This window comes from Caballeronia choica (assembly GCF_001544535.1).
GTDB lineage: Bacteria > Pseudomonadota > Gammaproteobacteria > Burkholderiales > Burkholderiaceae > Caballeronia > Caballeronia choica.
The window spans coordinates 1-56,059 of sequence record NZ_FCON02000030.1; the positions used below are offsets into that span (position 1 = coordinate 1).

The following is a 56,059-nucleotide window of genomic DNA, read 5'->3' on the forward strand; positions in this document are numbered from 1 at the left end:
AAGAAGATGAGCACGGTCGAGCAGATCGAGCAACTGGTGCGCATTTCACGCGAGTTCGGCCGCAAGGTCGCCACCGCCCAGGAAGCGCGCGAGATCAGCAAGATCGGCGTGTTCTACGACACAGTGGAAGAGACCCTGCTGGCCAACGGCTTCGCGCCGAACCGCAACGGCGCTACTCAGGGCTTCCTGCGCAAGGCGGTGTAAATCATTGAACGCAAATTGGTAGGAGAGTGGTGCGTGCAGTCGGCATGCCCGGTGCAAGCGGCTCGCACGGTGGCTGCAAAGGTGGTGATGAACCTCGAAGCGCCCGCCGAGCGAGATTGTCACGGACAGGCGCGCGCCGACGCAGAGAGCAAGGAGCGTTCGGGATGCCTCAGGCGCCAAGATGCTGACACGCGTCACTTTATGCGTGGTTTGAGTTACGCTGCATATCGGACACGCGTCTCGTGAAATAGATCGCAACAGCAAGTCGACAGCCTTTCCAGAGGCGCGCGAGGAACCTGTGAATTCGACGACGAGCAAGGATGGTCATTGCAATCCCGCGCATACGCCGGGGCGGAGCCATCGCGGCCGCCCGAAACGCCTGCGTGCCGACTCCCTCGATCCGGAAGCAGAAGCGCTTTTGAAGATGCTCAACCTCGTGAAGCGCAATCCGGTCAATCACTCCAACCTTCGCCAGCACCGGCTGGGTTGGCGTTTATCCGCGCTTGCACTTGGCCGTGCGGATGCGGTGGCTCGCGTCGAAACGCTGTTGATTCCCGGGCCGTACGAGCCAATTCGACTGAAGTTGTATCGACCCTCTGTGACGGCCGAGGCTGCGCCCGCGTTTGTGTGGTTTCACGGCGGCGGTTTCATGATGGGCGGACTCGCGACCGCCGATGCCATTTGCCGGCATATCGCTGTGGTCAGCGGCGTGATTGTCGTCGCCGTGCGCTACCGCCTGGCGCCGGAACATGACCTGTATGCCGGCCGAGCCGATTGCATGGCCGCAATGGATTGGATCGTTAGCGACGGGCTCGCGCACGGCATCGATGCCACGCGTCTGGCCGTGGGCGGCGACTCGGCCGGCGGCAATCTCGCCGCAGCCGTGGCACAGCGGCATGCCGAACAAGCCGGAACGGCGCTGCGGCTTCAGGTGCTGGTCTATCCTGCCACGAATCTGCTCGATGACTTCGCCTCCAAGGCGGAAAATACCAGCGGCTATATGCTGACATCGGAAGGTATCGATGCGATCCGGGCGCTGATCACGCGAGAACGAACGGACCTTGCGGATCCCTGGATCTCACCGGCACTGACCCGCGAACTGAGTGACTTGCCGCCGGCGCTCGTCGTCACGGCGGGCTTCGACCCGATCCGCGACGATGGCCTCGCCTATGCCGAGCGCCTCCGTGAAGCTGGCGTACCGGTCGAATTGCTGCACTACGCGGGTCAGTTCCACGGCTTTCTGAACTTCGACGGCGTGCTGCGAGCGGCGCGCGATGCGCTCGATCGCATCGGCTCGGCGCTTCGACTTAACTTCGGTTCGCCGGTCGGCGAACCTCCGACGCTAGTCGATCGGACAATCGAGTTGTCGGCGCGCTGCGGTGATGAATTCGCGCTAGCGGAACTACGCATGGGCCGCAATCTGCTGATCGCATCGCTTATGCTAGGTGAGCGGCTCGAGAGCTGGCGTTGGACGATGATCCGCCGCAAGCGGCCCGATAGCGGATGGATCACGGACCTGGCCGCGTTTCCACTGCTCAACCCGGTTACCGCCTATCGGGAGTTGCTCGGGCAGCACTTTGCGCCGATCGAGGCGAGCGAAACCTACCATGGCTGCGTTGATGGCCGGCATGCTAAATTGTGACGCCATGCGCGCCGCATATGCTGATTTCGCAACGCTTGAGCGTCCTCGATTTCGACGCATCCATCGTACCGACTGTTAGGAACCGAGATGGCATCCCCTGCATTCCCCGATCCGTTCCAGATATGGCGCGAAGCCTTGTCGAAACTTGAGAACGACGCCAACGCGCTCGCGACCGGCAGCATGAAATCGCAGGAAGTACTCCAATCATTGCACCAGTTTTCGTCGGTCTGGCTCAGCATGCAGCAGGTGTTCGACAAGACTATCGAGGACTACTTGCGGCGCGCCAACCTGCCGAGCCGCAAGGAGGTCGCCGAACTGGCGGTGTCACTGAAGCGCATCGAGGACAAGCTCGACCGGTTGTTGCCGCCGGATGCATCGGGCATGTCGGCGCCGCGCCCGGCGCGAACGCGCCGGCCGCCTGGGGCGGCGTCCCCCTCCGAACCCGTGGCCCCGGCGAAGGAAACGCGGCGCGGCGCACGTACCGACAAGGGCTGAACGATGGCCTCGCAGCCCACCAGCAAGAAGAGCGCGGACCCGGCGCTGACCGAACGCTTGCAACTCGAGGTCGAGCGCGCCGTGCAGCGCGGGCTCAAGGGGATGGAACTGCTCGGCGTCAGCCGGCCAGCGGTCGGTCGGACGCCGAAGAGTGTGCTGCACCGGCGCGGCACGCTGGAACTCGTGCACTACCACGCAACCGTCGACGAGGTCTATCGCGTGCCGATCCTGGTCGTGATGGCGCCGACGAACAAGGGGTACATCCTCGATCTCGCGCCGGGGCAGAGCTTGATCGAGTTCCTGCTCGGACGCGGCTACGACGTGTACCTGATCGACTGGAGTGCGCCAACAGACGACGAGCGCGACCTGAAGATCGAAGACTACGTGCTCGACTTCATTCCCGACTGCATCCGCCGCGTGCAACAGGACTCGGGCGAGCACGATGTGACGCTCCTCGGCTACTGCGCGGGTGGCATGCTGTCGGTGATCTATCAGTCGCTGCATGTGGACGGACCGGTAAAAAACCTGGTCTGCATGACGACGCCGATCGACTTCTCGAAGATGGAGCTGTTCCGGTCATTGTCGGATGAGCGGAGTTTCGACGTCGACCGCTTCGTCGACAGTGTCGGCATCGTGCCGGCGGATTTCGTTCTCGCAAGCTTTGACGCGTTGCGCCCGGCGAGCCGCATCGCAGGGCAGGTCAGGCTGTGGGACAACCTTTGGAACGACCAGTTCGTCAAGGGCTACCGGATGATGGAGCGTTGGGGCAACGAGACGCTGCCGCTTCCCGGCGGCTATTTCCGCCAGACGACCAAGGAGCTGCTGCAGAAGAATGCCCTATACGAAGGCACCCTGCGCATCGGCGGGCGACTCGTCGATCTTGGCAAGATCACCGTGCCATTGCTGCACATCGTCGCGCAGTACGACCATATCGTGCCACCGGCATGCGCACACCCGCTGGTGGAGCGCGTCGGATCGCTCGACAAGGAGGACGTCGTGCTGCCGGGCGGCCATGTGAGCATTGCCGCCGGCGCGAACGCGATCAAGCGGATGTGGCCGAAACTCGATTCCTGGCTGGAGGGGCGTTCGATATGACCGAGACATTACGTAGCTATCCGCGCAGTATCGAATGCGGCGGTAAGCAGATCGAGATTGCGCGGATGACAAGTGACGACCGCGACGCGGTGGTCGCGTTCGTTGCCGCCTTGCCGGCGCACGATCTGCTGTTCGTGCCGCGTGACGTCGGCCATCCGCAGGTCATTGACGCGTGGATGCGCGCGCTCGACGGCAACGACGTGACAAGCCTGATCGCGCGTGATCGCGATGCGACGGTGGTCGGCTGCACGGCGATCGTCACCGACGACCTGAGCTGGTCGAGGCATGTCGGCCAGTTGCGTGTCCTGGTATCGCCCGCGGTGCGCGGCACGGGGCTCGGGCGCGCGCTGATCCAGGAGTGTTTTGCGCAGGCCCTGGAACGCGGACTGAAGAAGTTGGTAGCGCAGATGACGACCGATCAGGGGGCCGCGATCGCGGTATTCGAGGAGCTGAGCTTTCGGGCGGAAGCGCTGCTGCATCGCCAGGTGGCCGATCGCGAAGGTGGAATGCACGACCTGGTGGTGCTCAGCCACGACGTCGACGCCGTGGCGACACGCCGCCAGCTGTATGGATTGAGCGACGCGCTGGATGACGCGAACCCACGGTAGGCTGGAATGGATCAGCGCCCGCCAATGCAATGAACGGCAAGCGAAAATACCTCGAGCATTGCAGGAAGCCGGCGGGCGAACGGCTGTCCGGAAGTCACGGGCAGCTTCCGGAAGACCGTATCCTGCGCAGAGCGGTCTTCCTTGTGCCGAGCTGCGTCTACTCGCCGATCGGCCGTTGGACCGCGAGCTTGTTGGTCGTTGACTTGACGCCGGGCACACCTTTCACGATTGCCCCGACCTTATCGATTTGTGGGGCTTGCGTCACGGTGCCGTAGACCCCGGTTGCAGTGGCAATGACCGCTCCCGGCATTCGGACCCCTCCCCGCTCATTTGCGGCTACGTCCGCCGGGGCGTCATTCAGTCAACTTGCGTATCGCTTTCTTGTCGATCTTGCCCACACTCGTCTTCGGTATTTCGGCCACGAACGCAATCCGGTTCGCTTCCGGCACCGCATACCGGCTGATGCGTTTCGCCTCGACATGCCGCAGCAGATGGTGGCGGACATCGTCGGCGCTCAGCGCACTTCCCTGGACGGGCACCACCAACGCCATCGGCCGTTCCCCCCACTTGTCGTCCTTGACTCCGACGACCGCGCATTCCTGCACGTCCGGCAGTTCCCCGATCAACCCCTCGATCTCGATCGACGAGACCCATTCGCCGCCGGTCTTGATCACGTCCTTGATGCGATCGACGATCTGCACGTAACCGTCCGGCGTCATCACCGCGACGTCCTGGGTATGCAGGTAGCCACCGCGCCACAGCGCCTCGGACGCGTCAGGCTGGTTGTGGTACCCCAGCGTAAGGAACGGCGCGCGCAGCACGATTTCTCCCGGCGTCGTGCCGTCGCGGGGCACGTCTCGCATGTCGACATCGACCACGCGCAGGTCCACCATCGGCAATGGCCGTCCCGTCATGCAACGCTTGCGTATGTTCTCGTCCTGATCGGCCGGGGCGCCGCCCGGCGGGAACTGCGAGAGCGCCACCGTGGGGCCCGTCTCGGACATCCCATAGCCTGCGAACACGTCGATGCCCTGCTCGACAGCGGCCCGGCACAGTCCGGGCGGCAAGGCCGAACCACCCGTGACGATCTTCCAGCCACGCAGGTCGTGGCCGTCGCGGCGGGCGGCATCGAGCAGCATCTTGAGGATGGTGGGTACGCAATGCGAGAACGTCACCTTTTCGGTCTTCTTGAGCTCCAGCAACACCTCGGGGACATAGCGGCCAGGCAGCACGATACGCAGCCCGAGCAGCACCGCGATATACGGCACCCCCCATGCGAGCACGTGGAACATCGGCGTGATCGGCATATAGACGTCTTCGCGATGCAGCCGCTGTCCATCGCGCGGCGAGCAAAAGCTCGTCGCGACCGTCAACGTGTGCAGCACGATTTGCCGGTGGCTGTAGCAAGCGCCTTTCGGGTCGCCCGTGGTGCCCGTGGTATAGAAAAGCGTGGCGCGCGTATTCTCGTCAAACTCGGGAAAGACAAAATCCGGCGATGCCGGCTTGACCAGCGCCTCATACTCGCCCGCGACGGGCAGGGTAGTGGGCGTCATTGAATTGCCGTCGTCGAGCACCACGATCTGGCGCACGAACTTCAGCTCCGCGCGGATCTGTTCGAGAACCGGCAGGAAATCCGTGTGCGCGAGTACCAGTTCTGCGCGCGAGTCGTTCAGCGCATACGCGATTTGCTGAGGGGAAGTGCGGACATTGACCGTGAAGAGTGTTGCACCCATCATCGGGATCGCGAAGTAACTTTCGAGGTACCGGTGACTATCCCAGTCCATGACGCCAACGGTGGCGCCGTGCCGCACGCCGAGTGTTTCCAGCGCGGATGCGAGCTGGCCGATGCGCCGACGCAGATCGGCGAACGTATAGCGCAGCTTGCCGCGGTAGGTAATCTCTTGATGGGCGCTCAAGCTCTGCGAATTGAGCAGCAACTGCTTGATGAGAAGCGGATAGACGTAGGCTGACGGGGTGGCGGCGATCAGCTCGTCGGGGCTATCGGGTGTTCGGGTCGCTGACACGGAGACTACCTCTTGAGGCTTTCGGCGCAGCGGCGTGCCGCGTCATTGTGCCAAGCATACTGAACGCGGTCGATCGATTGCCCCCCTTCGGGGAGGGGGAGGGTTACCGAGCATCAAGGTCTCGTGGGCTGCGCCGGCCGCAGAGGGCGGTCCGCTCCCGCGGTCGACACACCAGGCCTAAGAACCGCCTCAGTCACCGCCGTCCAGCAGCCCGAGTGCCGTCGCACGGTGCACAACATGCTTGCGCGTACCGGCATTGAGCTTGCGAAAGAGATTCTTCAGATGCCATTTGACGGTCTCCTCGCCAATCGCCATCGCGAGAGCAATCTCCTTGTTCGACAGATTGCGCGCCAGCAGCTCCATAATTTCCCGTTCCTTCGGCGTGAAGGCCGTGCTGGGCACCGCGCGTAGCCCCTCTCCCGCGCGCTGCGCCGGGATGCGCGCGACGCGTTGACCCCGAACGGCAGGCGTGCCGGACGCGTCGGACGGTTCCTCGTCGTTTAGCCGCGCGACCCAGTTCGCGAGCTCAGGATGCGCATCCACGACCGTCCGCATCAAGTTGAACGTCTGGGCCAGATTCGTCGCTTCGAGCAAGAGCGCGCGGCCATTTCCTTCGGTTTGCTCGATGACCAGGGCGCGCAATGCCATGATTTCGATGCGCACGCGGCCAAGCTTCATCGCTTCGGCCAGCTCGCTGGCTTCGCCGAGAGCCTCGTGCGCCTGACGCCAGCGGCGGGCGGCAATTGCGGCATTGGCATGAGACAGGGCTTGCAACAATGCGATCGAGCGGTGCCAGAGCGGCGCTTTGGAAACATCGCTGCTCGCCACGATTTCATCGATCCGGTGCACCAACGCATCACAGGTCTCGACGCGGTATCGGCCGGCGTGGATTCGGACTTGCTCCCCGATGCTTGCGACGCACAACCTCGGCAAGCGCCTTTCGCTGCCAATCGTGTACAGGGTGTCGAGCAGGTCGAGCGCGCGATGCGCAAGACCTTGCGCCGCGGCAACGCACGCGGCCGTGCGATATCCGGTGATGACCGTCTCCGGCGTGCCCGCATGTTCGAGGACATCGAGCCGGTTGGCCAGCAGCGCGGCGGCGTCGTCAATGCGATCGGCGCCGTAGACGACGGCGGCAAGGGTCGCTGCGAACATGCACGTAAGCGGATGGCGCCGGCCCAGATCCGCCTCGGCGCTCTCCAGCGCGGGCCGCAGCGTCTCCTCGGCGAGTCCCATCTTGCCTTCCGAAAAATAGCTTTGGCCGACAGAGAGATCGCCCCAGCGCACGATAAAGCCGGTGCGCTTCTCGAGGTCGCCACGGGGGATGGACTGCAGGATTCGCCTTGCCTGCGCCGGCTCGCCGTGGAACATCGCACGCGAGGCAAGGCGGTTCGCATGAGCCTGCACCAGCCAGCCCGGACTGTCCGGCGGCGATTCGACCCAAGGCTCGAAGATTTCGATAGACCGATCGATTTCATCCGAGTAGAACGCCGCAGCGCTCGTGATCAGCGCACATTCGTAGCGCAACGCGGTATCCGCCTCGGGATTCGCGAGGATGTGTGCCACCTGCTGCTGGGCCTCTCCGTGATGCACGCCCAGCGCCAACGCCCAGGCCGCGGCAAGCCGCAGGCGTGGGCGCCGTTCCAGCTCCTGCTCCGGAAGCAATTGCAGCCAGTCGAGCATCGCATCCAGATGTCCCTGCGTGACGGCATCGTGCAAGCATCGCTCCGCCAGTTCGTAAGCCATTTGATGTTGTCCCGCAGCATGCGCATGCCGCGCCGCCTCCTCGAGCATCCCGTGCTGGGCGAGCCATGTCGTTGCGCGCACGTGCAGCTCGGTCTGCTCGGTCGCCGGCAGGTGGGCGAGCCGGCCCCGCAGCGTGTCCCGCACAAGCCCGTGGAGGCGGCACCACGCACCGTTCTCCGCAGTGGTAAAGCACGGCGTCTCGCGCACGAGCCGCGCGAGGCGCTCCGCCGCGTGGGGATCGTTCGTCAACGCGGCGCACAAGTCCGGATGCACCGCGTCGGCGATGCTGACCCGCGTCAGAAAGACGCCGTCTTCCTCGGAAAGCGTCGATATCAATCCGCTCACCAAATGATCGCGAAGCGTACCCGAGCGGCCGGACATCGCGTTGATCACCTCGCGCGGATCGGTCACGCGGTCCATCGCGGCGAGTGCCAGCTGCAAGCCGAGCGGCCAGCCATCCGTGTATTCATGAACCCGTGCGCAGTTGTCGGCGTCCATGCGCGCGCCGAACCGGCTTCCGATAAGCGAAATTGTCTCGTCGAGTCGAAAGCGCAGCACCTCCGGCCCGACCGCCGCGCCTTGTCCGTAGGCCACCAGATCGGTGATGGCGAGTTCGAGCCCGCGCCGCGTCGCCGCCACGATTTGCAGGTTGGGCGGGGCGTTGTGGAACAAATAACTGAGCTGCTCTACGCCCGTCGCGGGCAGCCGGTCGATTTCGTCGACGATCAGCACGACATCGAGCGAAAGCTGCGCGATTTCGGCGAGCCACGCGGTCAGGCCGTCGAGTTCGCGCACGGGTGCCATCACCCCTTCGAGCACGAACCGGCCGAACTGCGGGCGCGCACACCCCACCCTGATCGCATGGACGAGCCCGAGCAGCAGCCGGCGCGGATCGTCGCGCTCGTCAGCCGAGAGCCACGCGACCGCGGTCCCGCGCATCAGGTATTCACGCCGCCATTGCGCCAGCAGAGACGTCTTGCCGAAGCCCGCCGGCGCCTGGACGACGGTGATCTGCCGGTCTTTCAAAGCCGGGTCGGCGGAACTCAGCCGCGGCCTCGCCAGCAAGTAAGCGGGCGCACGCGGCGGAGTCGTCTTCAGAAGAAGCTCGGGAACGTGCGTGTCGTTATCGTTGGGGGTGAAGGACATCTGGTGCGTCCGTAACCCTGGAGCAGGCTCCAGCGGGCAGTGTCGGATGGTCGAAAGTGGAATGCCGGGCGGTGCGGCGCATGCATTCCACGCAAAGGGGTGGGAGCCGAGAGGGATCGCCCCCCCTGCCGCGAGTGGGATCGGCGTTACCTTCTCGCACTACCATGTCTCCAAGGCGATTCTATATGAGGAGGTTTGCATGTTATTCGAACTGTCCGGCCAGACCGAACAATTTCGCGTGCGATAGGACTCGTCATGTATCGCCACCTCCTGGTTCCCGTGGATGACACCGATGCTTCCAGCGAGGCCGTTGGATATGCGGTGGAGTTCGCCCGGCTGCTGGGCGCGCGTATCACGTTCCTTCACGTGCTGACCGGTGAGGCGATGATTGGCCAACGACGTGCATTGACCGTCGAGCCTGACGCACTGGCTTGGGAACTGCTATCCAAAGCTGAAGCCGCGGCCCGCGCGCACGGTGTGACGTGCGACGCCGCGTGCGGCGCCGACCCGGCCCCTTGCCGGGCGATTCTCTCGGCCGCGCGCGAGCGCGACAGTGACTTGATCCTGATGGCGCCTCGCGGCACGCATGATGGAGACGGCCGACTCGGAACCCAGACCGCGAACGTCCTCGCGGGGGCTGAACAGCCCGTGCTCGTGTGCGCGGTGGAGCAACGGCCCGTGCCCAGGCGCGTCACAGGCGCGCTCTTCGACGAGCATCGCGCCTACGCCGGGGTACTGCATGCGTGGCTGCGCGTCCTTCGCAGCGCCCGACTGCAGGACGGCTGTCCGGACGTGGCGCCGCTGCGCGCATGCGCCGAATACATGCGCGCCTGCTCCGTTTTGCGGCACGGCGGGAACAGCAACAGTTGTCTGGATGAAAGACTACGCGGGCGCACCCACGTGGTCAGTGCGGAGCTCGACGAGCTTGCCCTCCGGCGCCGGCGCCACGACCGACTGACGCGCGAGTTGAGCGAATCGGTCGAGCGATATGCACACGGGCTCATGCCCGCTTTGGAACTCGAGCAGGCGGTCAGCGCTTACGCAACGTTTTCATGGGAGCACCACGGGCGCGAGGCGGGCGTGGTTTTTCCGGCGGCCCGGCGTTATCTGAGCGACGCGGACTGGAATGCGATCGACACGGTGCTTGGCAAGCGGATGGGCCCGCGCGCTCATGCGCAATACGGACGGTTGATTTCACTTATAAACGAAACGTGGGCAGACGCCGGAGGAGACGCGCGCAGGGTGTCGTCGCCAGGCGAGCTGGCGGCCCCTTGGGCCTGCCTGCGGACTTGACAGGAGACGGTAGGAAAAATGAACATAGAACCGCTGACATGCGCCATCGGCGCCGAACTGACCAACGTGAACCTTGCCGATGCCATCCACGACGACGGCCTGTTTGCGGCAATTCGGGCTGCGCTGTTGACGCACCGTGTCGTGTTCCTGCGTGACCAGGACATCACGCGCGACGAGCACGTCGCCTTTGCCCGGCGATTCGGCGAGCTGGAGGACCATCCGGTGGCGGGCAGCGACCCGGAGCATCCGGGCCTCGTGCGAATCTACAAGACACCGGATCAGCCCAACGACCGCTATGAAAACGCGTGGCATACCGATGCCACCTGGCGCACTGCGCCGCCGTTCGGCGCCGTGCTGCGCTGCGTGGAGTGCCCGCCGATCGGCGGTGACACCATGTGGGCGAACATGGCGCTCGCGTACGAGAAGCTGCCCGAGCACATCAAGACCCAGATCGCCGACCTGCGCGCGCGCCACAGCATCGAGGCAAGCTTCGGCGCCGCGATGCCGATCGAAAAGCGGCTCGCGCTCAAGGAGCGGTTTCCGGATGCCGAGCACCCGGTGGTGCGCACGCACCCGGAGACCGGCGAGAAGGTGCTGTTCGTGAATGGCTTCGCCACCCACTTCACCAACTTCCACACCCCTGCGCGCGTGCGCTTCGGTCAGGACGCCAATCCCGGCGCCGCCCACCTCCTCAGCTACCTCATGAGCCAGGCGTACATCCCGGAATATCAGGTCCGCTGGCGCTGGAGGAAAAACAGCATCGCGATCTGGGACAACCGCAGCACGCAGCACTACGCCGTGATGGACTACCCGCCGTGCCACCGGAAGATGGAACGGGCCGGGATCATCGGCGACGTGCCGTATTGATCGCTGATGCTGGCCGAGCTCGTGTCGAAGCCCGACCAGGTGACGGCGGCCAATGGCATGGCGCCGAACCGCCAGCCGGGCGGGCTCAACGTGCCGCTGCGCGCGGCCCGATCGAGAGCAGGTGAATTCGGCGTGATTCCGGCAGGCTGAATATAGCGATTATTCAATTTGCACTCTGGCTCAGGACAGGTGGCATAAAACAACTGTCCCGGCAGAAAAGCGGCCGCGCGCTAAACCAGCGCATGAGAACACCGCTAGCCAGTTCATTCAGGAGACGATTTTGCACGCACACCATATTGACGATGCCACGGATGGCGACGCCGCGGCAATACGATCGCCCGCGCGCACCTACGCGTGGGTGGTCTTCGCTTTGACACTCGGGCTGTTGATCTCCGACTACATGTCACGACAGGTTCTGAATGCTGTGTTCCCGTTGCTGAAAGCATCCTGGGATCTGTCGGACACCCGCTTGGGCTCCTTGAGCAGCGTGGTGGCAATGATGGTCGGGATACTGACCTTTCCATTGTCGGTGCTGGCCGATCGCTGGGGACGCGTCAGGAGCATCGCGCTGATGGCGACAATCTGGAGCCTGGCTACGCTCGGATGCGCGCTTTCCACCAACTACAATGAAATGCTCATCGCCCGCGCATTGGTCGGCATCGGAGAAGCGGCCTACGGAAGCGTCGGAATCGCGCTCGTGCTGAGCATCTTTCCCGCCCATCTGCGATCGTCCCTGACCGCCGCCTTCATGGCGGGCGGGTCCTTTGGTTCGGTACTGGGCATGGCGCTCGGCGGCATGGTGGCGGCACAGCTCGGCTGGCGCTGGTCGTTCGGCACCATGGCCGCATTCGGCATTCTGCTGGTGCTCGTCTATCGCCTCGTTGTGTCGGAGAAGAAACTGGCATCCGAGCGGCCCGCCGGAGGACGGGATGTTCGCGGCAAGCCCACCATGCGCGTGAGCCTTCGGACGCTGATGCAAGGGCTTTTTTCGACCCGCTCAGTGAAATGCGCCTACGTCGGCAGCGGCCTCCAACTGCTTGTCCCCGGTGCGATGTACGCCTGGCTGCCGAGCTATCTGAACCGATACTACGCGATGGCGCCCGGCAAGGCCGCCGTGGGCGCAGCGGGCTTCGTGCTGGCAACCGGCGTCGGCATGATTTTCTGCGGCATCGTGACTGACCTCGTCAGCAAGAAGGTCCCGACGCGCAAATGGCTCGTCGCGGTGCTCTATTGCCTCTTGTGTTTCGCCTCGCTGAGCATCGCGTTCCGTCTCCCGGCCGGCACATTGCAGATCGTTCTCCTTGGCGCCGGGATGTTCTTCAGCGCGGGCGCCTGTGGGCCCTCGGGCGCGATGGTCGCGAACCTCACCCCATCGAGCATGCATTCGTCCGCCTTTGCCACCCTGACGCTCGCCAATAACTTTCTCGGCCTTGCGCCGGCCGCGATCCTCACGGGATTCATTGCGGACAGGATCGGTCTGCTCGGCGCGTTGCAGATCATTCCATTCGCCACCTTCGTCTCTGCGCTGGCGTTCCTGCTTGGCAAGCGCAGCTATGCGGCGGACCTGCAGCGGCTGAATGCGCAGCGCTCGCAAGCCGCAACCTGACCGATGCCCTCATGGAGCCTTACTGATGCCCGCCGCAACTTCACCTACGATTCTGATCGTGCCCGGCCTGCGCGACCACGTCGCGGACCACTGGCAAACGCTGCTTGAAAAGGCGCTGCCGGGTGCTCGCTCGGTGCCGCCTCTCGAACACGACAAGCTGAGCTGCGCCGCCCGGGTGGCTGCACTCGATTCAGCGCTCGCCGGCATCGAAGGCCCGGCCGTGCTCGTCGCACACAGCGCCGGCGTCATGATCGTCGCGCATTGGGCACAACGTCACCGACGCGAAATCGCAGGAGCGTTGCTCGCGACGCCGCCAGACTTCGAGGCACCGTTGCCGGATGGCTATCCCACTCGCGACGCGTTGCAGCAAAACGGCTGGCTCCCAACACCGCGCGCACGGCTGCCGTTCCCGAGCATCGTCGCGGCGAGCACGAACGATCCGTTGGCAAGGCTCGATCGCGTCACGGAGCTCGCGACAGCATGGGGCAGCCGTTGGGTCAACCTGGGCGCGGTCGGCCACCTGAACCCGGCGGCCGGTTACGGCGAGTGGCCGCGTGCGCAGGAGTTCGTCACCGAGCTTGCCAGCGCGCTTCATCACGAGGCGCCGCACCGTACCTGAGACAGCCGATGACGGTCGCGGCGCGTTCGATCAATCTCGCGCCGTCGACGTGAACGGCAGCTTTTTTTTAATCTTGTTGGGGAGACTCACGGCAATGTCACAAGCAATTCGCTTTTATGAAACGGGCGGTCCCGAGGTGCTGCGGCTGGAAAACGTCGAAGTGGGCGAGCCCGGTCCCGGCCAGGCCCGCGTGCGGCACGCTTATGTGGCCGTGAACTTCATCGACATCTACTTTCGCACCGGACAATACCCGCTCGCACTGCCCAACGGCTTGGGCTCGGATGCGGTGGGTGTCGTCGAGGCCGTTGGCGACGGCGTGTCGGACATCAAGGTGGGCGACCGGGTCGGCTATCTGCTGGGGCCGCAAGGCGCGTATTCGGAGGTGCGCGTCATGCCCGCCGACGTGCTGATTCCGCTGCCCGACGGGGTGACCGACAGGACGGCATCGACGTTGATCATGAAGGGCATGACGGCGCAGTACCTGTTTCGCCAGGTCTATCCGCTCAACGGCGGTGAGACCATCCTGTACCACGCGGCCGCGGGCGGGGTGGGGCTGATCGCCTGCCAATGGGCGCGCGCCCTGGGCGTGACGATGATCGGCACGGTCAGCACCGACGAGAAGGCCGAAGTGGCGAAGGCGCATGGCTGCACGCACACCATCGTGACTTCACGCGAGAACATCGCCAAGCGGGTGGCCGAACTCACCGACGGCCAGGGCGTAGAGGTCGTGTTCGACTCCGTGGGCAAGGATACCCTGGAAGCGTCGCTGGACAGCCTGCGGGTGCGTGGAACGCTCGTGAGCAACGGCACGAGCTCGGGGCCGGTGCACATCGACACGCGTGTGCTGGCGGGCAAGGGATCGATCTGGGTGACGCGTCCCGCGATGGTGCACTACGCGACGCCACGCTCCCACATGCTCGCGATGGCGAAGGAACTATTCGATCTCGTGCTGGCCGGCAAGATCAAGAGCGAGCCCGGCCGGACCTACGCGCTCGCCGAGGCAGCCGAAGCGCATCGCGCGCTCGGGTCGCGCAAGACAGTCGGCTCGACAGTGCTCGTGCCGTGAATACGCGGCCCGTCTGTGCGAGCGCGCCGCCGCCGGCTCGCACGCGCCGATTGGTAGCCGCAACTGAAACCGGATAAGGAAACATGATGAGCCTCTCCTCACTTCAAAACCTCAGCGAGCGCGTCGCGCTCATCACCGGAGGTTCACGCGGCTTGGGTCTGCAGATGGCTGAGGTCCTCGGCGAACTGGGTGCCCGCGTCGCGATCACCGCCCGCAAGAAGAACGAACTCGACGCTGCCACCGAGCACCTGAAAGCGCTCGGCATCGAAGCGGTGCCGATCGTATGCGATATGGGCGATCTGGACGCGATTCCGCAGATGGTCGAACGGGTGGTCACCGCGCTCGGACCAATCGACATTCTGGTCAACAATGCCGGCACCTCATGGGGTGCGCCAACAATCGAGCACTCGCTCGACGGCTGGCAGAAGGTCATCACGCTCAACGTGACGGCCATCTTTGTTGCGACGCAGGAGGTGGGCCGCCGCTGCATGGTGCCGCGGCGCCGTGGCAAGGTGATCAACATCGCATCGATTCAGGGCCTGACGGGAGTCTATCCGGAGAACATGCCGACGCTGGCCTACAACGCGAGCAAGGGTGCCGTGGTCAACATGACGCGCACGCTCGCTGTTGAATGGGCGCCGTTTGGCATCACCGTCAATGCGATCGCACCCGGTTACTTTCCGACCAAAATGACTGCGCCGATCGATGCCGCGCTCGGCGACGACAAGACCGCGTCGATGGCGCCGATGAACCGCGTTGGCGGTCCCGAGGACCTGAAAGGCGTGACTGCGCTGTTTGCGTCGGACGCGAGCGCTTTCATTACCGGGCAGATACTGGCGGTTGACGGCGGGCTGACGGCCATCTGATTGTGGTTGGGGCAATCGGGCTTGAGCTTCGACGAAGGGTGCATGTGTAATTGAAGTCAGTTGCTGAAGAGCGGAGAACTGGCATGAACTCGGCAAGTTTGAATCTTGGCTTTCATGCGGCAAGGGAGAACGCAAGCAAAGCTTCGAACGCGGAGGATGCGGCGCTATGGCGCTGGTTCTGCGAGTTCTTCGAAGAGGGCAGAGTGCGCTGGTGCAGGTCGGCAGAGGGCTGGCTGGTCAGCGTGGATCACAAGCATCTCTCGACCGAGGCGACCTTCTACGACGCGATTCGAATTGCACGAGAGCGATCCACGGCGGGAAAGCGGCGCGCTCACTCGGCGTTGACGATCTCAGGATGACTCGGGCCAAGCGCGTCCGGCGCGGCCAGGTTCGAACCGCTTTGATCGAATGTCACTGTCTTGGGCTCATGGCTTTGGTCGATCGACCTCTCCAGGTAGCGCCGGCGCCGCGGGCTTGTCACGATGGGCACGCAGCTGAAAATCGACCGTGTTGCCGACCTTGTGGCACGCGCTATACAAATGCTTTCACGCGCCACATACCAGCGCACGCACGTCAGGATCACGTCGAGCGGATTGTGAAAACGCTTGAGCACCATGCCGCAGTTGGATTCAAAAGTCTTCATCAAGCGCCCGATTATTTGTCTTCTCAAGGGACGTGATACCCGACGCGTCATTGCGACCGATCCGGCGTAGACGGTCAAGTATTGGCGCCGTGTGTGAAGCATCTTTGGATACCGCACCGGAAAATTCTCTTCACGCCATAGGCCGCCCACGGGCTGTTTCGAACTATGGCGAGAGGAGATCTCATGGGCCAATGTCAATCACTTTCGCCACATCGGTGACCCGCAGGTGTTCCAGGGAGCCCGACAGCGCCGCGATTCTCGGACAACCGAAGCACGTAGCACTACGCCGAAATTGTCGTCGGCAAGCGCTTCTGGGCGCCGGGCGCACCGACCCCATCCTCCGATTTCTTTCCCTATTCCCCACCAGCCTCTGGAGACATGACATGAACTTTCTCGACGGTTCCCTCTACCCCGAAAACCAGCAACCCCTGATCATCACGGCCGCGCCCTATGCTCCAGGATGGCTGCCCTCCGATTTTCCCGAAGACATTCCGGTCACAATGGAGCAGCAGATCCAGAAGGCAGTGGATTGCTACAACGCCGGCGCCACGGTGCTGCACCTGCACGTGCGCGAACTCGACGGCAAGGGCAGCAAGCGCCTGTCGAAGTTCAACGAACTGATCGCCGGCGTGCGCGCCCGCGTGCCCGAGATGGTCATCCAGGTAGGCGGCTCGATCAGCTTCGCGCCTGAGACCGAAGGTGCGGCGGCCAAATGGCTGAGCGACGATACGCGCCACATGCTGGCCGAGCTCGATCCCAAGCCCGACCAGGTCACGGTGACGATCAACACGTCGCAGATGAACGTCACCGAACATGCGGAGCTGGCGGATTTCAAGGGCACGTCCAGGGAAATTCCCGCGATCTTCACCGCCTACAAGGAGATGACAGTACCAGCGCAGCCCGGCTGGGCCGAGGAGCACATCCGCCGCCTGAGCGAGGCCGGCATCCAGAGTGCCTTCCAGTGCTACAACATCAACAGCTTCGAGTCGGTGGAGCGGTTGATTCGGCGCGGCATCTACAAGGGCCCGCTGGTCATGAACTGGGTGGCGATCAGCGGTGGCATGGACGCACCGAATATCTACAATCTCGCCAACTTCGTGCGCGCCACGCCGGACGGCGCGGTGCTGACAGTGGAGAGCTCGGTGCGCAACGTGCTGCCGGTCAACATGATGGGCATCGCGTTGGGCCTGCACGTGCGCTGCGGCACCGAGGACTGCCTGTGGAACCAGACGCGCACGAAGAAGATGAGCACAGTCGAGCAGATCGGGCAACTGGTGCGCATCTCGCGCGAGTTCGGCCGCGAGGTGGCCACCGCCCAGCAGGCACGCGAGATCAGCAAGATCGGCGTGTTCTACGACACGGTGGAAGAGACCCTGCTGGCCAACGGTTTCGCGCCGAATCGCAATGGGGGTAATCAGGGCTTCCTGCGCAAGGCAGGCTAAAGATTGAACGCAAATTGGTATGAGAGTGGCGCGTGCCGTCAATCCAGCGAAGCAAATTGAACCGCGCGTGAATCAGTGCCCCTTGCAACTCCGCGAGCGGTCCGCTGTATCAAGACAGTCGCTCCTCCACCGGCTCGGCGGCTTGCCGAACTCCGCGCTAAACCAACGCGAGAACGCGCTGATCTCCGAAAAGCCAACGAGATCAGCGACATCCGAAACCGAAAAGTGGCGATGGCTGAGGTAGCGCAACGCAAGTGACGCGCGCACCTCGTTCACGAGTGAGGAGAAGCTGTTGCCCGTCTGTTCGAGCTGGCGCTGCAGCGTCCGCGGCGCGACGCCGAGCCGTCGGCTTACTGGCTCGATTGCGCCTTGTCCGTTCGGCACAAGGATATGGAGAGCACGCCGGACGTCATCGGCGATCGAGTCGTGCCCAGGTCGCGGTTGCAGGGCGAGCAATTCCTGTGCGTAGTACGCAAGACGGGAGTCTGCGAGCGGGTTAGGGCGGTCAAGTTCCCGCCGCGTTATCACGATGCCGTCAAAGCCGCTGTCGAAGTCGACCTTCGGTCCGAAAAATCGTCGGTATACCCGAAGACTGTCCGGCGCCGCATGGGCGAAATGGACGCCTCGCGGCTCGTACTGTGGGCCGAGCATCGCGCGCACGAGACTGAAGAGGACGCCGACCGTGAGTTCAACGATCTCGCGGCCCGGATGCGGTCGTCCGGTGACCAGCACCACGTGCAGCACGACGACGTCCTGCGATTCATCGACGCGGATAGCGACGGAATCGCTCAACAGATGCCGATATCGCTCGATCTGCGCGAGCACCTGACGCAGCGTTGGCTGATGCTGCAGGAACAGGCTGACCGCGCCGAAATCGGACAACCGCCAGGCCTCCCCGATGCGCACGCCGAGCGACGGACATGCGGACGGCTTCGCCGACGCTTCGAACACGCGGGCAAGGCTCAATTCGGGAATCCGAAGATCCGGGCTATGCAGGCAGGAAGGATCGAGTCCGACCTCGCGCAGCGCGCGGACCGGATCGATGCCTGCGGCGCACGCGATTTCAGAATACTTGGTCAGGGACGCGCTTCGAACCAGGATCGCCATGTCTTCACCGCAGAATTCGATCATTCGATCGTAGCCCAGGAACAACATGGCGTCTGTGCGGAATAACCACGATCGGGCCTGTCGCGAAGCGTCAGGTTCTGGCGCGCATGGTCAAGCGCGCAGGCGATGGAACTCCCACAATCGTTTCGCAAGCCGACGTTGTCGAGGCCGTGCGCCGGGTCCTCCGGCGGGAGGCGGTCAGTGCGGCGACTGAAGCGTTGGTTATACAAACCCGGCCTCGATGAGGCGGGCGAAATGCGAAAGCGACCTGCGGGAGCGTCCACGCAGGTTCGTGCACCGCGACTTTCACTCTCAAAGGAGAATCGCAATGCGGGTCGAACGATTGACTTGTTCCATCGGCGCCGAGGTGTCAGGCGTCAATCTCGGCGATGCAGCGGGCGACGCGTCGTTGTTCGCCGAGATCAAGGCGTTGCTGCTCGTGCACAAGGTTCTGTTCCTGCGCGACCAGGACATCACGCGCGCCGAACATGTCGCTTTCGCACGCCGGTTCGGCGAGCTGGAGGACCATCCCGTCGCGGGCAGCGATCCGGATCATCCGGGCCTCGTGCGGATCTACCACGGAAGCGATTCGAAAAAAAGTTACGAGAACAACTACCACACTGACGGCTCATGGCGTCCCTGTCCGCCGATGGGCGCAATGCTTCGCTGCATCGAATGTCCCGAAGTCGGCGGCGATACGATCTGGGTCAACATGGCCGCCGCATACGAGAACCTGCCCGACGACGTAAAGCAGAAGATCGCCGGGCTGCGTGCGAAGCACAGCATCGAGCATTCGTTCGGAGCCGGGATGACGCCCGAGGCGAGAGCGAAGCTCGCCGCTGACAACCCGATGGTCGAGCATCCGGTCGTGCGCACGCATCCCGAGACTGGTGAGAAGGTGCTTTACCTGAACAGCTTCTCGACGCATTTTGCGAACTACCACACACCCGAGAATGTCCGCTTCGGGCAAGACAAGACGCCGGGTGCGAGCCTTCTGTTCAATTACCTGATCAGCCAGGCCTACATCCCCGAGTATCAGGTCCGCTTCCGCTGGAAGCCGAACAGCGTCGCGATCTGGGACAACCGCTCCACGCAGCACTATGCGGTGCACGACTACCGGCCGGCGCCGCGCCGGATGGAGCGGACCGCGATCATCGGCGACCGACCGTTCTGAACCCAGGTCCTTCGCCCGGCGCGGCGTCGTGCTCGACGTGCGCATGCCGCCGGTCGATAGTGCTTTGCTTGTCAATTCCCGCGTCCCGCAGCTACAGTCAAGTCACCTCCGATTCGCACGTTTGCTACTCGAGCGCCGATGCGCACAACTTTGCCAGTCGGTCATCAAGTGATCGGCCTTGTGCATCGATGGCAGCGCTATGAAATTGGCTGAGTTGAGTCGAAGGCTTGTCATACTCGATCGTGGTGCCGCCCTGGGAGTTCTCATAAACCATGATCCGTAACGGCGCATAGAGACCAGCGGCCATATTGACGCTTGTCATTTCAGTGGCCGTGAGAACATTTCCCGTGAAGTACTCTGTGCCGTTCTTCTCCTGGCCTTTCAATATCAGCCAGTCTCCATGTACGCCGACGTAATGAATCACCAGCCCATCTTTGCCGGCCGCCTTCTGCAGGGCAGCGCGCAGTTCCGCAACCTTTTTTTCGTTCAAAAGGGTACGGATATTTTCGTCGAGTCGGCCAAGACGGCTTTCAATATCTTGCTTTACGAGCCGATACGGCTTGCTTGAAGAGACCGTTACGTGATCGACGATCATCTTCGTTTCGGATAGCTCCACATTCGCGCCCAGGGCGTACTGGCACAGCAAGGAAGAAAAGGTCACGAGCGCCAATGCGGCAGCTACATTGAACAGTTTGAACGAGGCACGAGGTTTGATCATGTTTGTCTCCACTGTGTCCAACATCGGCTGGACGTCTCTCTATCCGGCGGCTCTCGGACCGCTTCAGTGTGCCGAGCCGTCAATCTCCACCGTCAGCGCTTCTTCAAGAAACGTGCAAACGCTTGCTTTGCTGCCGTAGAGGTAACAGTTGCACGCATCGACTCCTGCTCCGAGGTGAACTGCCGAGCCACGAGCGATTCGAGACCTTCCTTCAACAAACGTTTGGTCCTTTGTACGGCTTCGGATGGCAAGCTCGCGAGCAGGCGCGCCCGTTCGTGCACCGTAGCGCGCAAATCATCGGGATCGACAACGGCGTTGACGAGACCAAGAGAAAGGGCTTCCTCGGCTGAAATGCGGCTCCCGCACAAGAGAAGATCCGATGCTTTCACCCTCCCGACGAACAGCGGCAGAAGCACACTCGCCGCGCCCTCAGGAGTAATCCCGAGGCTGGTAAAGGGCATCGCGAAGAACGAGCGTTGGGTTGCGAAGACAAAGTCGGCATGCAGCAGCATCGTCGTTCCAATACCAATCGCAGCGCCGTCGACCGCCGCGATGATCGGTTGCCGCGCACTCATCAGCGAGCGGAAGAAGTTCCAGACGGGCGCGTCGGCGGTATCGGGGGGAGAAGCGACGAAGTCCTGAATGTCATTGCCTGCGGTGAATATACCGGCAGCGCCGGCCAGGATGATGGCTTTGACTTCCGACGATGCGTCTGCATCTCTCAACTTCTGCGCGAGATCCGAATACATCTCGCTGGTGATGGCGTTCTTCGACTCAGGGCGATCTATGCGCAGTTCCAGCACGCCAGAGTCTATTTCTGTTCGAATGAATCGGGACATAAACGCCTCAACGGGGAATGGATATAAGCACGCGGCGAGCGAGCGCTGAACCGAGACTGTCGCCTGCGCCCATGATCAGGGCGGTGTTGGGAGTAATGGTTCGGGTATTCACGGGGGGGTGTCTCCTTGCATTTAGGTGTGGACACACGTATCTTAGTTTCAACGCCGCAGTTTTGCAAATCAGTAGCAGCACGCATCACAGAGCACGCATCACGGCAGACAGCGGCGAATCGGAATTCACAGGCAACGACGAACGGTCGATGGAGCAGCGATGAACAACGCATCGAAGAAAGTGGCAGTGGTAGCTGGGGTCGGAGAAGGTCTGGGGCAGGCGATTGCACGGCGCTTCGCGACGGACTACCACGTGGTGATGTTTGCCCGCGATCTGGACAAGCTGCATGGCTATGCACAGCAGTTGCGCGAGGCGGGAGGCGAGGCCACCGGCATGAAGGTGGACTTGCGCGTGGAGGGCGAGATTGTGGAAGCGCTCGCACGCATCGAGAAGGAGATCGGGCCGATTGAAGTAGCGGTGTACAACGCAGGCGCACAGCACCGCAAGCCGCTCCTGGAGATCAGCGGCGACGCGTTCGAGAAGGTGTGGCGGCTCGCGGCATTCGGTGCATTCGTGTTCGGTCGCGAGGCGGTGCGGCATATGGAGCCGCGCGGCCGGGGCACGATTTTGTTCACGGGAGCGACCTCGTCACTGCGCGGCGGGGCGAACTTCGGCGCGTTCGCGGCGGCGAAGTTCGCCACGCGCGCGGTGATGCAAAGCATTGCACGCGAATTCGGACCCAAGGGCATTCACGCGGCGACCGTCATCATCGACGGGGCGGTGGATATGCCGGCGATCCATCGGCTCATGCCGGAGCTGGTTAAGAGCCTGCCGCCAGACGGGATGCTGTCGACTGACCAGGTGGCGGAAACCTATTACCAGATTCATCGCCAGCACCGCAGCGCATGGACGCTCGAAGCGGACCTGCGACCCTATAGCGAGAAGTTCTGACTGAAGTTCGACTTCCGCAATTTCGGCGCTCAGCGCGGCGTTGCGAAGCGCCAGGCGAGGGCGATGTAACCCACTAGGACAACATAGCTGGTGAACGACGATGAATGTTTTGATTGTGCATGCGCACCCGGAGGCGGGCTCATTCACGACGGCCATGCGAGACGCGGCCGCCGACACGCTGACAGCAGCAGGCCACCAAGTGCTTATCTCGGATCTCTACGAGATGAAATTCAATCCGGTGGCGAGCGCCAACGATTTCCTGAGTCGCGCCAACGAGGACTATCTCGTCTACGCACTCGAGCAGCGGCACGCCGATGCAAACGGACTGCTTGCGCCCGACATCAAGGTTGAACTCGACAAGGTGGTCTGGGCCGATCTGATCATCTTTAATTTCCCGATCTACTGGTTCTCAATGCCGGCAGTCATGAAGGGATGGATCGATCGAGTGTTCGTGTCGGGTCGCTGTTATGGCGGAATGCGCTTCTATGACCGTGGAGGCATGAAGGGTAAGAAGGCACTCGTGGCACTCACGCTCGGTGGTCAACCTCACATGTTCGACGTCGATGGCGTGCATGGCCCGCTTTCCGAAATGCTCAGACATCTGTTGCGCGGCACGCTTGGGTATCTTGGCTTCGAAGTACTGCATCCGTTCGTCGGCTGGCATGTCCCGTACATCAGTCAGGATGCGCGCACTGCCTTGCTGGACACATATCGAGCACGCCTGCGCACGCTCGATTCGCAAAAGGCGATGGTGTTCCCCAGCCTGGACGATTTCGACGATCTATTGCGTCCTAAAGCGAGCGATGCAGCGTGAGCGTGCAACGAGCCGGTCGATGTCCTCTTACAACGCCAAGAGCATATGATGAAAAAGAACGGTTTATTGTTGTGCATGCTTGCGTTAGCGAGTTCCACGGCACTCGCGCAGTCTTCGGTCACGCTCTACGGCATCATCGATACTGGCGTTGAATACGTGTCGCACGCGAACGCCAATGGCGACAGCGTGATCCGCATGCCGGGCATAACGGGTGAATATCCGTCGCGTTGGGGACTTCGTGGAAGTGAAGATCTCGGTGGCGGCTACGCGGCCCAGTTCGTTCTGGAAAGCGGCTTCAACCCGCGCGCAGGCGATCTCGGCCAGGGCGGACGCCTCTTTGGACGGCAGGCGTGGACCGGACTGAGCAGTTCGTACGGCACGCTGATGTTCGGCCGGCAATATACGGCAACTTACCTGATCGATAGCGACGCGGATATTCTCGGTCCGAACATCTACGGCATCGCGTCGCTCGATGCGTACGTGCCGAACGCCCGCAGCGACAACACGGTCGGCTACAAGGGCGCGTGGCGAGGCTTTACGCTGGGTGCAACCTATTCGTTCGGACGCGATTCGGCAGGCACAGGTAACTCGCCGGGCCAAGGCACGTGCGCAGGATCGGCGCCGGGACAGTTCACTCAATGCAGGCAAATCTCGACCTACTTGCGCTACGACTCCGCTGTCTACGGGCTTGCCGGCGCCTACGACGAACAGCGCGGCGGGCCGAATGCGGCGGCCAACTTTTTCAATGGCAACACGCCGATTCCGATCACCAACCCCGGCGACAAGGACGTGCGCCTGGAAGCGAACGGCTGGGTCAAGTTGCAGGGCGTCAAGATCGGCGCGGGCTGGATCGGGCGTAACGTCGTGACCAGTTCGGTAACGGTGCCAGGCGCGCGATCGAATCTGTTCTATCTGGGCGCGTCGTATCTGGTGACGCCGTCCATCAATCTCGATGGAGAGGTGTTCCGCATCGTCAACGCCGCACAGGACGCGCGCGCGACCTTGGGCGTCGTGCGCGGAACCTATCTGCTGTCGGCGCGCACGGCGGTGTATCTGCAGACCGCGTATCTGGCGAACAGTGCCCACGCGCGATATTCGGTGAGCGCAGGGGGCGGGGGCACGACACCGCCTGCCGGACAAGGCCAACTGGGTGTGATGGCAGGCCTCAGGCAGTCGTTCTGAATCTGGAGACGGTGACGACGTCGTCGGTCTTCGGCCGCGCCGCCGGGACGGAGCAGCAAATCAGGATCACGCGATGAAGCCGGCGAGTTCATGCGCGGCACGCGGCATCCAACTACTACTCGAATGGCAGTCAGGAGACAAACTGATGGACAGGATCAATGTGCAGGAACAGGTCGATGCGGCGAGATTCAACCGCTTCCATCTTGTCGTGTTCTTCTGGACTTCCCTCGTCGTCGTGCTCGACGGCTACGACCTCGCGGTGCCGGGCGTGGCGCTGCCCGCGATCATGGCGAACATGAAGGTCACTGCGGCAATCGCCGGTTTCATGGCGAGTTCCGCGCTCTTCGGCATGGCATTTGGCGCCATTTTTTTGGGCGTGATGTCTGACAGGATTGGCCGGCGCAAGGTCTTCGCAATTTCGATCTTCCTGTTCAGCGCCTTCACGATGGCCGCGGGATTCACGACGGATCCCGTGGCGTTCAGCGCAATGCGTTTTCTCGCCGGTGTCGGCATCGGCGGCGCGCTGCCGAATGCGGTCGCGCATATGTCGGAATACGCGCCGCGCAAAAGCCGTGGACGAATCGTCGGCTTGATGATGTGCGGCTATACCATCGGCAGTGTGCTCGCGGCGCTGATCGGCAAACAATGCATTGAGGCTTACGGCTGGCGCTCGGTGTTCATGGTCGCGGGTGTTCCGCTGCTGATCGTTCCGTTCGTGCTGGCCCGGATGCCGGAATCGCTCGCGTATCTCGTCAAGAGCGGCAAGCAGGACGAGTTACGCAAGGTGCTTCGGCGGGTGCTGCCTGAGCAGGCGTTCGCGACGGATGCAGTGTTCGTTGGCCAGGCACAGGACCGCCATGCGCGCACGCCGCTTGGTCAATTGTTCGCCGATGGACGAGGCATGAGCACCGTGCTGATCTGGGTCGCATTCTTCATGGGGCTTTTCATGCTCTACGCGATGAGCACGTGGTTGGTGACGCTCCTGACGCGCTCAGGACACACACTGGGTGCCGCGCTGACCTTCCTGCTTGTTTATAACGCAGGCGTGATCGTTGGAACGATCATCGGCGCGTGGGTTGGCGACCGCTTCAGCCTGAAATGGGTACTCGCGTTCTTCTACGTGATGGGTGCGGTATCGCTCGCGACGCTCGGCTATGCGCCTAACCAGACGGCGCTCTTCGTGCTGATTGCAGTCGTCGGCGCATCGGTCGTCGGAACGCAGAACCTCTGCTATGCGTACACGGGCCAGTTTTATCCGCTCGCGTCGCGTTCGGCCGGACTCGGCGCGGCGGCGGGCGTCGGACGTGTAGGTGCGATCGTTGCGCCGCTCTTGCTTGGCGCGCTCGTGAGCCAGAATCTGCCGCCGACGACTTGCTTCATGGCCATCGCGGTTGCTTCGGCGATCGGCGCCCTGGCGATTGCCGGTGTCAATCATCGGCGCTGCGCGTCGGCGAATTCCGGCAACGGCAACCTGCAGCACATGGAGGTTCAGCATGATTGAGGGAATCGAACAGACGAGGGACGTGACTGGTCCGCGATCCGATACGGCTGCCTTGCCGCGTGGTGAGCACGCCGTCCCGCTACTGCTCTCGGCGCGCATAAGCGGCGCCTTGCATCGTGACACGCACTACGACTGGATGGATTTCCACAGCACGCCCGGGTTATCGCAGGAATGGTGATGCCATGAAAATATTCGACTGGTTAGCGCTGCTGCGGCGACACTCAGGCGCGCGATGCGCGTGCACGGCAGTGACGGACATGACGCGGCATGACCAACCCCGCACGCGCCTTGCCATGGCGCGCGACGCCTGGGTCATCGCGCTGGCGCAGCGCCTGTGCGTGGATATGCCGTTGCTGATCGACAGCCTGCCGAGCGTACCGGCCCGTGCGCCGCTCAATCAACGCGACGAGGTACGTCATGACTGATCGCGAGCACATGGGCCTGTGGGCGTTCATTCGTCCGACGACGATTCACACCGCCGGATGGCGCTTTCCCGGCGCCAATCCACGGGCCAATTTCGACCTGGCCGAATTGACCCGCGCAGCCGTCAAACTCGAGAGCGCCTGCTTCGACGCGCTCTTCATGGCCGATCACCTGTCGCTGTTGAACATGCCGATGGACGGTCTCAAGCGCAGTCACACCGCAACATCGTTCGAGCCGCTCACGCTGTTGTCCGCGCTTTCGTCGCTGACGCAGCGCATCGGGCTGGTCGCCACGGGCTCCACGACATTCGACGAGCCGTTCCATACCGCCCGCCGTTTCGCTTCGCTCGATCATCTGAGCGGCGGGCGCGCCGGCTGGAACATCGTCACGACCGCGAATCCCGATGCCGCGCGCAATTTCGGCTTCGAGGACCTGCTCGGTCGCGACGAGCGCTATGAGCGTGCGCGCGAATTCGTGCGCATCGTCACGGGTCTTTGGGACAGTTGGCATGACGACGCGTTCGTTTGCGATGCGGCCGAAGGCATCTTTTTCGATCCGCGCAAGATGCACGCGCTCAATCACAAGGGACGTTATTTCGAAGTCGACGGCCCGCTCAATATCGCGCGGCCGCCGCAGGGATGGCCGGTCCTCGTGCAAGCGGGCGCGTCGGCCGCCGGCATGCGGCTTGCTGCCGAATCGGCTGACGTCGTCTTCACCGCGCAAACCTCGCTCGAAGGCGCGCAGGCGTTCTATCGCGACATCAAGCGGCAGACCGTCGCCGCAGGGAGGCTCGAGGACCCATGCAGGGTGATGCTGGGCACGCTGGTCGTCGTCGGCAGGACGGAGCAGGAAGCGCGCGACAAACGCGCGCTGATGGACCGGCTCGTGCATACCGATAGCGCGCTGGCGTCGCTGTCGGTGGCTTTGGGTCACGACATTTCAGCGCTCGATCCGGACGGACCCTTGCCCGAACTCCCGGTCACGAATCAGGGCGTCAGCAGCCAGCGGCGGGTGCTGGAAATCGCGCGCCGCGAGGGGTTGACGACAGTCCGCGAGATGGCCCAGCGTGTCGGCGGGTACTTCGGACACGAGGTCGTCGGAACACCGGCGCAAGTCGCCGACCAATTCGAACGGTGGTTCAGGGAAAGAGCCTGCGACGGCTTCATCGTGATGTTTCCATACCTGCCGCAAGGCCTCGACGATTTCGTCGACGAGGTCGTGCCGATCCTGCAGGAGCGCAATCTCTTTCGAAGAGGTTACGAAGGATCGACCTTGCGCGAGCATCTCGGGTTGTCCAGACCGGCCAACCAGTTTCTCTGAACGACAGCCGGGCATCCGATCCACTGTACTGTCGGTACTGTATAAAAAAATCTTGTGAATAGGTGCGTAGTCACGTAATATGGAATCCTGTTGCTCATCGGCTTTCGATGCGGCTTTGAGCCAAACGATCGGGCCGATGCGCTTTTGTATTCCCGGCGGACGTTAAGCAAGCTTTAGCTCCGTCACGTTGCAGGAATGACTCAATGAACGCACGTGTCGAAGGTCACAAGGCAAAGACGGGTCCAGCGCAAATGGCCGATCTGGTGTCGCAATGCGCGCTGTTCGACGTGAACCGGCTCGCGAGGCTCCTGGCTGGCCTCTACAACGCGAAGATGAAAGACGTTCCGCTTTCGATCTCGCAGTACACGCTGGTGGTCAATATCGAGGCACTCGCGCCGGCGCGCGTCACGGATGTGGCGAACGCCATGTTGATGGACCGGACGAGCATCACGCGCCTCACCGAGCCGCTGATCGCGCGAGGTTTGCTCAAGATCGCGCAGGGCGAGGAAGATCGCCGGGTCAAGCATCTGACGGTCACCGCGAAGGGGCGCACCGCCCTGCGGGCCAGCGAACAGGCCTGGCAGGACGCGCAGCGAGCCGTTTATGATGCCATTGGTCCCGAGCAATGGAAGCTGCTTCGCAAGACGCTGCGCGATACCGTTCATATGGTTCGCGAACACGCGCGCGACGAGAGCGCGGCCGAACAGGAGTGAACGGTTGCGGCGAGCGCCGCAACCATTGCGCCTTCATTGCGCCTTCATCCCACGAAAGTTCAAGCAAGGCCGGCCGCCCGAATTGGCGACCGGCCCGCTCGCGCATGCTGCGCGCTTCACTCACACGCGTTCGAAGACAGCGGCGATGCCTTGCCCGCCGCCGATGCACATCGTCACGAGCGCGTATTTCCCGCCGATCCGATGCAACTCGTGAATCGCCTTGGTCGAGATGATGGCGCCGGTCGCGCCGATCGGATGCCCTAGCGAGATCCCCGAGCCGTTCGGATTCACGATCGCCGGATCGAGCTCAAGTTGCCGCGTGACGGCGCACGCCTGCGCGGCGAACGCCTCGTTTGCCTCGACCGTGGCGAGGTCCGACACCGACAAGCCCGCGCGCTGAAGCGCCTGGCGCGCGGCCGGCACGGACCCGATGCCCATGATCTTCGGCTCGACACCCGCGTGCCCATAGCTGACGAGGCGCGCGAGCGGCGTCAATCCGTGCGCCTTGATCGCTTCGGCCGATGCGAGCACCAGCGCAGCCGCACCGTCGTTGACGCCCGAAGAATTGCCGGCCGTCACGCTGCCGTCTTTCTTGAACGCGGGCTTCATCTTCGCGAGCGCTTCGACGGTCGTCTCGCCCTTCACGTGCTCGTCGACTTTAAACGTGATGGATTGCCGCGACTTGACGATCTGCACCGGCACGATCTGGCTTTGGAAATAGCCGCTCTCCGTCGCCGCTGCGGCCCGACGGTGGCTTTCGGCCGCGAGTGAATCCATGTCGACGCGCGACACGCCGAACTCTTCGGCGACGTTCTCGGCCGTGACGCCCATGTGGATCTTGTGCATCGGATCATGCAACACCCCTACGGTGTAGTCGAGCAACTGCGTGTCGCCCATGCGCGCGCCCCAGCGCGCCGATTGCATCAAGTAGGGGCCGCGTGACATCGACTCCGCGCCGCCCGCCACGGCAATATCGCAAAGGCCGAGCGCTACGTTCTGCGCAGCCGAGACGATGGCCTGCACGCCGGAGCCGCACAGCCGGTTCACGTTGAAGGCCGGCGTCGTGACCGGCATGCCCGCCGAGAGCGCGGCGACCCGGCTCAGGTATGCATCCATCGGCTCCGTTGGAATCACGTTGCCCAATACGACGTGACCGACTTTCTCCGGGGCGACCGCGGCACGCGCCAACGCTTCCTTGACGACCAGCGTCGCAAGTTCGTTGAGCGGCGTGTCCTTCAGGCTGCCACCGAATGTGCCGATTGCGGTTCGCACTGCGCTTACAACAAAGACTTCCTTCAAGGCTGTCATCGAGAGTCACCTGCTTTGATGGTTGAGTGGGGTTTGCGCCGAACGGCACGCGCTCACGCCTCGGCGAGCAGTTCCTCGACATACCGGATGCGATCCTGGCCGAAGAACATCTTCGGCCCGACGAAGACCGTCGGTGCGCCGAACAGGCCGCGATCGATTGCTGCCTGTGTGTCCGTCTTGAGCTTGTCCTTGATCCGGGCGTCCTGCGTCGCTGCAACGATGCGCTTCACGTCGAGATCTGCCGCACGCAGCACGTCGCCGATGACGGCGGGATCGGCCATGTTCAGCGGCTTGCCCCACATCGCGTGGAAGATCGCATCCGAGTAGCGCTCGAGGATTCCTTCTTCCTGAGCGAAGATTGCGCCACGCATCAGCACCAGAGTATTGATGGGGAAGTATGGATTCACTTCGAACGGCACCCCGTATCGTTCAGCGAAGAATTCCATGTCCTTGACCATCCATTCGCGCTTGGCGGGGATGTCCATCGGCGACTGATTCGACGTTTGCTGGAACACGCCTCCGAGCAGGATCGGATGGTAGTTGACGGTTGCACCCGTGCGATGAATGAGGCCGGGCATCTGCTTATAGGCAAGGTAGCTGGTTGGACTGCCGTAGTCGAAATAGAAATCGATGCTCTGGGACATGCTGCCTCCGTTGGTTGCGTGAATCAGAAGTTGGTGATGATTTCAAGGTACGGGCGGATATCGAGTTCGAAGGTCCATGCGCTGCGCTTTTGCGTATGCAGGAACCAGTAGGTATCGGCGATGTCGTCCGGCGCTAGAAGGCCGTCTGCGGGACGTTCGGCCACGAGTTCGGGGAATCGCTCGCGCACGAACGGGGTATCGATGGGGCCGTCGATCACCGGATGCACGACGTGCAAGCCTTGCTTGCCGAATTCGCGAGCCATGGACTGCGCAAGCGAGCGCAAACCATGTTTGGCGCCCGCGAAAGCGCTATAGCCCTCGGCACCGCGAATGCTGGCGGTCGCTCCCGTGAAGAAGATCGTGCCCTGGCCGCGCGGCGCCATATAGCGCGCGGCTTCACGTCCGGTGAGAAAGCCGGAGAAGCAGGCCATTTCCCAGACCTTGTAGTACTTCTGCGCAGTGGTCTCGCGTACGTTGAACTGTACGTTCGCGCCAATGTTGAACACGACAATGGAGAGCGGCCCGATTTCGTTTTCGATGCGCTCAAAGAGAGACATGACCTGTTCTTCCTTTCGCGCATCGCAGCCGAATGCGTGCACCTTTCCGCCGCTAGAGCGGATTTCGTCGACGAGCGGCTGAAGTTGTTCGGCGTTGCGTCGGGCGATGCATACGTTCAGACCTTCGCTGGCGAAGCGGCGAGCGAGCGCTGAACCGAGACTGTCGCCTGCGCCCATGATCAGAGCGGTGTTGGGCGTGGTGGTGAGGGTATTCACGGGGGGGGTGTCTCCTTGCATTTAGGTGTGGACACACGTATCTTAGTTTCAACGCCGCAGTTTTGCAAATCAGTAGTAGCACGCATCACAGAGCACGCATCACAGAGCACGCATCACGGCAGACAGCGGCAAATCGGAATTCACAAGCAACGACGAACGGTCGACGGAGCAGCGATGAACAACGCATCGAAGAAAGTGGCAGTGGTAGCTGGGGTCGGAGAAGGTCTGGGGCAGGCGATTGCACGGCGCTTCGCGACGGACTACCACGTGGTGATGTTTGCCCGCGATCTGGACAAGCTCCAGGGCTATGCACAGCAGTTGCGCGAGGCGGGAGGCGAGGCCACCGGCATGAAGGTGGACTTGCGCGTGGAGGGCGAGATTGTGGAAGCGCTCGCGCGCATCGAGAAGGAGATCGGGCCGATTGAAGTAGCGGTGTACAACGCAGGCGCACAGCACCGCAAGCCGCTCCTGGAGATCAGTGGCGACGCGTTCGAGAAGGTGTGGCGGCTCGCGGCATTCGGTGCGTTCGTGTTCGGTCGCGAGGCAGTGCGGCATATGGAGCCGCGCGGCAAGGGCACGATCCTATTCACGGGAGCGACCTCGTCACTGCGCGGCGGGGCGAACTTCGGCGCGTTCGCGGCGGCGAAGTTCGCCACGCGCGCGGTGATGCAAAGCATTGCACGCGAATTCGGACCCAAGGGCATTCACGCGGCGACCGTCATCATCGACGGAGCGGTGGATATGCCGGCGATCCATCGGCTCATGCCGGAGCTCGTGAAGAGCCTGCCGCCAGACGGGATGCTGTCGACCGAGCAGGTGGCGGAAACCTATTACCAGATTCATCGCCAGCACCGCAGCGCATGGACGCTCGAAGCGGACCTGCGACCCTATAGCGAGAAATTCTGACGGGAGCGCGACCATGGAGGAGACAGACCTGACCCTGTGGGGAATGGGCACCGTACGCAATCTCAGGGTCCACTGGATGCTCATGGAGATGGGCCTGGATTACACGTTCCACCCGGTTCATCCGCGCAGTGGGGAGACGTATAGCGACGAGTTTCTGAAGATCAATCCGCGCCATAAGGTGCCGGTGCTTCGGCACCGCAATGTCGTGGTCACGGAAAGTGCCGCGATCATCGGCTACGTCAGCGAAGCGTTCGCAGCGCCCGCCGGCATTTACGTGCCGCAGAACGCACAGGAGCGCGCGAAGCTGAACGAATGGTGCTTCTTCATCATGACGGAGTTCGACGCGCATACGCTGTATGTGATCCGCCGCCACACCACGTTTTCGAGCCTGTACGGCGAAGCGCCGACCGCCTGCAAAGCTGCCAAGGAGTATTTCATGGACCAGCTCCAGGCGATCTCGCCGATGATCGGCGAGGGCGGCTTCCTGCTCGGCGGGAAGCTTAGCTGCGCGGACATTCTTTTGACCACCTGCATCGACTGGGCGATCGAATACGGATTCGAGCTGCCGCCGAACATCGTCGCTTACCACAAAGGCCATTCGAACCGTCCCGCGTACAAGAGCGCGTTCAACAAGACTTTCATGGACCCAGCGAGCATTCCCGAACTGATGCAGATACCGCGATAGCCCCCGGGCCCGGCTGCCAAAAGTCGCTTTAGGAAACCCTTAATACATTGGAGAAGATGATGTCCGGACCACTCAGCGGTGTCACTGTGCTGGATATTTCAACTGTCGTGGCCGGGCCGCTGGCCACCATGCACCTTGCCGATCAGGGCGCCAACGTGATCAAGGTCGAGCCGCCGGGCGGCGACATCAATCGCCGCAGCCGTCAGAAAGTCAGCGAGAACGGCCAGTTCTCCGCGCTTTTCATATCGACGAATCACGGCAAGCGTTCGATCGCGCTGGATCTCAAGAACCCGGACGCGATGGCCGTGTTTCGCAAGCTGCTGCTCAAGGCCGATGTGCTCGTGCAGAACTTCCGCCCCGGCGCGACCGAGAAGCTCGGCATCGGATGGGAAGACGTCCGCAAGATCAATCCGCGCACCATCTATGTGTCGATCACGGGCGTCGGCGACGGTGGTCCTTATGTGCGCAAGCGCATCTATGACCCGATGATCCAGGCACTGTCGGGCATGGCCGACATCCAGTCGGAGCAGACCACGCGCCGTCCGCAGATGATTCGCACGATCCTCGCGGACAAGACGACGTCCATCTTTGCCGCGCAGGCGATCACCGCGGCGCTCTATGCGCGCGAGAAAACCGGTGTCGGTCAGCACATCAAGCTGTCGCTGCTGGGCACGATGCTGTCGTTCCTGTGGCCCGAGGCGATGATGCAGTACACGGTGGTCGGCCGCGAGAAGACCGCTGCCGCGACGAACGCAGGGCCGGATCTCGTATTCGAGGCGCGCGATGGCTTCATGACCGTCGGTACCATATCCGACCCCGAGTGGCAGGGCTTCTGCGATGCGGTCGAACGTCCGGAACTCAAGCAGGACGAACGCTTTGCCACAGCAGAGCTTCGCAATCTCAACAGCACCGAGCGCATCAACATGATGGCCGGAATCCTGCGCGAGGGCGCTCGCGACGAGTGGCTGCGCCGTCTCGATCAAGCTGACGTGCCTTGTGCGCCCGTGCTCCGCCGCGACGAAATCATCGAGAACGAACAGGTCGTCGCCATGAATATGGTCCAGACGCTCCAGCAACCGTTTGTGGGCGAAGTGCGTCAACCGACCCCTGCAGCGCTGTTCGGCAGCACGCCTTCAGCGATTCGCGGGCCCGCGCCCGGCATCGGCGAGCACACGCGAGATATCTTGTCCGAAGTCGGCTTGGGTGACACTGAGATCGATGCACTGATCGCGTCGGGAGCAGCACGGGCGGGATGAGTTCGAGCCGGGCCTCTTCGTCGGTGGCCGGTGGCCGGTGTCCGGCCGGGGCTGCCGTAGACGAAGCCATCGCCATCACGCCGGATGTTCGCCCTCGCACACGCGACGGCGCATCCGGCGAGGGTCATGTCACGCCCATCCGTTGCATGCACCCTGAGATCGCTCATGAGCCGGGGGCGAGGCTGCATGGCTCGAATCGTTGTCAGCTGAATTCGCGAGTTCGACGCCTGCATCGTCCGCTCGCAACCCGAGATCACCGCCGAGTGCCTTGAGAATCCCGGCAAGCTCCGCGCGATTGCTCGCGCTGGTGTCGGCGTCGATAACATCGACGTGCCGAGCGCAGCACTTGCCCTCGGACCGCACCTCCACGCCCTCCTGATAGATCGTGGCCACGTCCACAGTGATTCGGCACATGCACGTAGGTCATCGTGGTCGATACCTCGCCATGACCAAGCTGCCAGATACCCCACCCCCAACAGCCGAAAGCGCATTCCACATTACGGAACGCGCTTCAAATTTCCGCTTCATCATTTTTTCGTCGCTTGAAAACATGTTTTGCATTGCAAAAATTGCTGTATACCTCATTGAAAAATAAGCATAAATTAAGTCCTATGTCTTATATAAGACATCGCACTGACGCATCAAACGGCGCTACTATTCTGTCATGCAGTTCGCTTCGACATACGGACCAGCACGCTGAACCATTTATTCAAATGCGCTTTGCTCTTAGGAGATACACATGACCCAATATCAAGACGACATCAAGGCAGTTGCTGGTTTGAAGGAGCAACAAGGCAGCGCGTGGAATGCCATCAATCCCGAGTCTGCCGCACGCATGCGTGCCCAGAACAAGTTCAAAACGGGCCTGGACATCGCCAAGTACACCGCCAGGATCATGCGCGCCGACATGGCCGCCTACGACGCCGACTCGTCCAAGTACACCCAGTCGCTGGGCTGCTGGCATGGCTTCATCGGCCAGCAAAAGATGATCTCCATCAAGAAGCACTTCAACAGCACCGACCGCCGCTACCTCTATCTCTCCGGCTGGATGGTGGCCGCGCTGCGCTCCGAGTTCGGTCCGCTGCCGGACCAGTCGATGCACGAAAAAACTTCCGTCAGCGCGCTGATCCGCGAGCTGTACACCTTCCTGCGCCAGGCTGACGCCCGCGAACTGGGCGGCCTGTTCCGTCAGCTGGACGCGGCCGATGGCCCCGCCAAGGCCGCCATCCAGGAAAAAATCGACAACCACGTCACCCACGTCGTGCCTATCATCGCCGACATCGACGCAGGGTTCGGCAACGCGGAAGCCACCTACCTGCTGGCCAAGCAGTTCATCGAAGCGGGCGCATGCTGCATTCAGATCGAAAACCAGGTGTCCGACGAAAAGCAGTGCGGCCACCAGGATGGCAAAGTCACCGTGCCGCACGAGGACTTCCTGGCCAAGATCCGCGCCATCCGCTACGCCTTCCTGGAAATGGGCGTGGACGACGGCATCATCGTGGCCCGTACCGACTCGCTGGGTGCCGGCCTGACCAAGCAGATCGCCGTGACCCACACGCCGGGCGACCTGGGCGACCAATACAATTCCTTCCTCGACTGCGAAGAATTGTCGGCCGACGCACTGGGCAATGGTGACGTCATCATCAAGCGCGACGGCAAGCTGCTGCGTCCCAAGCGCCTGCCCAGCAACCTGTTCCAGTTCCGCGCCGGCACGGGCGAAGCGCGCTGCGTACTGGATTGCGTCACCGCACTGCAAAACGGCGCTGACCTGCTGTGGATCGAAACCGAAAAACCGCACATCGCCCAGATCGGCGGCATGGTCAGCGAGATTCGCAAAGTCATCCCGAACGCCAAGCTGGTGTACAACAACAGCCCGTCGTTCAACTGGACGCTGAACTTCCGCCAGCAGGTGTATGACGCGATGAAGGCTGGAGGCAAGGACGTATCGGCATACGACCGCGCCCAGCTGATGAGCGTGGAATACGACCAGACCGAACTGGCGATCGCCGCCGACGAAAAGATCCGCACCTTCCAGGCCGACGCGGCGCGTGAAGCAGGTATCTTCCACCACCTGATTACGCTGCCGACTTACCACACCGCCGCACTGTCGACCGACAACCTGGCCAAGGAATACTTCGGCGACCAGGGCATGCTGGGTTATGTGGCTGGCGTGCAGCGTAAGGAAATCCGTCAGGGCATCGCCTGCGTCAAGCACCAGAACATGTCCGGCTCGGACCTCGGCGACGACCACAAGGAGTATTTCAGCGGCGAAGCAGCCCTGAAAGCGGCGGGTAAAGACAACACCATGAACCAGTTCTGATACCCGTCAAGCCCCGCGCAAAACGCCAACCCAACCGGGTTGGCGTTTTGCTATCCGGCGAGGCAGAACGCGGGGTTCTCATCAAACATTTGCAGCTACTCGCACGGAGACCCCCGAGCTTGAGCGGTAATTCAGGTCGGCAGCGTTACGATGGGCACTTCAGCCAGGCGCCAAGGAGACATCATGACGGTAAAGCGAATGGACAACGTCGGCATCGTGGTTGAAGACATCGATGCCGCCATTGAGTTTTTTGCCGAACTTGGCCTTGAGCTTGAGGGGCGCGGCCCAATCGAAGGAGACTGGGCAGATGGCGTCACTGGATTGCGCGGCATGCGCGTCGAAATTGCGATGATGCGTACGCCGGATGGTCACAGCCGGCTCGAAATCTCCCGATTCCTTGCGCCACTTGTGGCCGCCGATCATCGTCGCGCCCCGGTGAACGCCCTTGGTTACCTGCGCGTCATGTTTACCGTGGAGGACATCGACGATACGCTTGCCCGTCTCGGTAAGCGCGGCGCCGAACTCGTCGGCCAAGTGGTCCAGTACGAAAACACGTATCGGCTCTGCTACATCCGGGGCCCCGAAGGCATTCTCATCGGGCTCGCTCAAGAGCTAGGGCATGGCGCCTGACCCCTCCATCGAGCGGACGTTTAACAGCAAGCTCGGCACGATCGACATCGATCTCGAACAGGGCGGTCACCGCACGCCGGTAAAAATGCGCTCGGGCGTCGGCCGTACAGACGGCCCGACAGGGGTACTCGGGGAAAGGCGAGCCGAGGGCTCGTGTTCCGATCACCTGGGAAAAAGGCTTGAAATGTCCTCGTCGTTCGCTTATTAGTTGCTCGTGAGCGACAGGAAGCCAGACTCAGACCGGGTCGGCGCCGCAATCACCGCTCCAGCTTCGCAAAAACGAGGCGCTATTTGAACACCGCCAGCGGGCTGTCATGCGCCTGCGGTTGACACGTAACCGGAGGGATCATGTCTCAATCGGATGACGGAGCAAAAACCGGAGCACGCAGAGCATTTCTCAAGAACGTGGCAGTTGCAGGCGCTGCGACCGGTCTGTCGGGCGTGGTAGGCGAGACGTTCGCTCAAACTGGAGCAGCGCTCTCCGCGACAGGCCCGGCGCCGAAGCCCGCCACGTCGACGACGATCGCGCTCAACAAGCAGTATGCCGAGTTCCTTTCGTTCGCTGATGCCCAGGACTTCGAGGACGCGAAACGCGGTCTCATCGCCACACTGCCGGAGCCAGTCGTCATCAAGGGGCAAGGCGAGTTTCCGGCATGGGACCTCCAGCAGTTCGCGTTCGTGAAAGGCGGTCCGGAAAACAACGCGCCATCAACCGTCAATCCGAGCCTCTGGCGCAACGCCAAGCTCAATATGAATCATGGGCTGTACACGGTGGTCGATGGCATCTGGCAAGTGCGCGGGTACGACCTTTCGGTGATGAGCATCATTCGGGGCGATCGCGGCTATATCGTCGTCGATCCATTCATCACGACCGAAGTCGCTTCCACGGTGTGGAAGCAACTCGTCATCCCGCATCTCGGCGACAAGCCCATAACCCACGTCATCTATACCCACAGCCACGTCGATGATTACGGCGGCGTGCGCGGCCTCGTCAGCGACGACGACCTGAAGTCGGGAAAGGTCCAGATCGTCGCGCCGGTCGGCTTCACGGAAGCGGCCGTCGGCGAGAACATCATCGCGGGCAACGCGATGGGGCGACGCGCGAGTTACATGTACGGCTCGCTGTTGCCACGCAGCCCAACAGGCATCGTCGATGGCGGTCTCGGCAAGACGACCTCGGTCGGAACCATCACGCTCGCCGTTCCCACGATGTTCGCCGAGAAGACCGGCCAGAAACTGACGCTGGACGGCGTGGACATCGTGGTGCTGATGGCGCCGGAATCCGAGGCACCTTCCGAGTTCATGTTCTACCTGCCGAAATTCAAGGCCTTCTGCGCGGCGGAAGACGCGACCCATACGCTTCACAACCTTTACACGCTGCGCGGCGCGAAGGTCCGCGATGCCCTGCTGTGGTCCAAATACCTTCAGGCGACGCTCGACATGTTCGGCGGCGATATGCAGGTCCTTTTCGCCTCGCACTACTGGCCGACCTGGGGCAACGATCGCATCAACTCGTTTCTGCGCGCCCAGCGCGACATGTATCGCTACCTGCACGATCAGGTGATGCGCATGGCCAACATGGGCCAGACGCCGCTGGAAATCGGCCAGGCGATCCGTCTGCCGGACAGCCTGGCCAAGCATTGGTATTGCCGAAGCTATTACGGAACGGTCTATCACGACGCCGTTGCACAGTACAACCTGCGCCTCGGGTTCTTCGACGGTGTGCCCGCCAATCTGCACCGGCTGGAGCCGACCGAGAGCGGCAAGCGGTACGTCGAGTACATGGGCGGAGCGGCCGCTGTTCTGCGAAAGGCGCACGACTCCTACAACCAGGGCGACTATCGATGGGTGGCGGAGGTCGTCAACCACGTGGTATTCGCGGACCCGCAAAATACCGCGGCCAAACAACTGCTGGCGGACGCTTACGAGCAACTGGGCTATCAGTCGGAGTCGGCGCCATGGCGCAACTTCTACCTGACGGGTGCGATGGAATTACGCAACGGCGTCAGAAAGGGGCAAGCTCCTGCGCCGCAGAGCCCCGATACCATCCAGGCAATGCCGCTCGACATGTTCCTCGACTACCTCGGCATCCGGCTGAATGCCGAGCGCGCGAACGGGAAAACGGCGACGTTCAATCTTGTGCTGACCGATACGAAAGAAAACCGCGTTCTGGGGGTCGAGAACAGCGCGTTGCATTACTCGAAGGAGAAGACCTCGAGTTCAGTGGATGCGACGGTCACGATGACGCGAGCGGACCTCAACAGCATCATGATGGGGCAAACCAACATGCAGAAGCTCGTGATGGCCGGTAGCGCCAAAATCGACGGCAATAACCAGAAGCTCGGCGAGTTCGTGTCCTGGCTCGACAATTTCGATTTCTGGTTCAACATCGTCACGCCTTGAGGTGAGCCCATGTGCGCAATCTGCAACTTCAAGATCGATTTCGGCGTCGGCCATCCGCTTGCGCTGACGGTCGCGGTGGCGGCCCGAAAGGCGATCGAGTCGGGACTGATTGAGCCGGTCGATGCGGAGCAAGGCGCGCTCTCCGCGGCGCGCATGCGAATGTCTTCCGTCGACGCGTTGAACCTGCTGCAAGCGCGCATCGAAGGCGCTCACAGCGAAGATGCACTGCTGGCCCTTCCGGACTTTTACGTGCTGCTCATTGAGAACGACACGTGGGGTTTTTTTCACGCGACCACGAATGGCTTCGATCCTGACATCGTCCCCGAGATGCCTGATGTAACGGCAACGGATGAAGCGAAGCGCAGCAACATAGTCATCATGTCCGAGGCGGGCTTGCGGGCGTGGCTGGATGGAAGCTTCGATATTGAACAGGCTTTGCGCGAATCGCTGTTCATGATCGACGCGTCTGCCGACTCGACTGACTCGCTGACGCGAATGCTCACTGTTGCGGAGTCGATCGTGACCGGTGCCTGCTGACTCGTATCGGGAGTTCGGGTCGGATCCGCGGGCCTGGAGCAGCACATCCGAAGTAGTCGAGCGGCCGAGAGGGGTTCCCGGGCCGGGCGGGCCAACGTCTTCACGGATCTCCGCGGTCTTGTCGAAGCGGCCACGATGATCCGGCCTCATCCTCGCGCCTGCCTCAAGCCTTCTGCAACACCGCTTCGATCGCGGCCGCCACGCGCAGCACGTGCGCGTCGGCATTGGCGAGTCCGGCAACCGTGAGGCCCACGGGTGCGGCCCCGCGCGGCGCGCACGGCAGCGACGCCGCGCATCCGTCGAGGAAGTTCACCACTGACGGATTGCGCAGCACAAGCGCATTGGTCGCGGCGAAGTGTGCGGTGTCGGCTTCCAGCGCGGCGATCGCGGGCGGGACGATCGGCACGGTCGGCATGAGAAACGCGTCGAAGCCATCGAGCGCCGCGCGCGCCTGCGCGATGGCGGCGGCGCGTGCCGCGATCAGATCGATGTAGTCGGCGGCTAGCGCCGTCTCGCCGAGGCGGATGCGCGCCAGCACCCGCGGATCGTAGCGTTCGGCGTGCGACGGCAGACGGCGGCGATGCGTCGCGTAGGCCTCGATCGGCGAGAAGCCGAAGCGGTTGATCGACGGCAGCGTATCAAGCAGCGGCAGTTGCAGCAGCGTGAGGTGCACGCCTGCGCGCGAGAGGCGGCCGAGCACGGCTTCCCACGTTTCGCCGACGCGCGCATCCATGCCTTCGGTCACGTAGTTCGTCAGCACCGCAACACGCAATCCTGCGGGCGCGGCGGGGCGGAGTCGCGCCGCATCACCGTCTACGGGCAAGCCCGCGATCACGCGATCGACGAGCGCGCAGCACGCCACGCTCGGGGCGATCGCGCCCATCGAATCGAGCGTGGTCGAGAGCGGAAACGCGCCGTTCGCCGGCACACGGGAGGCCGTGGGCTTGAAGCCCGTGAGCCCGCAGAAAGCCGCGGGAATGCGCAACGAGCCGCCCGTGTCGCTGCCGAGGCCGGCGGCCGCCATGCCGAACGCCACCGACATCGCCGCGCCCGACGATGAGCCGCCCGCCACGCGCGCTTCGCCATTCTTGCCGTCCGCCCATGGCGAGCGCGGCGTGCCGTACCACGGGTTCACGCCAAGCCCCGAAAACGCGAACTCGCTCATGTTGGTGCGTCCGAGCGGCACGGCGCCGGCGCGGCGCAGGCGCGCGACGGCAGTTGCGTCAGCGCTCGCCGGTGCCACGTCGTCGAGGACCTGCGAGCCCGCGCGCGTGCGTTCGCCCGCCACGTCGAACAGATCCTTGATGGAGACGGGCAGGCCCGCGAGCGGCGAGAGCTTGACGCCGGCGCGGCGGAGCGCGTCTTGGGCGTCGGCTTCGCGCAGCGCGCGCTCGCCGTCCACGGAGATGAAGGCGTTGCCGCCATTACCGCCCTCGGCGGCGATGCGCGCGAGCGCGGTCTCAACGAGCGCGCGGCTCGTCGAGCGGCCTGCGTCGAGGTCAGCGGCGAGTTGCGAAAGCGGCGTGGCAGGAGCGAATGACATGGTGTTCCGTAGTGGATGCGATAAGAAAAAAGGGCGCGGTGAACCCTCGGAGCGTGTGAGCGGCGCTCAGGCCACCACAGGTAGCGCGCGGATTGCGTAACGCGTGCGCAGGCTGCGTTCGAGCACCGGATCGTGCAATTCGAGTTCGAATGCGTCGCCAGATTGCATCGCGGCCATCTCGCCCTGCACGGCGAGCGTCCCGCTGTACATGGCGCTCCCCGGGGGCAGCGCGCCGTCTTCCGTGTAGCGACGCCAGAGATCGGCGGGCGGCAGCAGGCCATCGACCGTTCCGCTCTGGTACGCGCGTTTTTTGCCGCTTGCATCGACGAGCGTTGCGCGCATCGTCAGCCTGTCCCAGTGAGCGGCCACGTCTTCGAAGCGCCACGCCTCGCGGCCGAGTGGCTTCGGACATACCTGCTTCGAGACGGCGACGCTATACGCTTCGGCCTTTCTGTCGGTGTGATCGGAGCCGATCGTCACGAGGGTGCCAAGCGGACTCGTGAACAGCACGCATTCGATTTCGCCGCTCGTGTGCGTGCCGAGCACGTCCACGGTTTCGGCCTGGCTCAGTTGCTCCGCACCCACGCGGTAGAAGAGGGGCGTGCTCGACGGCGGCGCAACGCCGAGCGCGGCGAGTTCGTCGATGTGATGCTGGATTGCGTGGGCGTCGCGGCCGGCCCAGCCCGCGATCACGAGCGTTTCGATGTCGAGCGTGAGCGGGGTGGCAGCTCCCGTAGCCGGGAGGACGGTGAAGGAAAGCGTTGTCATGATGGGTATTCGATGAGGGTGGAGCAAGTCCGGCTCTGCGCATCGCGGCACCAGAGCCCCGGGGAAACTTGCGGAATCAGTCTTCCAGCGGGCGCCGGGCGGTTTCGCGAGCGGCAATCAGCGCGATGGCCGTGACGATCAACGCGCCGCTCACGTAGAGCGAAACGGCCGTCGTGCCATGCGAGGCGCGGAACAGCGCGACGATGATGAGCGGCGCGAAGCCGCCGCCAAGAATGCCCGCGAGCGTATAGGCGAGCGACGAGCCGGCATATCGCACGCGGGTCGGAAACTGCTCGGTCACGAAAGCCGCTTGCGGACCGTACATCACCGCGTGAATCACCAGGCCGACGATCACGGCGAGCACGATCAGCGCGGGCTGCGCAGTGTTCATCAGCATGAAGAAGGCGAACGCCCAGACGATCGCCGCGATCACGCCGCCAAGATAGACGGGCCGACGGCCGAAACGGTCGGAAAGCGCGCCGAAAAGCGGCACCGTCGCGGCGTTGCAGGCCGTACCCGCGAGCACGGCGCTCAGCGCGAGCGACCGCGGGAGATTGAGCACGGTCGTCACGTAGGTCAGCGTGAAGACCACGAGCAGCGCGTAGAGCACGTCCGAGCCGATGCGTGCGCCTCCCGCCACGATCAGTCGGCGCCAGTGCTGCGAGAACACTTCGAGGACGGGAACCTTGGCCGTCGCGTGCGCTTCGCTGAGCATTTCGAACTGCGGTGTCTCGCCTACGCTGCGGCGAACCCACAGGCCGAAACCGACGAGCAGGAGACTGGCGAGGAAAGGCACGCGCCAGCCCCACGCGAGAAACGCGTCGGACGGAATCGAAATCGTGATGATGGCGATGAAACCGGTGCCGAGCAGGGTGCCGAACGACGGCCCGACCTGCGCCCACGAGGCGTTGAGGCCGCGCTTCTTCTGGTCGCCGTGTTCGACCGCGAGCAGTACCGCGCCTGCCCATTCGCCGCCGAGCGCGACGCCCTGCACGAAGCGCAGCGCGATGAGCAGGATCGGACTCAGGATACCGGCGCTCGCGTAGGTGGGCAGCACGCCCATCAGTGCCGTGGTGAGGCCCATCAGCATGAGCGTGAGCATGAGAACGGCGCGGCGGCCCACGCGGTCGCCGAGATTGCCGAAAATGAAGCCGCCGAGCGGCCGCGAGACATACCCGACCGCGTAAGTCGAGAATGCGAGCAGCGTGCCCGCGAGCGGATCGACCGATGGGAAGAACAGGTGATTGAAGACCAGCGCGGCGAGGGTGTTATAGACGGTGAAGTCATACCATTCGAGCGACGTGCCGACCATGCTGGCGATCGCGAGACGGCCGCGACCGGCGCGCGCCTGGCTTACTGTCGAGGCTTGAGCGAGAGTATTCATCGGGTTCTCCATAGTCGTTGGCGGGGCCGCGCAAAGGGCATGGATCGAGTCGACAGATTCGATCGCTACCTGGCGGCCCGTGTGCGTCACGCCGCGAGGCGCCAGAGCATGTCGAAGCTGCGCACCGTTTCGGGCGCGACGCCTGCCGCCGCCGCGAGCTTCTGTGCGGTGGAGCGGGCCGCCGCGTTCGAACTGCCTTCGACGAATACGACCGCGTCTTCCTGCACGGCGCGCGGAGCGCCGGCGTTGCGCGTCGCGAGCGGCGCGGACAGCGTGCCTTCCGTACGGAACACGCGCACGGCGTGCACGCCGGCTTCATGCGTCGCTGCAACTGCCCGATCGCGCCAGTTCGCGGCGGCGAGCGCTTCGGGCGAGGCTACAAAAAGCGCGACGTGTGCGCCTTCGCCTTCGCCCGCTTCAAACGCGAGTTCGCCGACGCGCCGCTGTGCGTCGCTCATGCGCTCGAAGTTGCGCAGCGACCAGTCGGTCTGTTGCGTGAAGGCCTGGCGGTAGGCTTCGCTGCGAAACACGTCGAGCGACTCGGTGACGTAAAGTGCGAGATAGCGGCGCGCCTGGCCGTCGTTCGCGAGGAAGCGGCGCGCGTGCCGGAAGCCGCGAATGCCCACGCGTTCCTGCATATGTTCCCGGTCATACCAGGCGTTGAAGTCGGTTTCGGTTTGCGGATCGGTGTCGGTCCAGATGCAAAGCTGGCCGGGCTGGACGTGCGGTGTGGTGCTCATCGGGTCTTCCTGCGTAGTCGTTGAATCGGTCAGCGCAGTTTGGCGAGAGCAGGGTGCTTCGGTCCAACAAGAAAAAAAATACGCAGCGAACAGGTTTCGTTATGGCTTACGGGTGACCCGCGGCGAACGTGGTTTGGCGGGCGTTTCGGACGTTCCGGGTCGTCCGGGCCTGGCTGCGCGCGGCCGCGAGGGCTTCGTTGGCCGCGCCTGCGAGGACGGCTCGTCAACGACTTCGACGGTGTCGTTGACCCGATGCGACACCGCGCCTTCGAGATTCGGTCCCAGATCAAGCACGAACGCGCGCGCCTCCTTGCTCGCGAGATCGGCGATGCGCGCTGCCATCGGGTGGCTTTGCAGACGGAAGCTCGCCACCAACGGAAGCGGTATGAAGCCGCTTTCCACGTCAAGCACTTCGAGTGCGCCTTCTCGCAGCTCACGCTGGATGATCGCGGGGGGCAGCACGCCCACGCCAAAGCCGTCCGCGACGAGGCGGATCATCGCCGCCACCGAACTGATGCAGTTGATGCGCACGGGCCGCTCGACCGCGCGCGCGAACTCGCGTTCGAGCGCGATGTGCGGCCCCGAGTGTCGCGAAAAGCTGATGACGGGAAACTCGGCGAGGCGCGTAAGGTCGACAGGCCGTCCCGAGAGGTTGAGGGCAGGGCTCGCGACCCAGCGCATCGGGAATTCGCAAAGCGGCTGATCGGCGAACTCGCGGTCATTGAGCGCGTGCGTTTGCAGGATGAGGTCGACAGCATCGGCTCGCAGCAGTTGCACGAGATGGATGGTGGTGTCGCTCGTCACCTCGATTTCCAGATGCGGAAATCGCTCGCGCACGCGCGCCATTAGCGCAGGGAACCAGCTATGCACGATCGACTCGACCACGCCGATGCGAATGAGGCCACCGTCGCCGCTCGCGCCTTCGACTTCGCGGCGCATTTCCTCCCCGAGATTCACGATTCGCTCGGCGTACGCAAGCATCTTGCGGCCCGCCGGCGTGAGCGTGGCCGAGCGCGAATTGCGATCGAACAGGCGCACGTCGAAGCTTTCTTCGAGCGACGCGATACGGCTCGACACGGCCGCCTGTGTCGTATGGAGCTTCTCCGCGGTGAGGCGGAAATTCTGCAGACGCGCGAGCCAGATGAACGTTTCGAGAAACCGGATATTCATGATTATTCACATGCGGGCCTGACATCGAGCTCGCATGATAACGCGTCAGCATTCGTCAGCTTGAGGTCGTCGAGTCGGCGGGCGGACGTCCGATCATGATGGCGAGCCGGGCATTGTGTGCATGCAGCGGCACGAGCCACGACGACGCGCCATGCATCGCGGATGCCGTCATGCAGCGCGACCGCGACCAGAAGGCGAACGCAGCGGGCCACCGAAGCCAGAGCGGGCGCCGCATCATGCCGACACTCGCGTCGGCTGGCGTACCGCGTGGCCGAAGACATCGGCGAAACCGCCCTGCATCGCGCCGGTCGCAACGATCGCCGCCGCGACCGCGGGCGAGCGCAGCGCGGCGAGTTCGTCGGAATGGCGGTAGCCGCGCATCGACGACGTGAGCGCCCCCCGTCCCATGCTCGCCGGATGGCAGTAGATCTCCAGCACGCCGCCGGGCGGTTCCCTGAGCACGGAGAGAAACGCGGCTTCGTCCATCCTGCCGGTCAAGCGCAGGCCGGCAACATGATCGTTGTGATCGATGCCGGCGCGTTCCATGCGCGCCTTCGCGAGCGCGATCCACGGACGCAGCAGGATCGACCCGTGCAGTTCGTTCGGCAGCCGCATTGCACGCATGCCGAAGTCGCGGCCGATCTCGAGGATCAGTGCGAGCACGGTCGGATGCAGATGAAAATGCTTGTGCGCGTTGACGTGATCGAGCGCGAGCCCAGTCGCGGCGAAGGCTTCGAACTGCGCGCGGATTTCGGCGGCGAGTTGCGCGCGTACATGCGGCAGGCTGAAGAAGCGCAGGCCGTCGCGTGCCATCGACGAACCGAAGCGGCCCTGACGGTCGACGAGATCGGGAATCGTGGAAGGCGCGAGCGTCGCGTGGCCGTCGGCGAGGACTATATGCAGCCCGACGCGCAGGTCCGGCAGTTCACGCGCGCACGCGATCGCACCGTGCGCGGCGGGCGCGCCGACCATCAGGCTCGCCGCGCTGAGGACGCCGTCGCGATGCGCGAGCACGACGGCCTCGTTCACGCGCGCATGCAGCCCGAAGTCGTCGGCGGTGACGATGACGCCGCGCATGGTCACGCCTCGTGCGTGCGCAGGAAGCGGAAGAATTCGACGCCTTCACGCAACCGGCGCCTGGTCATCGCCCGACTCACGAGCATCTCGCGCACGATGGTCGTTTCGATCGTCTCGTGTGTCTCGCCGGGAATGAAGGTCCCGCAGATCTTGTTGCCGGGCTTGCGGCAATCGCCGCTGAAGCGGCGCGCGATGTCGGTGCGAAGGCCTTTCTTGATGTCGGGCAGGAACAGCGTCTTCATGATGAGAGTTCCTTCATGATGATTGGATTCATCGACTGTCCGAGAGATCGGACGCATCGGGATCGTTGCGCATGTTCGGCGCGCCGGAAGCGGGTGAGCCGTCGATGGGAACGCGCGCGCCGCGCCACGACACGTTGCTGCCGAAGGCCGCCGCGAACCATTGCAGCCAGAGCAGGACATCTCGCAGCGGGAGGAGCGGCAACTCCCGACAGAAGCCGCGCCAGTTGCGCGCGCTGCGCCAGTGCAGCACGAGGCGCGCGCTCAGGCCGAGCGACGTGCTCAGGTCGACCAGGGTGTCGACATACGAATGCGCGATGTTGCCGCCGCTCGCGTCGATGCCGAGCCCGAGCAGGCCGCTCGCGACGAGCCACGGCGTGGTGAACGTAACGAACAGGAACGCGAAGCCGAGCGGATTGACGGAGCGGATCGTGCGCAGCCAGCGCGTTTCGCGACGCCAGAGCGAGAGGAAGTCGCGCTCGATCACATCGGTCGTGACGACTACGTCCGAGAGCCGGATCGCGAGGCCGAGCCCGCGCACGCGTTCGGCGAGCCAGTAGTCGTCGGCGAGGCAGTCGCGCAGGGCTTCGAAGCCGCCGCTTGCCGCGAGCGTGTCCTGCCGCAGCGCGAGCGTCGCGCCAAAACCGAAGCGCCGCGAGCCCGCCGCGTGCGCGAGGTGCACCGAGGGCACGAACCATTCGTCGATGAAGAGCGCGCCGAGGCGTGCCCAGAAGCCACCCACCCGCCGCGCGCGATACAGGCACGTGACGAGGCCGACATCGTGATCGAGAAGCGGCGCGGTGACCCGCGTCAGGTAGTCCGGCTCGACCGCGATGTCGCTGTCGGCGATCACGAGCAGGCTGTGCCGCGCGTGCGCCGACAGATTGATCAGGTTGGCGACCTTGCGATTGCTGCCGTGATGCGTGTCGTCGACCACGAGCCGGATGTCGAGATGCGGATAGGCTTTTTGCAGGCACTTCACGACCTTTGCCGCCGGGTCGCTCGCCGACGACACGCCGAACAGCAGTTGGTACGACGGATGCGACTGCACGCAGAAGGTTTCGAGGTTTTGCAGGAGGCGCGGTTCCGCACCGCAAAGCGGCTTGAGCACGCTGACCGATGGGGTCCGCGACGGGCCGCACGCGTCGTCGTCCCGTGGCTCGCGCAGTCCCGGACGCACGAGCGCGGCCACTGCCGCATAGCACGTCGCGATGCAGCAGAGGCCAATGAGCATCCATTCCGTCAATGGCAGCGACGGCGCCATCACGCAGGGTTCCGCTTGGTGCACCGCGTATTCGTCTGCTTACTGTCGACTGCGAGCGTTGCTGTCGGAATGCTGTCGATCACGGCGCCTCCTTTGCACAAGAGGTATTTATCGATGGGGACTCGCGAAGCGGATGCAGCGCGCTTCGCAAATCCGACAGGCTGCCTCGTCGATGCTTAAGGAACGCTTAGGCGCTTGAGGTTATCGGTTCGTCAGAACGTCTCGCAGCCATGCGCCGTCCAAAAAAAAACCCGGCGAAAGCCGGGCGAAACAAGACGGTCAGGGTTCCGAGGCCAGGACCGTCCGCGTGATCTGGTTTTCAGCGGGCTCAAGCGCAGCCGGGATTGCATTGAGAACGGGAGATGAACGCCTCGCGTTGGCCGCCTCAACGCACGCCCGGCGGAGAGTCGCTTACCGCTAGCGGTGCAAAGCCGCAGGATTCAGTTCGAGATGCAACTGCACGAGCCAGTCACGTTCGCAGCCACCGGCGATCACTGGACCGCCGCGCCCGTTAGCCGCCCGGACCAGATGGTGCGACGATTCGGCGACGTCGAACGCGCGTCGAGCGGAATGCCTGACGAATGTCACGACGACGCCGGCGGCGCCGAGCGTCGCGAGTCGCACGACCGGCTCGCTGATGGATTCGGGCCTGCCCGCGAGCATCGCCACCAGCAGGAATGCAGCGTCCGACACCGCCACGGCGAGCCCGAACAACACAAGGTGCGCGCGCATCGAAACGAAAGTCGGTACTTGCATGGACATCTCCCGGACTGCATCGCAGCGTGTCGTCACATGCCACGCCACGTTTGTTGCGATAATGCGGCCGGATTCCTTATGAGATGCTTAAGCACGCGAAGAGCTGTGTGCGCTCGCAGACCAAAGGCCATTCGTTGAAGCAGCTTAAGGAACGCTTAAGTGAGGCTTAAGCTTGCGGACAGGACAATTGGCGTTCGGGCAAAGCAGTTTCGATGGAGAATTCACATGCGTCTGCTACTGGTGGAGGACGACGACATGATCGCCGAGACGGTGCTCGACTCGCTGCGGCGCACGGGCTATGCGGTCGACTGGGCTCAGGACGGCCGCGCCGCGGAGCTGTCGTTGAACAACGGCGTGTACGATCTCGTGCTGCTCGACCTCGGCCTGCCGAAGCGCGATGGCATCGACGTGCTCAACGAGTACCGGCGCGCGGGCGGCGACGCGCTCGTGATCATCCTGACCGCGCGCGATGCAGTGGATGACCGCATCCGCGGTCTCGACGCCGGCGCGGACGACTACCTGATGAAGCCGTTCGATCTCGACGAGCTTGCCGCTCGCGTGCGCGCCTTGCTCCGGCGCCGCACCGGGCAGAAGCATCCGGTCTACACGCACGGCGAATTGCGGCTCGATCCCGCCGCGCACGAAGCGATGAAAGACGGCGTGCTGCTCAATCTCGTGCCGCGCGAGTTCGCGTTACTGCAGGCGCTGATCGAAGAGCCCGCCCGCGTGTTCCGGCGCGCCGAACTCGAAGAGAAACTGTACGGCTGGGGCGAAGAAGTGGGCAGCAACACCATCGAAGTCCACGTGCACAGCTTGCGGCGCAAGATCGGCGCCGACCAGGTGGTGACGGTGCGTGGCGTCGGCTATCGATTGAAGAGGCCCGGATGACGCCCCATATGACGTCGATCCGGCGCTGGCTGCTCGGCTGGCTGATTTTCGGGCTGGCCGCCGCGTGTCTTGTCGCGGGCTTCGGCATCTTCCACACCGCGCGCGAGGAAGCCAGCGAACTCTTCGACTACGAGCTGCGCACCGTCGCGATCTCGCTGCCGATGAACATCGCGGCCACGGACGGCACCGAGCGCCCCAGCCACGATTTCAGGGACATCGCCGACGACCGGCTCGTCATCGACATCTGGGACAAAACCGGCAAGCTCATCTATCACCCGCTAAAGGAGCCCGCGCTCCCGCTGATCGGCGACGGCTTTCGATCGGTCGATCGCGAGGGGTATCGCTGGCGCGTGTTCGGCATCGAGCAGCCCGATCGCTTCGTGCAGGTCGCGCAGCCCTACTTCGTGCGCGACGAGCTCGCGCTCAAGCTCGCGCTGCGCACGCTGTGGCCGCTCGCGGTGCTCGTTCCCGTGACCGTCGTGCTCGTGCTGTTCGTCGTCGCGCGCGGGCTGGCGCCGATCGGCGGACTCTCGCGCGCGCTCGCGAGCCGCGAGGGCGAATCGCTCGATCCGGTGCAACTGGACCAGCGCGTGCCGACCGAGATCCGGCCGCTCGTCGATGCCCTCAACGATCTGCTTTTGCGGCTCGCCGCGGCTTCGCAGGCGCAACGGTCCTTCGTCGCCGATGCCGCGCACGAACTGCGCACGCCCCTCGCGGCGCTCAAGCTGCAGATGCAGGCGGCCGTGCGCGACGGGTCGCTGGCGGGCAGCGGCGACACGCTCGCGCGCCTCGAAGGGCGCCTGAACCGCATCATCCATCTCGCGCAGCAATTGCTCACGATGGCGCGCGAGGACGCCGAGCGCGAGACGGCGATGGCGCCGGTCAGCCTGCGGCGGCTGTGCGAAATGTGCGTCGGCGATTTCTCGATGCTGGCCGAGACGAAGGCGATCGACCTCGGCCTCGAACTCGAACACGCGACCGGTCCCGCCGATCCGTACACGGTCATCGGTGACTCGCACGCGCTGGCGGTGCTGCTCAACAACCTGCTCGATAACGCGATCCGCCACACGCCGCGCGGCGGCCGGGTGGACGTGACCTTGCGCCGGGAAGCGGACAGCATCGCGCTAGCGGTGCTCGATGACGGGCCGGGCATTCCCGCCGACGAAATCGGGCGGGTCTGCGATCGGTTCTATCGCGGCGCTGGCGCGCAGGGGCAGGGCAGCGGACTCGGCCTGGCGATCGCGTCGCGCGTCGCGAGACGGCATCGCGCGGGATTTTCGCTCGCCAATCGCAGCCACGGGCAGGGGCTCGCGGTGTGGACCCATGGCTTGCGAGCAGTCGGGGCGCAGGACGTGTGCGTGGCAACCCGCGTTCACCATGATTGAAATGCTTTTTCGGTCAGGAACAACGTTGGGAGAACCCTCGCGCTTACACTAGGAGGTAACTGGAAACAGCACAACCCTCGACACGAGATCGAGGTGAAATACTCCGAGTCCTTCATCGATCAAGAACTGTGGGCGTACTGAATGCTAACGGGAGCCTTCATGAAAGCTTTCCTCGCGCAGTCGGCGGTGCACGACGTTTTCGAGAAGTCTTTCGATCGACGCTCTACTACCAGGCGGTCCAGGAGCGGCTGGTTCCGGGAGAGCAGGCTGTTCAACCCTGGAATGCTCACGAGCGAGGGGATGATGAGGCGTTGCCTGCGCGAGGTTCTCGAGATATTTCACTTCTCAAGCGGCCACGCGGCGTGAGCGCCGTGCATTTCCTGGTCGCGGACATGGCGACGGCGTGCGGCGCGGCGGCGATGTTCGGCATCGCCTATACGATCGTTGCGGCCTTGCTGATCCGACGTTTTTTCCTGCGCTCCGCGTGCAAGCCGAGTCGGTATCCGCCAGTCACCATCGTCAAACCGTTGTACGGCGACGAGCGGGGATTGCTCGCCAATCTTTCGAGCTTTTGCCATCAGGACTATCCTGGCCCCGTGCAGTTTCTGTTCGGCGTGAACGACACGGCAGATCCGGCGCTACGGACGGTCGATGCACTGCGGCGCCTGCATCCCGAAGCAGACATTACCGTGGTCGCCGATGCGCGGCTGTATGGGCCAAACCGTAAGGTCAGCAACATTCTGAACATGCTGCCGCAAGCACGGCACGACGTACTGGTGTTCGCTGACAGCGACGTGAGCGTCGCACCGGACTATCTGGGCAAGGTCATCGGCGAGTTGGAGAAGCCGGGAGTCGGACTGGTCACGTGCATTTATCGCGGCAAACCCGAACCGGGTTTCTGGCCGCGTCTTTCGGCGAAAGCCACCAATTACCAGTTTCTTCCCGGCGTGGTGATCGCCCTTGCGCTGGGCCTCGCGCGGCCATGCTTCGGGCAGACCATCGCGATGCGACGCGCAACGCTCGAAAAAATCGGCGGCTTCGAGCCATTTGTCAGCCATCTGGCGGAAGATCATGCGATCGGTGAGGCGGTGCGGCTCGCGGGCGAAAAAGTGTCGATTCCGCCCTTCACGGTCGCGCATGCCTGTGTTGAAACCAGCGCGCGTCAGTTGATCGCGCACGAGTTGCGCTGGAGCCGCACGATCCGCAAGGTCGATCCGTTTGGTCATCTAGGGTCGGTGCTTAGTCACCCGCTCGCATTCTCGCTGCTTGCCTTGATGTTGTCCGGCGCCGCCGCTTGGTCATGGCAACTCGCGCTCGCGACACTGTTCGCAAGGCTCGCGCTCGAGCTATCGTCGGACCGCGTTTTGCGCCAGGCACATCGCGACCTATGGTTGTTGCCGCTGTGGGATATAGCTTCCTTTGCGATATTCGTCGCAAGTTTCTGGTCGTCGCGCGTGACGTGGCGCGGCTTCCGTTTCGAAGTCGACAGTGACGGCCTGTTGTCGGCCGTTCAGGACGAACGGGTAACCGACTGATGAAGCAAAGGCGATTCGCGCGCGTGGCTTTTGCCAAGCGACACCTCTCAACGGCACCGGCATGATGAAGCATCTTGGCCGCATCGCGGCGCTGGCCGGCCTGATCGCGTCGCTGTGGCTCGTCTGGCACGAGAACCCCGCCGCCGTGCTCCACGCGCTGCGAACCGCCGGCGCCGGCTTGCTGCTCGCAGCACTGGCGCACGTGCTGCCGATGCTCGCCAATGCGTGCGACTGGCGCACGCTGATCCGCCGCGCGCATCGGCCCTCCGTGCTGACGATGCTGAATCTGGTGTGGGTGCGAGAATCGGTGAATTGCATGCTGCCGGTCGCGCGCATCGGTGGCGAGGTGGTGTCGTACCGGATGCTGCGGCTTCGAGGGCTGGGGCCGTCGGCGGCCGCAGCCAGTTTGATCGTCGATATGCAATTGACGGTAATCAGCCAGTTGCTCTTCACGATGGTCGGGATCGGTTTTCTGCTCGCGCATGCACAATCCGGCGCGGCCCGGTTCGCCGGCCAACTGGCTTGGGGCGTGGTGGTCCTCACACCGCTCTTGGTGCTGTTCGCGCTGGTTCAGCATGCCAGTCCGTTCGAGCGAATCACGCGCATGCTCAACCGCATCATGAGTGGCAAGCTCGCTGCGCTCATCGGGCGGTCGGCGCAGATCGATCAGACGATCAAGCTGATCTGGCGTCGGCGCGGTGTCGTTTTGCGTTACCTGTTTTTCTGGCAGCCGCTTCAATGCGTGCTGACTTCGCTCGAAATCTGGCTCGCGCTTTACTTCCTCGGGGCGCGCGTCAGCCTGGTCGATGCGGTTGTTATCGAATCGTTGATCCAGGCGGTCAGCAGCGCGGCGTTTTTCGTGCCCGGCGGCCTGGGTGTGCAGGAGGGCGCCTTCGTCCTGATTGGCGGCGCGCTTGGCCTCGATCCTTCGATATGTCTCGCGCTCGCGGGTGCGAGACGGATTCGCGATCTGCTGATCTTCATTCCTGGACTTCTTGCGTGGCAGCTTGTCGAGTCATCGAACCGGCTTGCCGCACCGCCGACTCGTCCAGGTTGAGCCGGGTGACTTCGAAGCCTCGGCATCGCTGGTGCTCGTCGGCAAGTCCCGATGACAGTGCGCCATGCCTAACCCCGTTTTAACAGCCTGCCGTCGACTTGCGGTCGCGCTGACGCCAAGGCACCACGGCACGTTGCCAGCACGGTGAAAGGCCAGCAACGTGCGTCGAACCAAGGGCATTACGCCTTGTGCTCCCGTAGAAATCTGAAGAACTGCACGCCTTCCTGCAGGCGCCGTTTCATCATCTCCCAACTGACCAGCATCTCGCGGACGATTTCCCAGATCTTCGTCGGTCTGAAATAAAAGCGTTTGTAGAAGTCCTCCACGCTGCGAAAAATCTCTTCGCGCGACAAGTGCGGATAGCCGATAGCTGAAAGCTGAGTGCCCGTGGAATTGACGAGAGTGATGACCTTGCTCTCGTTCAGCCATCCATTTTCGACCGCTTGCTTATGAAGGACCGTACCCGGATAAGGCGCAGCGAGTGACACCTGAATCGTGTGGGGATTGATCTCTTGCGCATACTGGATCGTCTTCTCGATCGTTTCGTGAGTCTCGCCGGGCAGCCCGAGAATGAACGTGCCGTGGATCTTGATGCCGAGTTGGCGGCAATCGTCACTGAAGCGGCGTGCCATATCGGTTCGCAGCCCCTTTTTGACATTCACGAGGATCTGGTCGTCGCCGGATTCGTAGCCGACAAGCAGGAGCCGCAACCCGTTGTCCTTCATCACCTTGAGGGTTGAGTAAGGCACATTTGCTTTCGCGTTGCATGACCACGTCACGCCCAGCTTGCCAAGACCGCGGGCGATCTCTTCGGCTCTCGGTCTGAGATCGGTGAAGGTATCGTCGTCGAACATGATCTCCTTGACTTCGGGCATGTTGTCCCTGATCCATTTCACTTCTTCAAGGACGTTCCCGACCGAACGCGTGCGATAGCGATGACCCCCGACCGTCTGCGGCCAGAGGCAAAAGGTGCACCGGGATTTGCAGCCTCTCCCTGTGTAGATCGACACATACGGATGTTTGAGGTAGCCGCTGAAGTAATTTGTGCTCGTGAGGTCGCGCTTGTAGATCGGCGCGACGAAGGGCAACTGGTCCATGTCTTCCAGAATCGGCCGGGCTTCGTTGTGCATGATCCCGCCGTCAGGCAGGCGATAGCTGAGACCGAGAATCGACTCGAACGCGAGCCCTTGCGCGATGTCGCGACACGTGAAGTCGAATTCTTCACGGCACACGAAGTCGATCGCATCGCTCGCGGTGAGCGACCCGTGAGGATCGACGGCGACTTTTGCCCCGATCATCCCGACGAGTATCGTGGCCCTTCGTCTTTTTAAATGCTCCGCGAATTGGGCATCGCTCGAGAACGACGGCGTGCTCGTATGAATGATGACGAGGTCGAACTGCTCGGCGATGTCGAGAGACGCGTCGAGCGACAGGCCATCTGCGGGCGCATCCAGGACGCGGCTGTCATCGATCAGCGCAGCGGGCTGGGCGAGCCACGTTGGATACCAGAAAGATCGAATCTCGCGCTTCGTTTGGAAACGTGAGCCCGCTCCGCCGTCGAAGCCGTCAAAAGAAGGAGCCTGCAGAAACAGCGTTTTCATAGATGCCCCAAAGAAGATAGTCCGCTTGAGCGAGATCAGTCACCGCAGAGCGTCGCCAGACGTCGGCGAGGTTCGCGCATTGACTCGTGCTTCAAAAACATGCCGCTTGCTGGATAGCTGGGATGGACGCTGCCCTCTTCGGTGGGGAACTCGGGGACAGACAAGCAAGGTATCGACTCGTCATCATCCTTTCATAACCTCACGATATTTGACGTGACATAGCCGCGTTGCGGCTATCACCGGGGAGCAGAGGGACGTTCAAGAATACTACGACTTGCGGGCTTGATATTGCAAAAAGATTGGCTCTTTGACCCCGGTCGATCTTTACAGCGAGGTTACTTTGCAGCTCGACGCATCATGGATGTCTCAAGCAGATGTCCCGCTCGCGGCAACAGTTGCGCGCGGCAAATCGGAAGCCTTGCGGGGCATGATCGGGTGCCGGTCTCCCGTCGTAGTGGAATCATGGGCGCCGCTTTGAAGAAGCTCGATTTCTCAAGGAGTTCGCTGCAAAGGACGTGTTCAATACACCCCCGCCTCTCCTGGCGGACGATGCTTGAAGCGTCGATGTACCCAGTAATACTGTTCCGGAAATTTCAGAATCTGCGTCTCAAGAAACGCATTCATGCGACGCGCGTCAACCGCATCGCTGTCGGATGGGAAGTCATCCAACGGTTCGAAGACGGTCAACTTATATCCTCGATAATTGGGCAGCACCTCGGTCACGAACGGTACCACCCGCGCACGGCCCAGCCGCGCAAGTCTCGAAACGGAAGTGAGCGTACAGGCGGGAACGCCGAAAAAAGGGACAAAAACAGAGTTGTCGATGCCGTGATCCATGTCCGCCGCGAGCATGACGGGTTTGCCGGACCGCAACAGTGCGACGATCTTTCTGGCGCTGGTCGAGCGTTCAATCATCTCTGCGCCAAATCTGCCACGTTGTCGCTTCGCCAGGTCGCACAAGCGTGTGTTCGACATGCGCGTATACAAGGAAGCGGCAGGCAGGCGCGTCGAAAAAAGGATGCAGCCAACCTCGA

Annotated in this window: 53 protein-coding genes and 3 pseudogenes (1 of these 56 cut by a window edge); 36 read left to right on the forward strand and 20 right to left on the reverse strand. The window is 63.1% G+C overall.

Annotated features, from left to right (window positions below; translation table 11 throughout):
• The 5 genes and pseudogenes from AWB68_RS15555 to AWB68_RS15575 form a co-directional block, all read left to right on the forward strand.
• Positions 1 to 204, forward strand: a pseudogene (locus AWB68_RS15555) (3-keto-5-aminohexanoate cleavage protein); the annotation flags it as partial.
• Between the two features lie 424 nt (positions 205 to 628).
• Complete coding sequence (locus AWB68_RS15560) at positions 629 to 1,846, forward strand: alpha/beta hydrolase (RefSeq protein ID WP_235028353.1); 1,218 nt, start codon at positions 629 to 631, stop codon at positions 1,844 to 1,846.
• Positions 1,847 to 1,933: 87 nt separating this feature from the next.
• A complete protein-coding gene (locus AWB68_RS15565) occupies positions 1,934 to 2,341 on the forward strand; it encodes a phasin family protein (protein WP_087645248.1) in 408 nt (135 codons plus the stop codon).
• A 3-nt stretch (positions 2,342 to 2,344) separates the two neighbouring features.
• A complete protein-coding gene (locus tag AWB68_RS15570) occupies positions 2,345 to 3,436 on the forward strand; it encodes a PHA/PHB synthase family protein (RefSeq protein ID WP_087645249.1) in 1,092 nt (363 codons plus the stop codon).
• The gene (locus AWB68_RS15575) at positions 3,433 to 4,044 is read left to right on the forward strand and encodes a GNAT family N-acetyltransferase (RefSeq protein WP_087645250.1); all 612 of its coding nucleotides are present in this window, start codon (positions 3,433 to 3,435) and stop codon (positions 4,042 to 4,044) included. Before AWB68_RS15570 ends, AWB68_RS15575 begins: the two co-directional genes overlap by 4 nt.
• 353 nt (positions 4,045 to 4,397) lie before the next feature.
• Here the strand turns inward: AWB68_RS15575 and AWB68_RS15580 are convergent, their stop codons facing one another.
• Together AWB68_RS15580 and AWB68_RS15585 are read right to left on the reverse strand one after the other, a co-directional pair.
• Positions 4,398 to 6,068, reverse strand: coding sequence for a fatty acid--CoA ligase (locus AWB68_RS15580; RefSeq protein WP_087645251.1), 1,671 nt, complete (start codon positions 6,066 to 6,068; stop codon positions 4,398 to 4,400).
• A 189-nt stretch (positions 6,069 to 6,257) separates the two neighbouring features.
• Complete coding sequence (locus AWB68_RS15585; protein WP_087645252.1) at positions 6,258 to 8,960, reverse strand: winged helix-turn-helix domain-containing protein; 2,703 nt, start codon at positions 8,958 to 8,960, stop codon at positions 6,258 to 6,260.
• A 255-nt stretch (positions 8,961 to 9,215) separates the two neighbouring features.
• Between AWB68_RS15585 and AWB68_RS15595 the strand changes: the two genes are divergently transcribed.
• The 8 genes from AWB68_RS15595 (at position 9,216) to AWB68_RS15625 (ending at position 15,636) form a co-directional block, all read left to right on the forward strand.
• Positions 9,216 to 10,253 (forward strand): universal stress protein, encoded by a 1,038-nt coding sequence (locus tag AWB68_RS15595; RefSeq protein ID WP_087645254.1) that lies wholly within the window; start codon positions 9,216 to 9,218, stop codon positions 10,251 to 10,253.
• A gap of 18 nt (positions 10,254 to 10,271) precedes the next feature.
• The gene (locus tag AWB68_RS15600; protein WP_087645255.1) at positions 10,272 to 11,120 is read left to right on the forward strand and encodes a TauD/TfdA dioxygenase family protein; all 849 of its coding nucleotides are present in this window, start codon (positions 10,272 to 10,274) and stop codon (positions 11,118 to 11,120) included.
• Positions 11,121 to 11,126: 6 nt separating this feature from the next.
• A complete protein-coding gene (locus tag AWB68_RS48210; RefSeq protein ID WP_160110020.1) occupies positions 11,127 to 11,270 on the forward strand; it encodes a hypothetical protein in 144 nt (47 codons plus the stop codon).
• A 145-nt stretch (positions 11,271 to 11,415) separates the two neighbouring features.
• Positions 11,416 to 12,726 carry an MFS transporter gene (locus tag AWB68_RS15605; protein ID WP_235028354.1) on the forward strand — a complete coding sequence of 437 codons (1,311 nt, stop codon included), beginning with the start codon at positions 11,416 to 11,418 and terminating at the stop codon, positions 12,724 to 12,726.
• Between the two features lie 25 nt (positions 12,727 to 12,751).
• Positions 12,752 to 13,345, forward strand: a complete 594-nt coding sequence (locus tag AWB68_RS15610) for an RBBP9/YdeN family alpha/beta hydrolase (RefSeq protein ID WP_087645256.1) — start codon at positions 12,752 to 12,754, stop codon at positions 13,343 to 13,345.
• A gap of 94 nt (positions 13,346 to 13,439) precedes the next feature.
• Positions 13,440 to 14,411 (forward strand): quinone oxidoreductase family protein, encoded by a 972-nt coding sequence (locus tag AWB68_RS15615; protein ID WP_087645312.1) that lies wholly within the window; start codon positions 13,440 to 13,442, stop codon positions 14,409 to 14,411.
• A gap of 83 nt (positions 14,412 to 14,494) precedes the next feature.
• Positions 14,495 to 15,277, forward strand: coding sequence for an SDR family oxidoreductase (locus AWB68_RS15620; RefSeq protein ID WP_200828706.1), 783 nt, complete (start codon positions 14,495 to 14,497; stop codon positions 15,275 to 15,277).
• Positions 15,278 to 15,360: 83 nt separating this feature from the next.
• Positions 15,361 to 15,636: a hypothetical protein gene (locus AWB68_RS15625; protein ID WP_087645258.1), complete on the forward strand. Its 276-nt coding sequence runs from the start codon at positions 15,361 to 15,363 to the stop codon at positions 15,634 to 15,636.
• 8 nt (positions 15,637 to 15,644) lie between these two features.
• Here the strand turns inward: AWB68_RS15625 and AWB68_RS15630 are convergent.
• Positions 15,645 to 15,920: pseudogene (locus AWB68_RS15630) on the reverse strand (DDE-type integrase/transposase/recombinase); the annotation flags it as partial.
• Positions 15,921 to 16,303: 383 nt separating this feature from the next.
• Here AWB68_RS15630 and AWB68_RS15635 point away from each other — a divergent pair.
• Entirely contained in the window at positions 16,304 to 17,362 is a 1,059-nt protein-coding gene (locus AWB68_RS15635; protein WP_087645259.1) for a beta-keto acid cleavage family enzyme, read from the forward strand.
• Positions 17,363 to 17,434: 72 nt separating this feature from the next.
• On the opposite strand, the gene AWB68_RS15640 is transcribed toward AWB68_RS15635, so the two are convergent.
• Positions 17,435 to 18,493, reverse strand: a complete 1,059-nt coding sequence (locus AWB68_RS15640; RefSeq protein WP_327382623.1) for an AraC family transcriptional regulator — start codon at positions 18,491 to 18,493, stop codon at positions 17,435 to 17,437.
• A 304-nt stretch (positions 18,494 to 18,797) separates the two neighbouring features.
• Between AWB68_RS15640 and AWB68_RS15645 the strand changes: the two genes are divergently transcribed.
• Positions 18,798 to 19,643, forward strand: a complete 846-nt coding sequence (locus tag AWB68_RS15645) for a TauD/TfdA dioxygenase family protein (RefSeq protein ID WP_087645260.1) — start codon at positions 18,798 to 18,800, stop codon at positions 19,641 to 19,643.
• A 124-nt stretch (positions 19,644 to 19,767) separates the two neighbouring features.
• Here the strand turns inward: AWB68_RS15645 and AWB68_RS15650 are convergent, their stop codons facing one another.
• Complete coding sequence (locus tag AWB68_RS15650) at positions 19,768 to 20,361, reverse strand: DUF302 domain-containing protein (protein ID WP_087645314.1); 594 nt, start codon at positions 20,359 to 20,361, stop codon at positions 19,768 to 19,770.
• Between the two features lie 92 nt (positions 20,362 to 20,453).
• Positions 20,454 to 21,200: an enoyl-CoA hydratase-related protein gene (locus AWB68_RS15655; RefSeq protein ID WP_087645261.1), complete on the reverse strand. Its 747-nt coding sequence runs from the start codon at positions 21,198 to 21,200 to the stop codon at positions 20,454 to 20,456.
• A gap of 271 nt (positions 21,201 to 21,471) precedes the next feature.
• Between AWB68_RS15655 and AWB68_RS15660 the strand changes: the two genes are divergently transcribed.
• The 7 genes from AWB68_RS15660 to AWB68_RS15695 all read left to right on the forward strand — a co-directional run bounded on the left by AWB68_RS15660 (position 21,472) and on the right by AWB68_RS15695 (position 28,156).
• A complete protein-coding gene (locus tag AWB68_RS15660; RefSeq protein WP_087645262.1) occupies positions 21,472 to 22,203 on the forward strand; it encodes an SDR family NAD(P)-dependent oxidoreductase in 732 nt (243 codons plus the stop codon).
• A gap of 100 nt (positions 22,204 to 22,303) precedes the next feature.
• The gene (locus AWB68_RS15665) at positions 22,304 to 23,017 is read left to right on the forward strand and encodes an NAD(P)H-dependent oxidoreductase (RefSeq protein WP_087645263.1); all 714 of its coding nucleotides are present in this window, start codon (positions 22,304 to 22,306) and stop codon (positions 23,015 to 23,017) included.
• 48 nt (positions 23,018 to 23,065) lie between these two features.
• Positions 23,066 to 24,199 (forward strand): porin, encoded by a 1,134-nt coding sequence (locus AWB68_RS15670; RefSeq protein WP_087645315.1) that lies wholly within the window; start codon positions 23,066 to 23,068, stop codon positions 24,197 to 24,199.
• A gap of 145 nt (positions 24,200 to 24,344) precedes the next feature.
• Positions 24,345 to 25,700 carry an MFS transporter gene (locus AWB68_RS15675; protein WP_087645264.1) on the forward strand — a complete coding sequence of 452 codons (1,356 nt, stop codon included), beginning with the start codon at positions 24,345 to 24,347 and terminating at the stop codon, positions 25,698 to 25,700.
• Between the two features lie 182 nt (positions 25,701 to 25,882).
• Entirely contained in the window at positions 25,883 to 26,125 is a 243-nt protein-coding gene (locus AWB68_RS15685) for a hypothetical protein (RefSeq protein WP_087645266.1), read from the forward strand.
• Positions 26,118 to 27,443, forward strand: a complete 1,326-nt coding sequence (locus AWB68_RS15690) for an LLM class flavin-dependent oxidoreductase (RefSeq protein WP_087645267.1) — start codon at positions 26,118 to 26,120, stop codon at positions 27,441 to 27,443. The genes AWB68_RS15685 and AWB68_RS15690 overlap by 8 nt, the downstream gene beginning before the upstream one ends.
• 203 nt (positions 27,444 to 27,646) lie before the next feature.
• Positions 27,647 to 28,156, forward strand: coding sequence for a MarR family winged helix-turn-helix transcriptional regulator (locus tag AWB68_RS15695; RefSeq protein ID WP_087645268.1), 510 nt, complete (start codon positions 27,647 to 27,649; stop codon positions 28,154 to 28,156).
• A 120-nt stretch (positions 28,157 to 28,276) separates the two neighbouring features.
• Here the strand turns inward: AWB68_RS15695 and AWB68_RS15700 are convergent, their stop codons facing one another.
• Genes AWB68_RS15700 through AWB68_RS15710 form a run of 3 tightly spaced genes read right to left on the reverse strand, consistent with a single transcriptional unit; the run spans position 28,277 to position 30,842 of the window.
• Positions 28,277 to 29,464, reverse strand: a complete 1,188-nt coding sequence (locus AWB68_RS15700; protein ID WP_087645269.1) for an acetyl-CoA C-acyltransferase family protein — start codon at positions 29,462 to 29,464, stop codon at positions 28,277 to 28,279.
• A 53-nt stretch (positions 29,465 to 29,517) separates the two neighbouring features.
• Positions 29,518 to 30,108, reverse strand: a complete 591-nt coding sequence (locus AWB68_RS15705) for a 2-hydroxychromene-2-carboxylate isomerase (RefSeq protein ID WP_087645270.1) — start codon at positions 30,106 to 30,108, stop codon at positions 29,518 to 29,520.
• Positions 30,109 to 30,131: 23 nt separating this feature from the next.
• Positions 30,132 to 30,842 carry an SDR family oxidoreductase gene (locus AWB68_RS15710; protein ID WP_087645316.1) on the reverse strand — a complete coding sequence of 237 codons (711 nt, stop codon included), beginning with the start codon at positions 30,840 to 30,842 and terminating at the stop codon, positions 30,132 to 30,134.
• A 213-nt stretch (positions 30,843 to 31,055) separates the two neighbouring features.
• On the opposite strand from AWB68_RS15710, the gene AWB68_RS15715 reads away from it, so the two are divergent.
• The 9 genes from AWB68_RS15715 (at position 31,056) to AWB68_RS15755 (ending at position 39,618) form a co-directional block, all read left to right on the forward strand.
• Positions 31,056 to 31,787, forward strand: a complete 732-nt coding sequence (locus tag AWB68_RS15715; protein WP_087645271.1) for an SDR family NAD(P)-dependent oxidoreductase — start codon at positions 31,056 to 31,058, stop codon at positions 31,785 to 31,787.
• Between the two features lie 13 nt (positions 31,788 to 31,800).
• A complete protein-coding gene (locus AWB68_RS15720; RefSeq protein ID WP_087645272.1) occupies positions 31,801 to 32,472 on the forward strand; it encodes a glutathione S-transferase family protein in 672 nt (223 codons plus the stop codon).
• Between the two features lie 59 nt (positions 32,473 to 32,531).
• Complete coding sequence (locus AWB68_RS15725; RefSeq protein ID WP_087645273.1) at positions 32,532 to 33,728, forward strand: CaiB/BaiF CoA transferase family protein; 1,197 nt, start codon at positions 32,532 to 32,534, stop codon at positions 33,726 to 33,728.
• A gap of 445 nt (positions 33,729 to 34,173) precedes the next feature.
• Positions 34,174 to 34,323: a hypothetical protein gene (locus tag AWB68_RS49460; RefSeq protein WP_235028352.1), complete on the forward strand. Its 150-nt coding sequence runs from the start codon at positions 34,174 to 34,176 to the stop codon at positions 34,321 to 34,323.
• Positions 34,324 to 34,467: 144 nt separating this feature from the next.
• Entirely contained in the window at positions 34,468 to 36,048 is a 1,581-nt protein-coding gene (locus AWB68_RS15735; RefSeq protein WP_087645275.1) for an isocitrate lyase, read from the forward strand.
• 183 nt (positions 36,049 to 36,231) lie between these two features.
• Positions 36,232 to 36,678, forward strand: a complete 447-nt coding sequence (locus tag AWB68_RS15740; RefSeq protein ID WP_087645276.1) for a VOC family protein — start codon at positions 36,232 to 36,234, stop codon at positions 36,676 to 36,678.
• Positions 36,668 to 36,886, forward strand: a complete 219-nt coding sequence (locus tag AWB68_RS15745; protein WP_087645277.1) for a hypothetical protein — start codon at positions 36,668 to 36,670, stop codon at positions 36,884 to 36,886. The genes AWB68_RS15740 and AWB68_RS15745 overlap by 11 nt, the downstream gene beginning before the upstream one ends.
• Positions 36,887 to 37,026: 140 nt before the next feature.
• Complete coding sequence (locus AWB68_RS15750) at positions 37,027 to 39,081, forward strand: alkyl/aryl-sulfatase (protein WP_087645278.1); 2,055 nt, start codon at positions 37,027 to 37,029, stop codon at positions 39,079 to 39,081.
• A 9-nt stretch (positions 39,082 to 39,090) separates the two neighbouring features.
• On the forward strand, positions 39,091 to 39,618 hold the full coding sequence (locus AWB68_RS15755; RefSeq protein ID WP_087645279.1) for a hypothetical protein: 528 nt from the start codon (positions 39,091 to 39,093) through the stop codon (positions 39,616 to 39,618).
• Positions 39,619 to 39,781: 163 nt separating this feature from the next.
• Here AWB68_RS15755 and AWB68_RS15760 read toward each other — a convergent pair whose 3' ends face one another.
• The 9 genes and pseudogenes from AWB68_RS15760 to AWB68_RS15805 form a co-directional block, all read right to left on the reverse strand.
• Positions 39,782 to 41,161: an amidase gene (locus AWB68_RS15760; RefSeq protein ID WP_087645280.1), complete on the reverse strand. Its 1,380-nt coding sequence runs from the start codon at positions 41,159 to 41,161 to the stop codon at positions 39,782 to 39,784.
• A 66-nt stretch (positions 41,162 to 41,227) separates the two neighbouring features.
• Complete coding sequence (locus tag AWB68_RS15765) at positions 41,228 to 41,929, reverse strand: DUF2848 domain-containing protein (RefSeq protein ID WP_087645281.1); 702 nt, start codon at positions 41,927 to 41,929, stop codon at positions 41,228 to 41,230.
• A gap of 76 nt (positions 41,930 to 42,005) precedes the next feature.
• On the reverse strand, positions 42,006 to 43,325 hold the full coding sequence (locus AWB68_RS15770) for an MFS transporter (protein ID WP_087645282.1): 1,320 nt from the start codon (positions 43,323 to 43,325) through the stop codon (positions 42,006 to 42,008).
• Positions 43,326 to 43,399: 74 nt separating this feature from the next.
• Entirely contained in the window at positions 43,400 to 44,053 is a 654-nt protein-coding gene (locus AWB68_RS15775; protein WP_087645283.1) for a DUF4286 family protein, read from the reverse strand.
• A gap of 99 nt (positions 44,054 to 44,152) precedes the next feature.
• Positions 44,153 to 45,223: a LysR family transcriptional regulator gene (locus tag AWB68_RS15780; protein WP_087645284.1), complete on the reverse strand. Its 1,071-nt coding sequence runs from the start codon at positions 45,221 to 45,223 to the stop codon at positions 44,153 to 44,155.
• Positions 45,224 to 45,457: 234 nt separating this feature from the next.
• Entirely contained in the window at positions 45,458 to 46,300 is an 843-nt protein-coding gene (hpnK, locus tag AWB68_RS15790; RefSeq protein ID WP_087645286.1) for a hopanoid biosynthesis-associated protein HpnK, read from the reverse strand.
• Between the two features lie 2 nt (positions 46,301 to 46,302).
• Positions 46,303 to 46,527: pseudogene (locus tag AWB68_RS15795) on the reverse strand (hypothetical protein); the annotation flags it as partial.
• Between the two features lie 43 nt (positions 46,528 to 46,570).
• A complete protein-coding gene (gene hpnI / locus AWB68_RS15800) occupies positions 46,571 to 47,806 on the reverse strand; it encodes a bacteriohopanetetrol glucosamine biosynthesis glycosyltransferase HpnI (RefSeq protein WP_374729578.1) in 1,236 nt (411 codons plus the stop codon).
• A gap of 414 nt (positions 47,807 to 48,220) precedes the next feature.
• A complete protein-coding gene (locus AWB68_RS15805; RefSeq protein ID WP_087645288.1) occupies positions 48,221 to 48,559 on the reverse strand; it encodes a hypothetical protein in 339 nt (112 codons plus the stop codon).
• A 225-nt stretch (positions 48,560 to 48,784) separates the two neighbouring features.
• Between AWB68_RS15805 and AWB68_RS15810 the strand changes: the two genes are divergently transcribed.
• The 5 genes from AWB68_RS15810 (at position 48,785) to AWB68_RS15830 (ending at position 53,424) form a co-directional block, all read left to right on the forward strand.
• Entirely contained in the window at positions 48,785 to 49,447 is a 663-nt protein-coding gene (locus AWB68_RS15810) for a response regulator (protein WP_087645289.1), read from the forward strand.
• Positions 49,448 to 49,455: 8 nt separating this feature from the next.
• Complete coding sequence (locus AWB68_RS15815) at positions 49,456 to 50,832, forward strand: ATP-binding protein (RefSeq protein WP_087645317.1); 1,377 nt, start codon at positions 49,456 to 49,458, stop codon at positions 50,830 to 50,832.
• 159 nt (positions 50,833 to 50,991) lie between these two features.
• The gene (locus tag AWB68_RS15820; RefSeq protein WP_125482945.1) at positions 50,992 to 51,198 is read left to right on the forward strand and encodes a hypothetical protein; all 207 of its coding nucleotides are present in this window, start codon (positions 50,992 to 50,994) and stop codon (positions 51,196 to 51,198) included.
• 26 nt (positions 51,199 to 51,224) lie between these two features.
• Positions 51,225 to 52,367 (forward strand): bacteriohopanetetrol glucosamine biosynthesis glycosyltransferase HpnI, encoded by a 1,143-nt coding sequence (hpnI, locus tag AWB68_RS15825; RefSeq protein ID WP_200828709.1) that lies wholly within the window; start codon positions 51,225 to 51,227, stop codon positions 52,365 to 52,367.
• Between the two features lie 61 nt (positions 52,368 to 52,428).
• A complete protein-coding gene (locus tag AWB68_RS15830; RefSeq protein WP_087645292.1) occupies positions 52,429 to 53,424 on the forward strand; it encodes a lysylphosphatidylglycerol synthase domain-containing protein in 996 nt (331 codons plus the stop codon).
• Between the two features lie 179 nt (positions 53,425 to 53,603).
• Here AWB68_RS15830 and hpnJ read toward each other — a convergent pair whose 3' ends face one another.
• Positions 53,604 to 55,025 (reverse strand): hopanoid biosynthesis associated radical SAM protein HpnJ, encoded by a 1,422-nt coding sequence (gene hpnJ / locus AWB68_RS15835; protein WP_087645293.1) that lies wholly within the window; start codon positions 55,023 to 55,025, stop codon positions 53,604 to 53,606.
• A gap of 519 nt (positions 55,026 to 55,544) precedes the next feature.
• A protein-coding gene (locus tag AWB68_RS15840) for a lipid A biosynthesis lauroyl acyltransferase (RefSeq protein ID WP_087645294.1) crosses the window boundary here: on the reverse strand, positions 55,545 to 56,059 show its 3' portion. 361 nt of this gene lie beyond the right edge of the window; 515 of the gene's 876 nt are visible here — the last part of the coding sequence; its start codon lies beyond the right edge, outside the window; the stop codon is at positions 55,545 to 55,547.

What these genes read in the sequence shown, in the direction of transcription:
- AWB68_RS15820 (WP_125482945.1), top strand. Translation starts at nt 50,992, where the DNA reads ATGAAAGCTTTCCTCGCGCAGTCGGCGGTGCACGACGTTTTCGAGAAG.
- AWB68_RS15780 (WP_087645284.1), bottom strand. Translation starts at nt 45,223, where the DNA reads ATGAATATCCGGTTTCTCGAAACGTTCATCTGGCTCGCGCGTCTGCAG.
- AWB68_RS15660 (WP_087645262.1), top strand. Translation starts at nt 21,472, where the DNA reads ATGAACAACGCATCGAAGAAAGTGGCAGTGGTAGCTGGGGTCGGAGAA.
- AWB68_RS49460 (WP_235028352.1), top strand. Translation starts at nt 34,174, where the DNA reads ATGACCAAGCTGCCAGATACCCCACCCCCAACAGCCGAAAGCGCATTC.
- AWB68_RS15695 (WP_087645268.1), top strand. Translation starts at nt 27,647, where the DNA reads ATGAACGCACGTGTCGAAGGTCACAAGGCAAAGACGGGTCCAGCGCAA.
- AWB68_RS15760 (WP_087645280.1), bottom strand. Translation starts at nt 41,161, where the DNA reads ATGTCATTCGCTCCTGCCACGCCGCTTTCGCAACTCGCCGCTGACCTC.
- AWB68_RS15560 (WP_235028353.1), top strand. Translation starts at nt 629, where the DNA reads ATGCTCAACCTCGTGAAGCGCAATCCGGTCAATCACTCCAACCTTCGC.
- AWB68_RS15635 (WP_087645259.1), top strand. Translation starts at nt 16,304, where the DNA reads ATGAACTTTCTCGACGGTTCCCTCTACCCCGAAAACCAGCAACCCCTG.
- AWB68_RS15710 (WP_087645316.1), bottom strand. Translation starts at nt 30,842, where the DNA reads ATGGGCGCAGGCGACAGTCTCGGTTCAGCGCTCGCTCGCCGCTTCGCC.
- AWB68_RS15650 (WP_087645314.1), bottom strand. Translation starts at nt 20,361, where the DNA reads ATGATCAAACCTCGTGCCTCGTTCAAACTGTTCAATGTAGCTGCCGCA.
- AWB68_RS15655 (WP_087645261.1), bottom strand. Translation starts at nt 21,200, where the DNA reads ATGTCCCGATTCATTCGAACAGAAATAGACTCTGGCGTGCTGGAACTG.
- AWB68_RS15570 (WP_087645249.1), top strand. Translation starts at nt 2,345, where the DNA reads ATGGCCTCGCAGCCCACCAGCAAGAAGAGCGCGGACCCGGCGCTGACC.
- AWB68_RS15805 (WP_087645288.1), bottom strand. Translation starts at nt 48,559, where the DNA reads ATGCAAGTACCGACTTTCGTTTCGATGCGCGCGCACCTTGTGTTGTTC.
- AWB68_RS15565 (WP_087645248.1), top strand. Translation starts at nt 1,934, where the DNA reads ATGGCATCCCCTGCATTCCCCGATCCGTTCCAGATATGGCGCGAAGCC.
- AWB68_RS15640 (WP_327382623.1), bottom strand. Translation starts at nt 18,493, where the DNA reads ATGATCGAATTCTGCGGTGAAGACATGGCGATCCTGGTTCGAAGCGCG.
- AWB68_RS15665 (WP_087645263.1), top strand. Translation starts at nt 22,304, where the DNA reads ATGAATGTTTTGATTGTGCATGCGCACCCGGAGGCGGGCTCATTCACG.
- AWB68_RS15725 (WP_087645273.1), top strand. Translation starts at nt 32,532, where the DNA reads ATGTCCGGACCACTCAGCGGTGTCACTGTGCTGGATATTTCAACTGTC.
- AWB68_RS15575 (WP_087645250.1), top strand. Translation starts at nt 3,433, where the DNA reads ATGACCGAGACATTACGTAGCTATCCGCGCAGTATCGAATGCGGCGGT.
- AWB68_RS15690 (WP_087645267.1), top strand. Translation starts at nt 26,118, where the DNA reads ATGACTGATCGCGAGCACATGGGCCTGTGGGCGTTCATTCGTCCGACG.
- AWB68_RS15625 (WP_087645258.1), top strand. Translation starts at nt 15,361, where the DNA reads ATGAACTCGGCAAGTTTGAATCTTGGCTTTCATGCGGCAAGGGAGAAC.
- AWB68_RS15670 (WP_087645315.1), top strand. Translation starts at nt 23,066, where the DNA reads ATGAAAAAGAACGGTTTATTGTTGTGCATGCTTGCGTTAGCGAGTTCC.
- AWB68_RS48210 (WP_160110020.1), top strand. Translation starts at nt 11,127, where the DNA reads ATGCTGGCCGAGCTCGTGTCGAAGCCCGACCAGGTGACGGCGGCCAAT.
- AWB68_RS15750 (WP_087645278.1), top strand. Translation starts at nt 37,027, where the DNA reads ATGTCTCAATCGGATGACGGAGCAAAAACCGGAGCACGCAGAGCATTT.
- AWB68_RS15705 (WP_087645270.1), bottom strand. Translation starts at nt 30,108, where the DNA reads ATGTCCCAGAGCATCGATTTCTATTTCGACTACGGCAGTCCAACCAGC.
- AWB68_RS15755 (WP_087645279.1), top strand. Translation starts at nt 39,091, where the DNA reads ATGTGCGCAATCTGCAACTTCAAGATCGATTTCGGCGTCGGCCATCCG.
- AWB68_RS15685 (WP_087645266.1), top strand. Translation starts at nt 25,883, where the DNA reads ATGAAAATATTCGACTGGTTAGCGCTGCTGCGGCGACACTCAGGCGCG.
- AWB68_RS15765 (WP_087645281.1), bottom strand. Translation starts at nt 41,929, where the DNA reads ATGACAACGCTTTCCTTCACCGTCCTCCCGGCTACGGGAGCTGCCACC.
- AWB68_RS15715 (WP_087645271.1), top strand. Translation starts at nt 31,056, where the DNA reads ATGAACAACGCATCGAAGAAAGTGGCAGTGGTAGCTGGGGTCGGAGAA.
- AWB68_RS15770 (WP_087645282.1), bottom strand. Translation starts at nt 43,325, where the DNA reads ATGGAGAACCCGATGAATACTCTCGCTCAAGCCTCGACAGTAAGCCAG.
- AWB68_RS15735 (WP_087645275.1), top strand. Translation starts at nt 34,468, where the DNA reads ATGACCCAATATCAAGACGACATCAAGGCAGTTGCTGGTTTGAAGGAG.
- AWB68_RS15720 (WP_087645272.1), top strand. Translation starts at nt 31,801, where the DNA reads ATGGAGGAGACAGACCTGACCCTGTGGGGAATGGGCACCGTACGCAAT.
- AWB68_RS15740 (WP_087645276.1), top strand. Translation starts at nt 36,232, where the DNA reads ATGACGGTAAAGCGAATGGACAACGTCGGCATCGTGGTTGAAGACATC.
- hpnK (WP_087645286.1), bottom strand. Translation starts at nt 46,300, where the DNA reads ATGCGCGGCGTCATCGTCACCGCCGACGACTTCGGGCTGCATGCGCGC.
- AWB68_RS15600 (WP_087645255.1), top strand. Translation starts at nt 10,272, where the DNA reads ATGAACATAGAACCGCTGACATGCGCCATCGGCGCCGAACTGACCAAC.
- hpnI (WP_200828709.1), top strand. Translation starts at nt 51,225, where the DNA reads ATGGCGACGGCGTGCGGCGCGGCGGCGATGTTCGGCATCGCCTATACG.
- hpnJ (WP_087645293.1), bottom strand. Translation starts at nt 55,025, where the DNA reads ATGAAAACGCTGTTTCTGCAGGCTCCTTCTTTTGACGGCTTCGACGGC.
- AWB68_RS15745 (WP_087645277.1), top strand. Translation starts at nt 36,668, where the DNA reads ATGGCGCCTGACCCCTCCATCGAGCGGACGTTTAACAGCAAGCTCGGC.
- AWB68_RS15700 (WP_087645269.1), bottom strand. Translation starts at nt 29,464, where the DNA reads ATGACAGCCTTGAAGGAAGTCTTTGTTGTAAGCGCAGTGCGAACCGCA.
- AWB68_RS15810 (WP_087645289.1), top strand. Translation starts at nt 48,785, where the DNA reads ATGCGTCTGCTACTGGTGGAGGACGACGACATGATCGCCGAGACGGTG.
- AWB68_RS15830 (WP_087645292.1), top strand. Translation starts at nt 52,429, where the DNA reads ATGATGAAGCATCTTGGCCGCATCGCGGCGCTGGCCGGCCTGATCGCG.
- AWB68_RS15610 (WP_087645256.1), top strand. Translation starts at nt 12,752, where the DNA reads ATGCCCGCCGCAACTTCACCTACGATTCTGATCGTGCCCGGCCTGCGC.
- AWB68_RS15585 (WP_087645252.1), bottom strand. Translation starts at nt 8,960, where the DNA reads ATGTCCTTCACCCCCAACGATAACGACACGCACGTTCCCGAGCTTCTT.
- AWB68_RS15775 (WP_087645283.1), bottom strand. Translation starts at nt 44,053, where the DNA reads ATGAGCACCACACCGCACGTCCAGCCCGGCCAGCTTTGCATCTGGACC.
- AWB68_RS15645 (WP_087645260.1), top strand. Translation starts at nt 18,798, where the DNA reads ATGCGGGTCGAACGATTGACTTGTTCCATCGGCGCCGAGGTGTCAGGC.
- AWB68_RS15675 (WP_087645264.1), top strand. Translation starts at nt 24,345, where the DNA reads ATGGACAGGATCAATGTGCAGGAACAGGTCGATGCGGCGAGATTCAAC.
- AWB68_RS15615 (WP_087645312.1), top strand. Translation starts at nt 13,440, where the DNA reads ATGTCACAAGCAATTCGCTTTTATGAAACGGGCGGTCCCGAGGTGCTG.
- AWB68_RS15620 (WP_200828706.1), top strand. Translation starts at nt 14,495, where the DNA reads ATGATGAGCCTCTCCTCACTTCAAAACCTCAGCGAGCGCGTCGCGCTC.
- AWB68_RS15815 (WP_087645317.1), top strand. Translation starts at nt 49,456, where the DNA reads ATGACGTCGATCCGGCGCTGGCTGCTCGGCTGGCTGATTTTCGGGCTG.
- AWB68_RS15595 (WP_087645254.1), top strand. Translation starts at nt 9,216, where the DNA reads ATGTATCGCCACCTCCTGGTTCCCGTGGATGACACCGATGCTTCCAGC.